We start from the raw sequence: 49,671 nt of genomic DNA, 5'->3' as shown, positions 1-49,671 counted from the left end.
GCCGCCCGCGGCCGCGCCCCGGCGGCGGACCCGGCACCGCGAGCGCCCAGCCGGCCCTGCCGCGGCTGACCCAGTCCAGGGTGGCGACGGCCACGGCGACGTCGAAAGCCCCCGCGGGCACCGCGGGCACGGCGGGCACGGCGGGAACGACACCGATCCTGCCGGTCGCCGGCGCCACCGAGGCGAGCAGCGAGAGCGCGTCCAGCGGCCCGGCGCCGCCGGAGCCGTCGGAGCCGTCGGTCGGGCCCGCCGCCAGCTCCAGCGTGACGAAGTCCAGGCCGCCGCCCTCCGCGAGCCGGGCGAGGTCGCGGTAGTACGCGGTCCCCTGCCCGGCGGGCAGGCCGCCGCCGATCGCGGCGGCCAGATGCAGGGTGCGGCCAGGGCGGTGGCCCGGCAGGGCGCCGGAAGGGAGGGCAGGAGCTGCGGAGGGAGACGAGTGGGCAGGCATGCGAAGGCTCCGTCGACACGCGGGAGTGGCACGGGTGGTGCCTTCACACAGCCGCCGCGTCCCTCAACGCGGCTGAGCCACCAGGGGCTTCACCGAAGGCTAAGCCGCCGCTGTCACCAGCTGTCAAGCATGTCCAGCCCGTGGACAGCGCGTCTCGCCGCGGTTGACGGATCGCGTGGGCGGCTGCTGCACTGTGGGCATGCGCAGCTGTCGGCTCGTCACCCGCGACCACATCGACTTCGGTCGGGTGTGGTCGGCGTCGTGTTGCGGGCACTGACCCGCCCCGACGGATCGTCCGGCCTTCACACACGCATGCTTCGCTCTTCCCCGCCCCTCCCTCGGGCCTCCCGCACGATGTGACCCCGCCGCGACCTGCCCGGCTCGAACAGCCGGTTCAGCAGTCGCAGCCGCAGTCGCACCCATCACAGCAATCGCAACCATCGCATCCATCACAGCAACTGCAGCAGTCGCAGCAATCACAGTCGCAGTTGCTGCACCACGAGTCCCGCCGCTCCCTGCTCCAGGCGTCCTCGTGCTCGCTGCAGCACAACTGGCAGGTGCAGCACAGGCCCGTGTAGACCAGGCAGCCGGCGAGCAGCCCGCGGCGCGGGCGCGGCGGCTCGGGCGGCGGGAAGCCGCCGGGGAAACCGGGGCCGCCGGGCGCGTACGGGCTCTGCCCGGGAGCGCCGGTGCCGGGGGCGCCCGGCGCGTACGGATTCCCGCCGAAGGGGTTGCCGCTGCCCTGGACCGCGATACCGGCGCCCGCCGCATCCGCCCCGGAGGCGTGCGACCCGTGCGCGCAGCCGCCGGCGCCGAAGGCCCGGTCCACCGAGCGGCCCAGTTCGTGCACCAGCAGCTGGTGGGCCAGCCGCCCCGCCGCCGAGCCCGCGAAGTCGGTGTCGCGCAGGGCCAGCCGTATGCCGTGCAGCGCGTCGTCGCAAAGCCTGCGGGCCTCGGCGAGGTCGGTGCCGGTCGCGGTGAGCGGGTTCCAGGCGCCGGTGCGGGTGTCCTGCGCCAGGTCCTCGACCGCGTCCAGCAGGTGGGCGAGCCGGCCGAACAGCCGCCCCGCCTCCTCCAGGGGCGCGGCGTTGGCCGGCCGGCCCGCGAGGACGGCGGTGTGGGCGAAGGCCGCGGCGGTGGCGGTCTCGGTGGGCTCGGTGACGGTCAGCAGCGGGGTGCCGGGGCCGGCCGCCGCCTCGATCGCGCCCTGCCTGCCCACCGCGTCGACCAGCACCGCGGTGTCGAAGCCGAGGTCGCCGCCGGTCCTGGCGCCCGCGCGGTCCCAGCGGCGGGCCACCCCGCGGGCCGCGGCGGCGACCGGCCGACGCCCGTAGGCGCCGTCCCTGTCCTCGACGTGGTCGCGCATCTTCGCCGACGCCAGCACCAGCGACACGGCCGCGGCCAGCCGCGCGCCCTCGCCCGTGGCGACCGGAGCGGTCCGCATGCCGCGCAGCGGGCACGGCCCCGCGGTCCTGCGCAGATCCGCGGTCGCGGCCGTCTGCGCCTCGACCAGGACCGAGATGATCAGGCCGTCGTAATTGGTGGCGATTCTCGCGACCTGCCCGTGCCCGTCCCGCAGTGCGAGGCACAGCCCGCACAGATGGGCCAGCCAGGACGCGGCCATTCCCTCCGACATTCGGTGGCGGCACGGCCTGATGATGCCGAACATGCATTCCCCCCGGTGACCCCGCGCGCCCCGTAATTCCCGGTGGCCACGCCGAAACTCCCTCAACCGACAGCCGGTCATGTTATCGCCTGTCGGATCATCCTCAAGGAATGCATGATGGGTACCTGCAAGGACCGGGCAGACGGCCTGTACAGGGCCGTCCGGCCCCGGTCGTCACCCGGACGTGAAATGCGTTCCCATCGGATCGTCACCTCCCCTACACCTCCGGCGGCCTGACGGTACGCCACTATCGTGTGTGCCAGTACCGTCACAACTCGCCTGAGTGGCGGCTATCCGCTTGGCGCAACATCCACATCATGGACGACGATAGGACTAGCGGACGGACGGTACTGACCGCGTGTGAGAGAGGAGGCGTTCATGGGATCGGTTCGACGGGCGAGTGCCTGGCTGGGCCTCGTCGACGACAACGGTGGCGAGGGTTACTACGACGAGGAGTACGCCGACTACGGCGAGGGCTCCAGTCGCGCAGAGACCTGGGTGACCGATCCGCGGGTGCGGGTCGCCACGGAGTCCGCGCAGGAGCAGGGCCGGCGGATCGCCACCGTCACCCCCGACGGCTTCCGGGACGCACGCGGCATCGGCGAGCTGTTCCGCGAGGGCGTGCCGGTGATCGTCAACCTCACGGGCATGGAGTCGTCGGACGCCAAGCGCGTGGTCGACTTCGCCGCCGGCCTCACCTTCGGCCTGCGCGGCTCCATCGAGCGGGTCGCCACCCGGGTCTTCCTGCTGACCCCCGCCGACTACTCGGTGCTCAACGCCGACGACCGCCGCGGCGGCGACGGCTTCTTCAACCAGAACTGAGCAGGGCTCTCACCGGACCGCGAGTCGCGTCCGGTGGGAGTCCTGCCCGGCGCGGGCACCCGCCTGCGGGCGAGCCCACGAGCCGCGTACATCTGCGATCCGCCTCGGCCTGTCGGCCGCATGCGCCCACCGATTTCCGGAAGACTCGGGACATTTCCGTACGACTTCTGGAGGCGTCGTGTCGTCGGTCGCACCTGCGCCAGAAGCCCCTGACGGCAAGCTCGCCAGGCTCGGCGGCTTCTGCGCCCGGCACGCGCTGTGGGTCATCGCCGCTTGGCTGGTGCTGCTGGTCGCCGCACTCGGCGGCCGCCACATCGTGGGGGCGACCTTCAGCGACCAGATCACCCTGCCCGGCAGCCAGTCCGACACCGGCGGCGACCTGCTCACGGCCTCCGACCCGGCGGCCGCGGCGCCCAACGGCCTGGTCGTCTTCCACGCCGGCACCGGCACGGTGGCCGACCATCAGCAGGCGGTGGACTCCGCCGTCGCCGATCTCAAGGCGATGCCGCACGCCACCGCCGCCTCCTCCCTGGTCACCAGCAAGGACGGCGCGACCGCGTACACCACCGTCTCCTTCGACGAGCCGCTGAAGTCCCTCGGCCACGGCTACGTCGACGAACTCGACAAGGCGACCGCCCCGGCCAGGGACGACGGTGTGCAGGTCGCCTACGGCGGCGGCCTCGACCAGGTGACCACCGCACCCGCCAACGACCTGAGCAGTGAACTGGTCGGCATCGGTGCGGCCCTGGTGATCCTGCTGCTGGTCTTCGGCAGCGTGCTGGCCGCGGTGCTGCCGCTGCTGTGCGCGCTGGTCGCGGTGCTGGTGGGGATCGGCGTGGTCGGCATCGTGGCGGGGGTGGTCACCTTCGCCAACGCGGCTCCGACGCTGGCCACCATGATCGGGCTCGGCGTGGGCATCGACTACGCCCTCTTCCTGACCACGCGTTTCCGGCAGGACCTGATCGACGGCCGCTCCCCCGCCGACGCGGTCGCCCGCACCTGCTCCTCCAGCGGCCACGCCGTGCTGGTGGCCGCGACGACGGTCGCGGTGGCGCTGATGAGCCTGTACGCGTGCGGGCTGAGCTTCGTCGGCAAGCTGGGCCTGGCCGCGACCATCGCCGTGGTGATCACCGCGAGCGCGTCGCTGACCCTGGTGCCCGCCGCGCTCGTGCTGACCGGCCGCGCCATTGACCGCTGGACGGTGCGCCGGCACCCGGTCGCCGAGACCGCGGGCGACGACGACAGCTGGCACCGCTACGCGGGGCTGATCTCCCGCCACCCGGCGACCTTCCTGGCCTGCGGGGTGGCGCTGCTCGCGGTGCTGGCGGTGCCGCTGTTCTCGATGCGGCTCGGCCATGTCGACGACGGCGCCGCGAAGGCGGGCAGCACCAGCCGGATCGCGTTCGACCTGGTCTCCGACGGGCAGGGTCCCGGTTTCGGCCCCGGCGCCAACGCGCCCTTCACCGTGGTCGTCGACGTCTCGCAGTCGACCGTCCCGGCGAGCCAGATCAGCGACGACGTCGACAAGGCACTCCAGGACACCCCCGACATCGCCGAGGCCACCCCGCTCCAGCCCACGTCCGACGGAAAGCTGCTCGTCGGCACGGTCACTCCTTCGGGTGATCCCCAGTCGGCCGCCACCGGAGGGCTGTTCAACGCGCTGACCGGCCGCGTGCTGCCCGACGCGCTGCGCGGCACCGGCGCCCACGGCTACGTCACCGGCACCGCCGCAGGGCAGTTCGACTTCCGCAACACGGTGAAGGACCGGCTGCCGATCATCATCGGCATCGTGCTGATCGCCGCCTTCGTGCTGCTGATGACGGTCTTCCGCAGCCTGGTCATCCCGCTCAAGGCGGTGCTGCTCAACCTGCTGACCACCGGCGCCTCCTACGGCGTGCTGGTCGCCGCCTTCCAGTGGGGCTGGATCACCGGGGCGCTCGGGCTGCCCGAGGCGGTGCCGATCGAGTCGTACGTCCCGATGATGATGTTCGCGATCGTCTTCGGGCTCTCGATGGACTACGAGATCTTCCTGCTGTCGCGGATCTCCGAGGCCTGGCACCGCACCGCGGACAACACCCGGTCGGTGGGCGCGGGGCTCTCGGCGACCGGCCGGGTGATCTCCAGTGCGGCCTTCATCATGACGGCGGTCTTCCTGTCCTTCACCGTGTCGCCCGCCGTCGTGGTCAAGATGCTGGCGCTGGGCCTCGCGGTCAGCGTGGTGCTCGACGCGACGGTCGTCCGGCTGGTGCTGGTGCCGTCCACGATGTTCCTGCTGGGCCGGTCCAACTGGTGGTTCCCGCGGCGGTTGGACCGGGTGCTGCCGCATGTGCACATGTAGACAGGGCGGCTTGTCGACATGCGCCCCTGACCGCGGGTCAGCCGCGGAAGGCATCGAGCCCGGTGAGCGCCTTGCCCAGCACCAGCTGGTGCATCTCGACGGTGCCCTCGTAGGTGAGGACCGATTCGAGGTTGGTGGCGTGCCGCATGACCGGGTATTCCAGCGAGATCCCGTTGGCGCCCAGGACGGTGCGGGCGGTGCGGCAGATGTCGATGGCCTCGCGGACGTTGTTGAGCTTGCCGAAGCTGATCTGCTCGGGACGCAGCCGGCCCGCGTCCATCCGGCGGCCGAGGTGGTGGGCCAGCAGGATGCCCTTGTGCAGCTCGACGGCCATGTCGGCCAGTTTGGCCTGGGTGAGCTGGAAGCCGCCGATCGCGCGGCCGAACTGCTCGCGGCTGCGGGCGTAGTCGAGCGCCGCCTCGAAACTGGCGCGGGCCGCGCCCATCGCGCCCCACACGATGCCGTAGCGGGCGTGGCTCAGGCAGCTCAGCGGGCCGCGCAGCCCGGTCACGCCCGGCAGCACCGCGTCGGCGGGCAGGCGTACGCCGTCGAGGACCAGCTCGCTGGTGACCGAGGCGCGCAGGCTCCACTTGTGGTGGATCTCGGGGGCGCTGAAACCGGGGGTGCCAGTGGGCACGGCGAAGCCGCGGACGCCGTCGTCGGTCTGCGCCCACACCACGGCGACGCCGGCGACCGAGCCGTTGGTGATCCACATCTTGCGGCCGTCGAGCACCCAGTCGGAGCCGTCCCTGCGCGCGCGGGTGCGCATCCCGGCCGGGTCGGAGCCGTGGTCGGGCTCGGTGAGCCCGAAGCAGCCGATGACCTCGCCTGCGGCCATCCGCGGCAGCCACTGCTGCTTCTGCTCCTCGGAGCCGTAGCGGTGGATGGCGTACATGGCGAGCGAGCCCTGCACCGACACCAGCGAGCGGATTCCGGAGTCGGCGGCCTCCAGCTCCAGGCAGGCCAGGCCGTACTGCACGGCGCTGGCACCCGCACAGCCGTAGCCGGTCAGCGGCATGCCGAGCGCCCCGATCGCACCCAGCTCGCGGGCCAGCTCGCGGATGACGGGCAGCTCGCCGCGCTCGTACCAGCCGGCCACGTGCGGCAGCACCCGCTCGGCGGCCCAGCGGCGCACGGTGTCGCGGACCGCGCGGTCCTCGTCGTCGAGCAGGTCGTCGAGACCCAGCGGGTCGTACGGGTCGAACGGCGGCGGGCCGGACGGGGACGCTTTCGCTGCGGGCGGCATGGCAGGGACCTCCGGCCGGAAAACTAGCAGTGGTAACAACGGACTCCGGCCCGACGTTACGGATCAGTCTGCCGCGCGTCCAGAGCGTACGGCCGCCGGCGCCGCCTGGCGTGCCGGGAGCTGCGCGTCCCGGCTGAGCGCGGGCCGGGTGTCGCGCGGTGCGCACTCCATGGCCCGCGGCAGCCGCAGCGCCGCGCAGGCGCCGGCGACCAGCAGCACCGCGCTGACCAGCAGCGTCAGATGCATGCCGAAGACGAAGGAGTTCCGGGCCGCGTGCCGCAGCGCGGCCCCGCTGCCGCCGCCGAGCCGGTCGGCGACGTCGTAGGCCCCGCCCAGCGACTGGCCGGCGGCGGCGCTGTCGGCGGCGCTGACGCCCGCGACGTGCGGGGCGTAGGCGGCGTTCATGACGCTGCCGAGCAGGGCTATGCCCATCCCCGCGCCGAGCTGGTACGACGTCTCGCCGATCGCCGCCGCGCCGCCCGCCTGGTGGGCGGGGGCCTCGCTGAGCATCGACTCGTAGGCGCCGAAGAGGGTGGCCTCAAGGCCCGCGCCGAGCATCACGAAGGCTACGGTCAGCAGCATCGGGTGGTCGTGCTGGCCCATCGCGGTGAGCGACAGCACGGCGAGCGCGGTGAGCAGGAAGCCGCCGGAGACCATCCGCCGCGGCCCGAAGCGCATGAGCAGCCGGGCACCGGCCAGGCCCGAGGCCATCGCGGCGAAGGTCAGCGGCAGCAGCCGCAGGCCGGTGTCGAGGGGGCTGAGGCCGAGCACCAGTTGCAGGTACTGCACGGCGATCAGTTCCAGGCCCACCAGGGCGAGCATCGCCAGCACGATGCAGCCCACGGAGGTGCTGAAGGCCGCCTGGGCGAACATCCGCATGTCGATCAGCGGGTGCCTGCGGCGGCGCTGGCGGCGGACGAACAGCACCAGCAGTGCGCCGCCGGCCAGCAGCGGCAGCCACACCGAGGTGGCCAGCGGCGCCGCGCCGGCGCCGAGCCGCTTGACGCCGAAGACCGCGCCCAGCACGCCGAGGGCGGCGGTGACCGCGCCCAGGACGTCCCACGGCCCGTCGCAGCCGCCGCGCGACTCGGGGAGCAGCAGCCGGCCCACCGGCAGCATCACGGCCATCAGCGGGATGTTGACCAGGAAGACCGAGCCCCACCAGAAGTGCTCGACGAGGAAGCCGCCGAGGACCGGGCCGACCGCGGCGCCCACGGCGGCGACCGCGCTCCACATACCGATCGCCAGCGCCCGCTCGCGCCGGTCGGGGAAGACCTGCCGGAGTATCGACAGCGTGGCCGGCATGATCATGGCGCCGCCGGCGCCGAGCAGCGCCCGGGCGGCTATCAGGATGTGCGGGGTCGGCGCGAAGGCCGCGAGCGCCGAGGCGGCGCCGAAGAGGGCGTAGCCGGTGAGCAGCACCCGGCGGCGGCCGATCCGGTCGCCGAGGCTTCCGAAGAGGATCAGCAGCGAGGCGGCGATCAGCGGGTACGCGTCGACGATCCACAGCAGGTCCTGCGAGCCGGGGTGCAGGTCCTCGGTGAGCGCGGGCACCGCGACGTGCAGCACGGTCGCGTCGAGGGCGACGATCAGCAGGCTGACGCAGAGGACCACCAGAATGGTCCACCGGCTGACCTGCCGCGCCATGGGCGTACCTCCACGAACGAGTGAGCCGCCAGCGTACGCGAGACCCGGCGCGGCCCACCCCCGCAGCGAGCCGCCTCCCGGACACGGCGCACCGCCCACCGGACGGGAAACTCGGGAGAAAGGGCGGGGAAATAAGCGATAAATAAGAACACGGCGATGTGAGTATCAACACCCGAACATAAACTTCGGACCTCCCCGCATTCTCTCGAAACCGCCGTCTGCCAAAGGGGTGGTGAGACGCAGTCCACATCACATCGTCATTACAAAGCAGGCCGTTCGGCCGACCAATGCCGTCACACGCTGTAACGTCGATTGGGTGCGTACCGATGACAGGCTCGACCGCGCGGCGGAGCGTACGGCCAACCGCGCCCTGGGGCGGATGAGTCGAACACGCGTATGGCTGTTCGGTGCGACGCTGGCGGTCTACGTGGCCATCGTCGTGGGCGTCCTCACCACCTCCAAACTGGTGACGCTCGACTGGCAGGTCATGCTCTGGCGTCCTTACAAGCAATGGCCACAGATCCACGCGTTCCTGGACTATTTCGTGGTTCTCGGTCAGCGCGGACCCACCGCCGTGATGGTGCTCGCGTGGCTGGGCTGGCGGGCGTGGCGCCACCGCACCCTGCACCCCCTGCTGGTGCTCGGCACCTCCCTTCTCCTTCTGAACATCACCGTCGGGGCCGTGAAATACGGCCTCGGACGCCTCGGACCGCATTACGCGACGAGCGTCGGATCGGCCGAGATGTTCGCCGGCGGCGATATATTTCCCTCGGGTCACACCGCCAACGCGGTGGTGACCTGGGGCGTTCTGGCCTACCTGGCCACCACGCCGCGGGCCAGGCGCTGGGGCTCGGTGGCCAGCGCGCTGCTGGCGCTCGGCGTCGGCGCGACGACGGTCTACCTCGGCACGCACTGGGTGAGCGACGTCCTGCTCGGCTGGGCCGCGGGCCTGCTGATCCTGCTGGCGCTGCCCTGGTTCGAGCCGGCGATGGCCTCGGCCGAGGCCTTTCTGAGCACCGCATGGGCACGCCGCCGGCGCCGCCCGCGCAGCCTGGCACGGCAGGCGGTGCCGGCCGGTGCGCTCGCCCGGCAGGAGGAGGAAGCCGCGCCGGCGACCCGGCACACGGTCACCGCGAGCAGCGCGACCGCAGCCGCGGGCCCTGCCGCGACGGCGACCGCTCCGGGAGCGAACAGCCCGCACGCGCCGGGCCGGCCGCCGACCGGCCGCCACGAACGCACCCCGACCACCCCTGCGGGCAGCCGCCGCCCGCCGGTGGAGCGCCCCCGCCCCGCCCCGCCGCTGGTCCACCAGCAGGCCGCCCGCGGCCGCGGTGTCGTCGGCTGACCCACCCGAACGGCCCAACGGGCCGGGCGCCGTGTTCCGACACGGCACCCGGCCCGCTCTCGTGTACGGCGGTCAGCCCATCCAGCAGCGCAGCACCCGGCCGTCGGCGACGGTGAAGTTCAGCCGTCCCGCGACGTACTCCATCGTCACCACCGCGTCCGGCGGCAGGCTGCGCACGGTCTGCCAGCCGCGGTCGTACGCCCGCTGCTCGGCCTGCTCCAGCGGGAGTCCCGGGTACGCGTCGAGGTCGTCGTGCGGGTTGGGAGCGGGGAAGGGCGGCCGCCGGTCGTCCGGCTCGCCGGGGTCCTGGTCGCGGGGGTGCGGTGTGGGCGCCATGCCTGCCACGGTAGGCCGCCGGACGGGCGAACGCCGCCGGTCGGCGTAACGCGTCACGGATCGTACATTTCCTCGCTAAGGCGGGTGTACGAATACCGCGGTCAATGAAATTCCTGTGCACACAGCTTCCGCACAACTTCTCCGCAAATACTGTCACCGGGTGACCGGTATGCGGGACGGATTGGGATTGTGCGGGTCCGTCAGCGGCCCGCGGACCGGGCGCGGGCCTTTCTGGCCGCCGCCCTGCCGGCTGCCGCCGCCGTGTCGACCACGGTCAGCACCGCCCCCGCCGCGAGGGTCGCGGTGGAGCGCACGGCGGCCCGCGGACCTGCCGCGGGACGGCGCCGCGCGTCCAGCAGTTCGCGGAAGAGCCGCAGGTGGCGCTCGGCGACGGCGTCAGGGTCGTACGCCGACGCCGCGGCCAGCGCGGCCCGTCCCATCTCCCGGCGCCGCTCGTCGTCCTCGATCAGGCCGAGCAGCGCGGCGGCGATCGCGGGGACGTCGCGCGGCGGCACCAGCCGCCCGGTCACACCGTCCCTGACGATCTCCCGCGGGCCGAGCGGGCAGTCGGTGGCGACCACCGGCAGCCCCGCGCGCATGCCCTCCACGATCGTCATCCCGAAGGACTCCATGGAGGAGGTGACGGCCAGTATCGACCCCTTGGCCAGCTCCGGTTCGATGGGCGCGACCGTGCCCATCAGCTCGACGTGCCCGCCGAGGTCCAGTTCCTCGATCAGCGCGGCCAGGGCCGCACGCCGGGCGCCCTTGCCGTACAGCCGCAGCGTCCAGTCGGGGCGGGCGGCGGCCACGGTGGCGAAGGCGCGTATCAGGTCGTCGTAGCGCTTGGCCTCGGCGAGCCGGCCCGCGGCGACCACGACGGGCGCCGAGCCGTCGGAGACGGCGTCGCCCGCGGACGGCACGCCGTTGGGTATCCCGGCGGCACGGATACCGGGCATCCTGCGGCGGTAGACCGCGGCGTCGGCCTGCGTGGTGGTGGTGACCGCGTCCAGGGCCGGGTAGCGGCGGCGCAGGGACGCGGTGAGCCGGGTGGAGTGGGTGTCGAGCGTCAGGTGCTCCTGGGCGACCCTGACGACCCGCCGGGGGGCCTGCCGGGCGATGTGCACGTTGAGCCCGGGCCGGGTGCCGACCACGACGTCGGCGTCCAGGTCCGCCAGGTACTCGCCTATCAGGTCGTCGGTCAGCGCGCTGTACTCGGCGTACTTCCGGTCGCCGCGCGGGAAGACCCCGGCCGGGCGGGCGGCCCGCGGGTCGTCGCGCAGCCGGGCCGGGTTCTCCGCGCGCAGGTCGGCGAGCGCGCGCAGCCGCACCCTCGGGTCGTACGTGAAGGCGGGCACCTCGCGGCTGCGGAAGACCGAGGCGACCTCGACCTCGTGCTCGTCGGCGAGCGCGCCCGCCAGGTTGCAGATGGTGCGGATGGTGCCGCCGACGCCGTAGGCGTTGTGCAGCAGAAAGACGATACGCATGGGTGTGGTCCCCCGAGGCCGCATCCTGCCCCGGCTCGGGCCGGGGGCTGAAGGAATGTCAGTCCCCGACCCTAACAACCGCCGGGTCTTCAGCCCGGGTTCAGGGTGCGGACGGCTTCCGTCCGCATAGCGGGGTCATTTGACGGTGAGGACGAGTCCCGCGACCAGCCGGTCCGGGTCGGCGCCGACGACCGCCCGGTTCAGCTCGAAGAGCCGCTGCCAGCCGCCGGACACGCCGTAGTCGGCGGCGATGTCCGACAGCGTCTCGCCGATGCCCACGGTGTGCACGAGGTGCGTGTGGTCGCTCAGCCCGAGCCGCTTGGAGCACACCGGCCACGCACCCCAGCCCTGCACCTGCAGCACGGCCTCGGCGACCGCGATCTGCTGCGCGGGGGTGGCGAGGTCGGCGCGCGCGGCGTACTTCAGGCCGCCGAACAGCTCCCAGGTCGGCTGCCAGAACTGCAGCCCGCCGTAGAAGGTGTTGCCGGTGTTGATGTGCCAGTCGCCGCTGCTCTCGCACATCGCGAGGTCATCCCACACGGAGCGGACCCGCTCCACCGCCCGTGCCGCCGCCCCAGCGGGGTACTCCCCCGGGCTGCCCAGGGCCGCGTGGGCGGCCGCCGGGCGCGTGGGGGTGGACTGCGCAGCCTCGGCGGGCTGGGTGACCAGCGGCAGCACGGCTGCGGTGCCGAGACCGACGAGGACGGCTGCCCGGTGCCGTCGCGGAACATGACGATAAGACGATTTCTCGCTCATCGGCCCACGCTAAGCACGCACTCCCCCGCGTTTCCGGGCGGCACGCCCCGCCCTCCGCCGTACCGCACCCGTTCGGCCCACCCTCCCCGCCGCCCGCCTGCGGGCACGAACCCGCATATCCGCAAACCGTGACTCCCGGCACAGACCGGCCGTTGTCACAGTGCGCCGGGGCAGGCCCGGCCAAACGGACCAAGGAGACTCCCGTGGCGCCCCTGCTCGACGTGAGCGACGAGGTACGAGCCGAGATCGGCGACGAGGAGACACAGCGGCTCCTCGCCGGCGAGAACGCGCCTGGCACGTACGACTGCACGTCCTGCCGCACCCCTGGGGACACCGGGCAGGAGCGGACCAGCACGGTGCTCTTCGTCGGCGACGAGACCGCGGTACTGGCCTTCGCGCACGCCGCCTGCATCCCCTCGCAGGTCGTGCCGGTCTCGGAGGAGCAGCTGCAGGGCGCGGTGCGCAGCATCTCGGGCGACGAGGACGAGCTGGGACCGGCCGCACCGGCCTTCGCGGCGCCCCTGGCCGCGCCGGTCCCGGCCCCGCCGCCTGCCGCCGCCGTGGGCGCTCCCCCGCCCCGGCAGGCGGTGCTCGGCATCACCTGCGGGCTGATCATCGTCGAGGAGGTGCTGCGTCCCGCGCTGGTCATCGAGCCGACCGGGCCGGTCGCCCGGGCCGGCTCCGGCGGCGGCGGTGACGACTTCCTGCCGCTGCTCATCGAGCAGGGCTTCATGCCGCAGCTCGACCTGGAGGCACCGCCGTCGCCGCTGGCCGGCTGGTCGGTGCTGCTCGCGATGGGCAAGCTGCACGCGGTGCTCCAGCCGGCGGCCGGCGGCGCCCCCGCCACCGCGTGGTGGCAGGCGCACCAGCCGCTCCAGGTCAGCGACGGCTGGCGGGCGGCGGTCAGCCGCACGAACGCGGTGTACGTCTACGCGGGGCCTGCCGGCTCCATCGGGCGGCAGCCCCGCGAGGACCTCATGCGCGATGCCCTCGCCAAGGCCTGCGCCCGGGGCCAGCTCGTCGCGGCGACCATGCCACTCGCGGGCACGTAAACCTGCCCGCGGGCAGTAGCGCGGTCCCCCTCCGGCGGGCGGCCCCCTTCCGCCGGGCGCGGCGGGTACGCGGTTCCCCTTCCGCAGGGGGCGCCCTTCCGCGGGCCGCGGTGGATGTGCGGTTCCCCTTACGCAGGCGGCGCCCTCCCGCGGGCGCGGGGCCGGGGTGCGACTGCGCCGGGCGGCGCCCTTCCGCCGGGCGCGACGGGAGTGCGGCGCCCCTTACACAGGGGGCGGCCACCAGGGGCGCGGGGAACTGCGCGACCGTCCCACCACCGGGGCGCGGGTCGCCACCGACCCAAAGGGGCTCTTCGGTCCGATCCGGACCACCGGCCGGCGAGCGAAGCGAGATGGGGGCGCCCCCAGGCGAAGCCCTGGGGGCGGGTTGCGCGCGCCGTTCCCCGCGCCCCTGGTGGGCACCCCCTTACGGAAGGGGCACCCCACGGCCACCGCGGCCTGCGGAAGCTCACCCCTTTATGGAAGAGGCACCCTTCAGCCACCGCGGCCCGGGGAAGCGCACTCCCTCGCGGAAGGGGCTCCGCACAGCCACCGCGGCCCGCGGAAGCGCACCCCCTTACGGCAGGGGAGCCACAGCGGCCCGCGGAAGCGGGTCCGCTTACGGAGGGTGAACCCCCGGCCGCCGCGGCCGGCGGAGGGGCGGCCCCGGGGCGGAGGGGGGCCGTCGGGACATCCCGGCCGGGGGAGAATCAGCCGGGCGGACCGCATCCTGGAGGAAGGCCAGGTCGTTGGCACATACGTGCAGACCTTTGACGCCTCCTCCCGGTCCCCCTTCCAGCGGTATATCCCGTCGATGCGCACCTCGCAGGACGGCTCCGGAGGCGGTAGCTCGGCCACGCCGATCTATGACGCTCTGTACAGCGAGTACCGCCGGCTCTTCCGTACGCTGCCGGGCGACCGCACCGGCGAGGAGTCGCTCCAGTTCAACGGGTTCTCCGCCTGGCACCCGGACTACCCCCCGGCGTCGCCCGGCCGGCACAGGGGGAACGGCCCGGCGGCACTGCCGCCGGGCCGCCCGGACAACCGGATGGACGAGCGCTGACAGCACCCGCCCGCAGGGCTACTTCTTGCGGCCGCGCTTCTCGCGGACCCGCACCGAGACCTGGATCGGGGTTCCGGCGAAGCCGAACTCCTCACGCAGCCGGCGCTCGATGAAGCGCCGGTAGCCGGCCTCCAGGAAGCCCGAGGCGAACAGGACGAAGCGCGGCGGCTTGGTACCGGCCTGCGTCCCGAACAGGATGCGCGGCTGCTTGCCGCCGCGGATCGGGTGCGGGTGCGCGGCGACGATCTCGCCGAGGAAGGCGTTGAGCCTGCCGGTCGGCACCCGGGTCTCCCAGCCGGCCAGCGCGGTCTCGATGGCCGGGACCAGCTTCTCCATGTGCCGCCCGGTGCGGGCCGAGACGTTGACCCGGGGCGCCCACTGCACCTGGACGAGGTCGCGCTCGATCTCGCGCTCCAGGTAGTAGCGGCGCTCCTCGTCGAGCAGGTCCCACTTGTTGTACGCGATGACGACCGCGCGGCCGGCCTCGACGGCCATCGAGATGATCCGGGTGTCCTGCTCGGCGAGCGTCTCGGCGACGTCCACCAGGATCACCGCGACCTCGGCCTTCTCCAGGGCGGCGGCGGTACGCAGCGAGGCGTAGTAGTCGGCGCCCTCGGTCAGGTGGACCCGGCGGCGGATGCCCGCGGTGTCGATGAACTTCCAGGTGATGCCGCCGAGTTCGATCAGCTCGTCGACCGGGTCGCGGGTGGTGCCCGCCATCTCGTTGACGACGACCCGGTCCTCGCCGGCGATCTTGTTCAGCATGGACGACTTGCCGACGTTGGGCCGGCCGATCAGCGCGATCCTGCGCGGGCCGCCGACGACGTCCCCGAAGGTCATCGCGGGCGCCTCGGGCAGCACGTCGAGGATCGCGTCCAGCAGGTCGCCGGTGCCGCGGCCGTGCAGCGAGGAGACCGGGAAGGGCTCGCCCAGGCCCAGGTTCCACAGCGCCGCCGCGTCCGCCTCGCCCGAGGGGCCGTCGACCTTGTTGGCGGCCAGCACGACCGGCTTGCCCGCCCTGCGCAGCAGCTTGACGACGGCCTCGTCGGTGTCGGTGGCGCCGACCGTGGCGTCGACCACGAAGACCACCGCGTCGGCCGCCTCGATGGCGAACTCGGCCTGCGCGGCGACCGAGGCGTCGATACCCAGGACGTCCTGCTCCCAGCCGCCGGTGTCGACGATCTTGAAGCGGCGGCCGTTCCAGTTCGCCTCGTAGGTGACGCGGTCGCGGGTGACGCCCGGCTTGTCCTCGACGACCGCCTCGCGGCGGCCGATGATCCGGTTGACCAGGGTCGACTTGCCGACGTTCGGGCGGCCGACGACGGCGAGCACCGGCAGCGGGCCGTGGCCCGCCTCCGCCAGGTCGTCGGCGACCTCTTCGAGGTCGAAGCCCTCCTCGGCGGCGAGTTCCATGAACTCGGCGTATTCGGCGTCGCCGAGCGCGCCGGTCTCGCCGTGCTGGTCGTGCTGGTCCATTGGTCTCTCCGTCGGTCAACAGTGGTGCGCGCGGCACCGTGTGGCATCAGCCAGTGTGGTGCAGCGGCGGTGGTTCAGCGGCCGGTGGCCCGCCGGGCCTCGGCCATGTGTGAGGTCAGCCGGTCCTGGATGCGCAGGGTGGCGGCGTCCAGTGCGCTGCGGGTGCGCCGTCCGCTGCCGTCGCCCGCGGTGAAGGCGTCGCCGAAGACGACGTCGATCCTGCTGCGCAGCGGTGGCAGCGCGGACACCAGGCGGCCCTCGCGGGCGCTGCCCAGCACCGCCACCGGCACGATGGGCGCCCCGGAGCGCACCGCGAAGTACGCCAGCCCCGCCCGCAGCTCGGCGAACTCGGCGCCGCCGCGGGTGCCCTCGGGGAATATGCCGAGCACACCGCCCTGCTGCAGCACGCCCAGCGCGTGCACGATCGCGGTGCGGTCGGGGCTCTTGCGGTCGACCTCGATCTGGCCGATCGCCCGCAGGAACGGGTCGAGCGGCCCGACGAAGGCCTCCTTCTTCACCAGGAAGTGCAGCGGGCGCGGCGAGGTGCCGATCAGCATCGGGCCGTCGATGTTGTGCGCGTGGTTGCCGGCCAGGATCACCGGGCCCTGCGCGGGGATGCGCCAGGCGCCAAGCACCCGGGGGCGCCACAGGCCGTTCATCAGGCCGATGCCGATGCCGCGGGCGACGGCGGCGCCGCGCGGGCTGGGCAGTGCGGCGGCTTCCTGGTGGTGCGCTGCGGTCACCTGACGGTCGCCAGCTTCTGCTCGACCAGGGCGACGACCCGGTCCACGACCTGGTCGAGGGTCAGCTCGGAGGTGTCGACCTCGACCGCGTCGGCGGCCATGGCCAGCGGGGAGGTCTTGCGGCCGGAGTCGGCGGCGTCCCGCCGGGTCAGCGCCTCCTGGGTGGCGGCGACGCTCACGGTGCCGTTCAGCTCGGTGCTGCGGCGGGCGGCGCGGACGGCGGCGGAGGCGGTGAGGAAGATCTTCGCGGTGGCGTCGGGCAGCACGGTGGTACCGATGTCGCGGCCCTCGACCACTATGCCGGCGGCCGCAGAAGCGGCCGCGGCGCGCTGGTACTCCACCATGCGGGAGCGGACCTCGGGGACGGCGCTGACCGCGCTGACGGCGGCGGTGACCTCCTGCGAGCGGATCGGCATGGTCACGTCCACGCCGTCGACGCTGATCTGCGGGTCGAGGGGGTCCGTTCCGGACACGACGACCGCCTTGCCCGCGGTGTCCGCGACGGCGGCCGGGTCGTTGACGTCGATGCCGTTGTTCAGCATCCACCAGGTGATGGCCCGGTACTGTGCGCCGGTGTCCAGGTAGCTGAGCCCGAGCTTGGCGGCGACCGCCTTGGAAGTGCTGGACTTGCCTGTGCCGGAGGGGCCGTCGATGGCGACGATCACCGGGTTGTCCACAGCGGAAGGCCTTCCTCGTGCCACCCGGCTGGGCGCCGGGCCATTCCACCTAGATTACCGGCCAATCATGACCCCCCGATCCCCCCGGAGGAGCCGGGCCCCGAAGGGGCGCGGGAACGGAGGCGCCCGCGGGGGCTCAGGGCCGCAGGGACCATGCGCGGTCGCGCAGCGCGGCGGCGAGCACGGGAGCCGAGCGCGGCTCGACGAAGAGGTGGACGAGACCCGCCTGCTGGGCCGTGCTGTGCTCGATGCGCACGTCCTCGATGTTCACCCCGGCGGCACCGGCGTCGGCGAAGAGCCTGGCCAGCTCGCCCGGCTGGTCGCCGATGAGGACGGCGACGTCCTCGTACACCTTCGGGGCGGCGCCGTGCTTGCCCGGCACCTTCGCCCGGCCGGCCCGGCCGCGTACCAGCACGTCCTGGACCGCGGCGGCGCCGTCGTGCCGCTTGGCGTCGTCGGCGCTCTGCAGCGCCCGCAGCGCCTCGACCGTGCTGCCGAGGTCCGCGGCGATGTCGGCGAGGACGTCGGCGACCGGTCCGGGGTTCGCGCTGAGGATGTCCATCCACATCGCGGGTTCCGACCCGGCGATCCGGGTGACGTCGAGGATGCCCTGGCCGCACAGCCGCACCGCGCTGTCCTCGGCTTTCTCCAGCCGCGCCGCGACCATGCTGGAGATCAGCTGCGGGGTGTGCGAGACCAGCGCGACGGCCCGGTCGTGGGCGTCGGCGTCCATGACGACGGGGACGCCGCCGCACAGCGCCACGAGTTCGAGGGCGAGGTTGAGCACCTCGGTGTCGGTGGCCGCGGTGGGCGTCAGCACCCACGGGCGGCCCTCGAAGAGGTCCTCGGTGGCGGCCAGCGGCCCCGAGCGCTCGCGGCCCGCCATGGGGTGCGTACCGACGTAGCCGGACAGGTCGCAGCCGAGCGCTTCCAGGTCGCGGCGCGGGCCGCCCTTGACACTGGCCACGTCCAGGTAGCCGCGGCCCAGGCCGCGGGCCATCGCGTCGGCCAGGGTGGCCGCCACATGCGCCGGCGGCACCGCGACGATCACCAGGTCGACGGTCTCCTCCGGCGGCACCGCGCTGCCCGCGCCGAGCGCCGCGGCGGTCCTGGCGGCCGAGTCGTCCTGGTCGCTGAGCCGGACGTCGACCCCGCGGGCGGTGAGCGCCAGCGCGGCCGACGTACCGACGAGTCCTGCGCCGATGACGAATGCGGTTCTCACGTGGCGGTGTCCTTGGGAAGGGGGTGCGTACGGCCGGGGGCTCGCGTCCAGCGTAGCCAGCGCGGGGCTGCTGCGAGACCCGGGACCGCAGGACGAGACACGCAGGCCAAGGCCGTGGGGCCGGCACCAGGCGTCCCGTACTCCCCGTAAATCCCCTGGCCACCGTCCGAAGCGGCAAATTCCCGGCGGGCGGGCGGACGCGCTGGCGATAATCGCGCCTATGCGTGAATCCCTTGGGCACGATCTCGTCCGTGAGCACACGGTCTACGCGTGTGTCATGGGCTCGCGGGCGTTCGGTCTGGCCACCGAGACCAGCGACACCGACCGGCGCGGGGTCTTCGTGGCCCCCGCCCCGCTGTTCTGGCGGTTCGACAAGCCCCCGACGCATGTCAGCGGGCCCCGGGACGAGGAGTTCTCCTGGGAGATCGAGCGCTTCTGCACCCTGGCGCTGCGGGCCAACCCCAACGTGCTGGAGTGCCTGCACTCACCGCTGGTCGAGCGGCTGGACGCCACCGGGCGCGAGCTGGTCGACCTGCGGGACGCGTTCCTGTCCCGCAGGGTCGACGCGAGCTTCCGCGGCTACGCCGCCCAGCAGCTCGGCCGGCTCGAAGCGGACATCCGCACCCAGGGCGAGCCGCGCTGGAAGCACGCCATGCACCTGCTGCGGCTGCTGACCAGCTGCCGCGACCTGCTGCGTACGGGCACCCTCACCATCGACGTCGGCGACCGGCGGGACGCGCTGCTCGCGGTGCGGCGGGGCGAACTGGGCTGGGAGGAGGTGCGCGGCTGGATGCGGACGCTGCACGACGAGGCGGACGCGGCCGCGGCCCTCACCCCGCTACCGGAGGAGCCGGACCGGGCCAGGGTCGAGGACTTCCTGGTCCGCGTCCGCCGGGCCTCGGCGCAGGCGGACCCGGCACCGGACACGGAAGCGGCGGCCGTCCACGAGAGGGACGCCGCCGCCGACCGCTTACGTGGCTGAGCAGGACTACAGGTCGACCTCGCGCATGAGCATGCCGACCTCGGTGTTGGTCAGCCTGCGCAGCCACCCGGACTTCTGGTCGCCCAGCGGGATCGGCCCGAAGCTGGTGCGGACCAGCTTGTCGACGGGGAAGCCCGCCTCGGCGAGCATCCGGCGCACGATGTGCTTGCGGCCCTCGTGCAGGGTGACCTCGACCAGGTAGTTCTTCCCGGTGTTCTGCACGATGCGGAAGTGGTCGGCCCGCGCCCAGCCGTCCTCCAGCTCGATACCGCTCTTGAGCTGCTTGCCCAGGTCGCGCGGCAGCGGTCCCTGGATCGCGGCGAGGTAGGTCTTCTGCACGCCGTAGCGGGGGTGGGTCAGCCGGTGCGCCAGCTCGCCGTGGTTGGTGAGCAGGATCAGGCCCTCGGTCTCGGTGTCGAGCCGCCCGACGTGGAAGAGCCGGGTCTCCCGGTTGGTGACGTAGTCGCCCAGGCACTGCCGCCCGTCCGGGTCCTCCATGGTGGAGACGACGCCTGCGGGCTTGTTCAGCGCGAAGAACAGATACGACTGGGTGGCCACGGTGAGCCCGTCGACCTTGACCTCGTCGTGCTCGGTGTCGACCCGCAGGCCCTGCTCGGTGACGATCCGCCCGTTGACCTCGACGCGGTGCTGCTCGATCAGCTCCTCGCAGGCCCGCCGGGAGCCCATACCGGCCCTGGCCAGCACCTTCTGCAGCCGCTCGCCCTCCTGCTCGGCGCCGGGGAAGGTCTTGGGCAGGTTCAGCTTGGGCTTGCTGTGCCGCTCCCGGTTGCGCTCCTCGATCTGCGCGTCCAGCTCGCGCGGGCGGGCCGGGGCCGCACCGCGGCCGCGGTTCCCGGTCGGCTTGTTGCTGCCGGGCTTGGTGCGGGGCATGCCGCCGGGCTTGTTCGCACCGGACTGGCCGGTGCTGCCGACGTCGTAGCGGCGCTCCTCGGGGCGCGGCTTGCTGGGGCGCTGCGGCGGGCCGTCGGGCCGCCCCTGCGCGTCCCCGCGCCTGGGTGCGTCCCCGCGGCGTCCGCCGGAGCCGGTGCCGGAGCTGCCGCCTCGGCCGCCGGAGCCGGTGCCGCCACGCCCGCCCGAGCCGCCGCGGCCGGAGCCGCCACCGCGGCCGGCCCCGGCGCCTCCGCGGTCCTGGCCACCGCCCCTGGGGTTACGGTCGGCGCCGCTGTTCCTGTCGCTGCTTCGCATCAAGTTTCCGTATTCGCAATGGTCGATGGCTCGTCCGGCGCATCCGGATCGAACGACGGCAGCCCCTCCTGGGACTCCGCCTCGACCGCGTCCGCCTCCGGCAGGAACGGGGCGAGCTCGGGCAGCTCGTCAAGGCTGCGCAGGCCCATGCGTTCCAGGAAGTAGTTCGTCGTCCTGTACAGGATCGCACCTGTCTCGGGTTCCGTCCCACCTTCGACGACCAGACCCCGCTGGAGCAGGGTCCGCATCACGCCGTCGCAGTTGACGCCGCGCACCGCGGAGACCCGGGAACGGCTGACCGGCTGGCGGTAGGCGACCACGGCCAGCGTCTCCAGCGCGGCCTGGGTGAGCCGGGCGTGCTGGCCGTCGAGGACGAACTTCTCCACCGCCGGCGCGAAGTCCGGCCGGGTGTAGAAGCGCCAGCCGCCGGCCACAAGCCGCAGGTCGAAGCCCCTGCCCTCACGCGTGTAGTCGTCGGACAGCTCGCGCAGCGCCTTGCCGACGGCCCGGCGCGGGCGTTCCAGCACCTTGGCGAGGGCCTCCTCGGTGGCGGGTTCGTCGACCACCATCAGCACCGCTTCGAGTGCCGGCTTCAGGTCGAGTTCCGCGGTGGCCGCGCTGAGCAGCCCGGTGGGCGGGCGCTGTTCTTCCGGCAGATCGAGTCCCGCGGTGAGATCCGCCACGTCGGTCATCGTTGCTCTCCGTTCCTGCCGTTCCCGTCCTTGGCGGGACCGGTCGCGGACTCCTGGTCGAACTCGTCGGTCACCAGCGGGGCGGCCGGCGGCTCCTCGCCGCCGGTCCAGCGGACCTGCAGCTCGCCGAGTGCCTGCTCCTGGTCCAGCGCGACCGCCTTCTCCCGGTACAGCTCCAGCAGCGCCAGGAAGCGCGCCACCACGGTGAGCGTGTCGGGCGCGTCCGCGGTGAGGTCGCCGAAGCTGGCCGCGCCCCGCTCGCGCAGCAGCGCGATCACGTGCTCGGCCTGCTCGCGCACGCTGACCAGGGGCGCGTGGATGTGGTCCACGTACACCTGGGGCCGCGGCCTGGGCTGCATCGCCTTGACCGCGAGCTGCGCGAAACGCTCCGGGCCGATGCTGAGCACGACCTCGGGCAGCAGTTCCGCGTGCTGCGGTTCCAGTCCCACCGTACGCGGGTAGCGCAGCGCCTCCTGCTCCAGGCGCTCGGCGAAGATCGCCGCGATCTGCTTGTACGCGCGGTACTGCAGCAGCCGGGCGAAGAGCAGGTCGCGGGCCTCCAGCAGCGCGAGGTCGGCCTCGTCCTCGACCTCGGCGGCGGGCAGCAGCCGGGCCGCCTTGAGGTCCAGCAGCGTGGCGGCGACCACCAGGAACTCGGTGGTCTGGTCGAGGTCCCAGTCCGGCCCCATGGCCCGGAGGTAGGCCATGAACTCGTTGGTGACCTTGGACAGCGCGACCTCGGTGACGTCCAGCTTGTGCTTGGAGATCAGCTGCAGCAGCAGGTCGAACGGACCCTCGAAGTTCGACAGCCGCACCGTGAAGCGCCCGTCACCGGCCTCCTCACCGCCCTCGGCCTCGCCTGCCGTCCCGTCCGCCGCGTCCTGCGGCGCCTCCACGGGCGCGTCCGCCGGTACGTGCCCCGGTACGTCCGCCGCGTCGGGCTCGGGCTCGGGTTCGGGCTCGGCGACCGGTAGGGGCTCGGGCTCCGCGGCCGCCGCGGGCGCCGGCTCCGCAACCGGTTCCGCCCAGCTCTGTGCGCCGCGGCCGAGGCGGCGGCGCGGGCGGTCGGAGTCGTCGGTCGTGGTGGTCGGCATCGCGGTCCAGGGTGCGGGGGCGGGAGACGCAGGCTATCGCCCCCGGGGACGGCTGACGCGGGGGCTCAGCGTCCGCGCAGCCTGCGTACGAGAATGCTGGCGTCGCCGCGCGACTCCAGGTCGGCCAGCACCACGGCGACCGCCTCGCGGACGATCCGGCCGCGGTCGATGGCCAGGCCGTGCTCGCCGCGCAGCACCAGCCGCGCGTGCTCCAGGTCCATCAGCTCCTCGGCCGACACGTAGACGGTGATCTTCTCGTCGTGCCGCTCGCGCCCGCTGGGGCGGCGGTTCTGCCGGGGCGCCTTGCGGCGTGCCCCGCCCTGCGGGGACTGCTGCGGCCCGGGCTGGGGCTGCGGGGGCTGCGCGGTGACCGGCGGAGCCACCGGGTGCACCGCGGAGGTCTGGGCGTACGGCTGCTGGACCGGGACGTACGGCTGGGGCGGTGCCGTGGCGGTGCCGTTGACGGCACCCGTGCCCGCGCCGGGGCCGCCCGGGGGCCTGCGGCCCTGCGGGGTGTCCCGGCCGCCGTGCTCCGCCGTGCTGCCGCCCTGCTCCTGGGCGCCGCGGTCACGGCCCTCCTGCGCCGTTTCCGGGTCGCCCTCCGCCGCCTCGCCGTCCCGGCCGGGCTCCTGGCCCGACCGCGTCCGCGCGTCGCCCTGCGGCTCGCGCGGCTCGCCACCGGTGTGCTGCTGCGGCTGCTGCCGGGGCTGCGGTGCCTGGAGCGCCGCACCCCCGGTGGTCCTGAACAGCTCGTCGGCACCCGGCAGGGTCACTCGGCGTGGCACCGGGCGAGCACCTCCCTGGCGAGTTGGCGATAGGCGGCGGCGCCGACGGAGTTGGAGGCGTAGGTGGTGATCGGCTCGCCGGCCACCGTGGTCTCCGGGAAGCGGACGGTCCTGCCGATCACGGTGTGGAAGACGTGCTCGTCGAAGGCCTCGACCACGCGGGCCAGCACCTCGCGGCTGTGCACGGTCCGCGAGTCGTACATGGTGGCGAGGATGCCGTCGAGTTCGAGTTCCGGGTTGAGCCGCTCGCGGACCTTCTCGATGGTCTCGGTGAGCAGCGCGACGCCGCGCAGCGCGAAGAACTCGCACTCCAGCGGGACGATCACCGAGTGCGCCGCGGTGAGCGCGTTGACGGTGAGCAGGCCCAGCGAGGGCTGGCAGTCGATCACGATGTAGTCGTAGTCGGCCATCAGCGGCTTGAGAGCGCGCTGCAGGGTCGACTCCCTGGCCACCTCGCTGACGAGCTGGACCTCGGCGGCCGACAGGTCGATGTTGCTGGGCAGCAGGTCCATGCCCGGCACCGCCGTCTTGAGCAGCACCTCGTCCGCCGCCAGCCCGCGCTCCATCAGCAGGTTGTAGACGGTGATGTCCAACTCCATCGGGTTGACGCCGAGTCCGACGGACAGCGCCCCCTGCGGATCGAAGTCGACGAGCAGCACCCGTCTGCCGTACTCGGCCAGCGCGGCACCCAGGTTGATGGTCGAGGTGGTCTTGCCGACCCCGCCCTTCTGGTTGCACATCGCGACGATCTTCGCCGGGCCGTGGTCGGTGAGCGGGTTGGGGATCGGGAAGTAGGGCAGCGGGCGGCCGGTGGGGCCGACGCGTTCGCGGCGCTGGCGGGCCGCGTCAGGGGCGAGGGTGGCGGCGTACTCCGGATCGGGTTCGTACTCCGCGTCCGGGTCGTAGAACTGGCCGTCCTGCAGGTCGTTGTCGTCGTTGAAAGGCGCCATGGCGTAAGCAGGTTGCGTCTCTGTTGTCGTCTCGGCCCTGCGGGACTCGAAGGTGCGGACCGCGACGGAACCGACGGTCGTTCCTGGTTGACCACCCCCGGGAGCAAATGTCGACTCATTCACAAGTCGTCTTACCTCCTTGGTGACCAGGAAACTTCTAGACAGGTCAGCGTGACTACAGCCGACGATTCGCGACTCTATGGCGTGTCGGTGGTTCACAGCAACACAATCCGCCGGACACGGCACGATGTGTCGGCAACCGAACACCCCGCTGTCAAGGGCGTAAGCACACGAACGGCCGGGTCCTGACGTCGCAAGACCCGGCCGGAGGTGCAGTGTTGACACCGTGGTGACACCGCGTGTCGCTATCAGCCAAGCAGTGTGCGCAGTTCGACCGAATCGAGGCCGTGCGCGTCGGCGACCGGACCGTAAACGACCTGTCCCTCATGGGTGTTGAGGCCGAGTGCGAGCGCCGGGTCGCGGCGCAGCGCGTCCCGCCAGCCGCGGTCGGCGAGCTCGACGACGTACGGCAGGGTGGCGTTGGTCAGCGCGTAGGTCGAGGTGTTGGGCACCGCGCCCGGCATGTTGGCCACGCAGTAGAAGACCGAGTCGTGGACGGTGAAGGTCGGTTCTGCGTGCGTGGTGGGCCGGGAGTCCTCGAAGCAGCCGCCCTGGTCGATCGCGATGTCGACGAGGACCGCGCCGGGCTTCATGCGCGACACCAGTTCGTTGGTGACCAGCTTGGGCGCCTTGGCGCCCGGGATCAGCACCGCGCCGACCACCAGGTCGGCGTCCAGCACGGCCTGTTCGAGCACGAGCGCGTTGGACGCCATGGTCTGCACGCGGTTGCCGAAGACCTTGTCGGCCTCGCGCAGCTTGTTGACGTCCTTGTCCAGCAGGGTGACGTGGAAGCCGAGGCCGAGCGCGATGGTGGTGGCGTGCCAGCCCGAGACGCCGGCGCCGATGACCACGGCCCGCCCGGAGAGCACCCCGGGCACCCCGCCGGGCAGCACACCGCGGCCGCCCGCCGAGCGCATCAGGTGGTAGGCGCCGACCTGCGGGGCGAGCCGGCCGGCCACCTCGGACATCGGGGCGAGCAGCGGCAGCCGGCGGTCCGCGGTCTCGACCGTCTCGTACGCGATCGCGGTGGTGCCGGACTCCAGTAGCGCGTCGGTGCACTCGCGGGAGGCCGCCAGGTGCAGGTAGGTGAAGAGCGTCTGGCCCTTGCGCAGCCGGTGGTACTCCTCGGCGACCGGCTCCTTGACCTTGAGCAGCAGATCGGCGGCGGCCCACACCTCGTCCGCGGTGCCGAGGATCGCGGCGCCGGCCGCGACGTACTCCGCGTCGGGGATGGACGAGCCGTCGCCCGCGCCCTCCTCGACGACGACCTGGTGTCCGCCTCGGACGAGTTCGTGCACGCCGGCCGGGGTGATGGCCACGCGGAACTCGTTGTTCTTGACCTCGCGGGGGATGCCCACCTTCACGTCGATCACGGTCCTTGCGATGAGGGTTACCGGCAGGAATGTCCTGACATGGTGCAGGATGACACGACACGTCGGACCTGACCGCGTTGTGTGCGGCCACGCCCAGTCTAGTGAAGGAAGAGCTGCTGTCCAGCCTTACAAAGTGGCTGGTTCTTCGGAGACGATTGGCAGTTTCGTAGGCTGGCGAGGGCTTGCGCTACACATGGGCTGGTCACCGGCGCATTGCCGCGGTGTCACGGTCCGGGGAATTTCAGCCGGCCGGCGTACCCGGGCTGAACAGGCCGTTCGCCGCCTCGCGCTGCAGCCTGGCGCCCTCCGGGTCGCCGAGCCGGTCGAGGAGGTCGGCGAGCCGCAGCAGCAGCGCCGCCTCCAGGCGGCGGTCGGCCGCCTGCCGCGCCCAGTACAGCGCGTCGCGGCAGCTGCGGACGGCGTCCTCGGGGCGGCCGTCGACGTCCTGCACCCTGGCCGCCTCGGCCAGTGCGCGGGCCTGGGCCGGCAGGTCACCGAGCCGCTTGCTGATCCCCGCGGCCGTCCGCCAGGCCCGCAGCGCCTGGTCGTACTGGCCGACGGACGCCAGCAGGGTGCCGATCCTGCCGTGCAGCCGGGCCTGGTCGGACAGTTCGCCGCCGGCCTGGCGCAGGGACAGGGCGCGGCCGTACCAGTCGAAGGCGCGGCCCGGGTCGTGCCGCTCCAGGTACGTGCCGCCCAGCGCCTCCAGGACGCGGCCCTCGGCCTGCCGGTCGTCGCAGGCGCGGGCCGCGTCCAGGGCGACCCGGTAGCGGTCCAGGGCGCGGTCGGTGCGGCCCGCGGCGGCGTCCAGGTCGCCGAGGTTTATCAGGGCGGCGGCCCGCTCGCGCGGCAGCCCGCGGCGCTCGGCGACGTCCAGGACAAGGGAGTGCAGCTCGTAGCGCTCGGCGGCCATCGCGTCGCCGCCGGGGAAGGCGGCGAGCGCGCGGACCATGGCGGCCACCAGGCGGCGGGCGAGGGTGTCCAGCTCGCCGTCCGCGACCGCGGAGCGCACGGCGGCGAGCAGGGCGGGCAGCCGGGACTCCAGCCAGCCGGCGGCCGCCTGGGCGGTGTCGAACCGCAGGGCTCGCGGCAGGCCCTCCTCGACCGGCTCGCGGGCCAGCGTCGCCCGGCACGACAGCAGCAGCCGTACGGTCCGCTCCAGCATCCTGGCCCGCGCCAGCCGCAGCTCCTCCGGCCGCTCGGCCCCGGCGAGCAGCGCGGCCAGCATCGGTTCGAGGCAGCCCGGCACGCGGTACTGGGGCGCCCCGCCGGACAGCAGCCCGCCCCGTACGAAGTCGTCGAGCACCCCCTGCGCCACCTCCACCGAGCACCCGGCGAGCGCGGACGCGCCCTGCGCGTCCACGACCCCGGCGGGCGCCAGCACCAGCAGCCGCAGCATCCGCGCGGCGACGGCCGGCAGCCCGTCGTGGACCAGCCGGAAGGCCCGCACCAGCTCGCCCGCGGCGGGCGGCGCCCCCGTCCCGGAGGCGAAGGGCGTGGCGGGCGTCTCGCGGAGCCGGGTGGTCGCCTCGGCGAAGGAGAGGCCGGGGTGGGCGGTGAGCCAGGCGGCGGTCAGATGGAGGGCGGTGGGGTGGCCGGCGAGCTCCTGGACGAGGGTCTCCGCGCCGCGCGGGTCGCAGCTGACGCGGGTGGCGCCGACCTCGGCCGTCAGCAGCCGCACCGCGGCCGGGGTGTCGAGCCCGCCGAGGGTGCAGGGGCGTACGTCGGGCACGCCGGACAGCGGACCGCCCGAGGTGGCCACGACCAGGCTGCCGGCCGACTCGGGCAGCAGCGCGGACAGCTGCGCGGCCTGCACCACGTCGTCCAGCACCAGCAGGAGCCGCCGTGTGGGACCCCGGCCGAGCGCCCGGCGCAGCCCGCGGTGGACCTGCTCGACCGGTACGGGCGCGCCCTCCGCGCTGGTCAAGCGGACGAAGTAGCGGCCGTCGGGATAGCGGTCGGCGACCTCCGCGGCGAGCCGCAGCGCCAGCGCTGTCCGCCCCGTCCCGGGCCGCCCGGCCACCAGCAGCACCCGGGCCGCCGTCGGCGTACCGCTGCCCAGGCCGGGCCGGTCGATGTCCGCGAGCAGCTCGGCCAGTTCCCGCTCCCGCCCGACGAAGTGCGCCGGCACACCGGGAAGCTCGACCACCCCGCCGTCCCCGGGCCGCGGCGAAGGGGGCTCCGGGTGGAGGGACTGGTCTGTCACGGGCCACGCTCCCGGCTGGGTCGGTCCTGCCGCTGCCGCTACGGCGACGAGCGTAGTTGACGCCCGCGCCGCCGTACGCGGCACCCGGAAGGCCCGCCTCAGGCGGAAGCGGGGCTCACACCGTGAACGGACGCGCCGGCCACGGGGCCTCGGCCGGGCGCAGGGCGTCCAGGGCGCCGTCGGCCAGTGCGGCGTGCAGCGCGAGGGCACCGACGACCAGGCAGTTGTTGTGCAGGTCGCCGGCCAGGGCGCCGCGGACCAGGTCGGCGAGCGGCACCCTGGCGACCTCCATGTCGGCCTCCTCCTCGGAGACCTCGTAGCGCTCGCCCTCCGCCTCGGAGACGCCGCGGGCCAGGAAGATGCGCACGGCCTCGTCGCAGCCGCCCGGCGTGGTGTAGACGTCGGTGAGGACCCGCCAGTCCTCGGCCTTGACGTGCGCCTCCTCGTACAGCTCGCGCTGCGCCGCGTGCAGCGGGTTCTCGCCGGGGATGTCGAGCAGCCCCGCCGGGATCTCCCAGAGCTTGTGCCGCACCGGGTGCCGGTACTGCCGCAGCACCAGCACCCGCTCCTGGTCGTCGAGCGCCAGGACGGCGACCGAGCCGGGGTGCACCTGGTAGTCGCGGGTCGCCGTGCTCCCGTCGGGCATGACCACCTCGTCCGTGCGGACGCTGGTCTTCTTGCCGGTGAAGGGCGTGGCGGTGGCCGTGACCCGCCACTCCTCCGGGGTGTCCTTGAGCATGCTGCGCCTTCCGGGAACGGGAGAACAGGAGAAACGGGGGAGCAGGAACGGGACGGATCAGCTGGTGCGCCGCTCCACCGCCGCCTTCACCAGCCCGGCGAACAGCGGGTGCGGGCGGGTCGGGCGGGACTTCAGCTCCGGGTGCGCCTGGGTCGCCACCAGGTACGGGTGCACCTCGCGCGGGTACTCGACGTACTCGACCAGCTTGTTGTCGGGCGACGTGCCGGAGAAGACGATGCCGGCCGCCTTCTCCAGGTCCGCGCGGTAGGCGTTGTTGACCTCGTAGCGGTGCCGGTGCCGCTCCTCGACGTACGGCTGGTCGCCGTAGACCTCGCGGACGATGGAGCCCTCGGCGAGCTTGGCCGGGTAGGTGCCCAGCCGCATCGTGCCGCCCAGGTCGCCCTTGCCGCCGACGATGTCGAGCTGCTCGGCCATGGTGGAGATCACCGGGTGGGCGGTCGCCGGGTCGAACTCGGTGGAGTTCGCGTCGGTGATGCCGGCCAGGTTGCGGGCCGCCTCGATGACGATGCACTGCAGGCCCAGGCACAGCCCGAGCAGCGGGATGCGCTGCTCGCGGGCGTAGGTGATCGCCGAGACCTTGCCCTCGACACCGCGGTCGCCGAAGCCGCCGGGCACGCAGACCGCGTCCACGTCACCGAGCTGCTCCGCGGCGCCCGCCGGGGTCTTGCACGCGTCGGAGGTGACCCACTTGATGTGGACCTTGGCGTTGTTGGCGAAGCCGCCGGCCCGCAGCGCCTCGGTGACCGACAGGTAGGCGTCGGGCAGGTCGATGTACTTGCCGACCAGCGCGACCTTCACCTCGTGCGCGGGCTCGTGCACCCGCCGGAGCAGGTCGTCCCACTGCGCCCAGTCCACATCCCGGAAGGGCAGGTCCAGGCGGCGGACGACGTAGGCGTCGAGGCCCTCGGTGTGCAGCACCTTGGGGATGTCGTAGATGGACGGCGCGTCGATCGCCGCGACGACCGCGTCCTCGTCGACGTCGCACATCAGCGAGATCTTCCGCTTGATCGCGGTCGGCACCTCGCGGTCGGCGCGCAGCACGATCGCGTCCGGCTGGATGCCGATGTTGCGCAGCGCGGCCACCGAGTGCTGGGTGGGCTTGGTCTTCAGCTCGCCGGACGGGCCGATGTACGGCAGCAGCGAGATGTGGACGACGAAGACGTTGTCCCGGCCGACCTCGTGGCGGACCTGGCGGACCGACTCCAGGAACGGCAGCGACTCGATGTCGCCGACGGTGCCGCCGACCTCGGTGATGACCACGTCGACGTCGTCGGTGGCCATCCGCCGGATACGGGACTTGATCTCGTTGGTGATGTGCGGGATGACCTGCACGGTGTCGCCCAGGTACTCGCCGCGCCGCTCCTTGGCGATCACCGTCGAGTACACCTGCCCGGTGGTGACGTTCGCGGAACCGGCGAGGTTGACGTCGAGGAAGCGCTCGTAGTGGCCGATGTCGAGGTCGGTCTCCGCCCCGTCCTCGGTGACGAAGACCTCACCGTGCTGGAACGGGTTCATCGTGCCCGGGTCGACGTTCAGGTACGGGTCGAGCTTCTGCATGGTGACCCGCAGGCCGCGTGCCTTGAGCAGCGCGCCGAGACTGGATGCGGTCAGTCCCTTGCCGAGCGAGGAGGCCACCCCACCGGTGACGAAGATGTGCTTGGTCGTCGTGGATTTCGGCGCAATTGCCAAGAGGGGGCTCCCGTGGTCGCGAGGTGAGGGTCGGGACGGTGCTCGTCGGGGAGCGCCGTCGCGGCGGTTCAGTGGTTCAGCCCACCGGCCCACGGGCTACCAGGGTATCAGCGGTGCCGGGCGGTCACGGCAGGCGGCGCGTGCCCGGTGTGCCGGAAGTGCACCCCGACCGGCTCGCGAAGATCACCGAGACACGCACACCATCCACCCTGACGACGTATCCTGCACGGACGCATTGATGCGAGCCGGCCGGCACGGCACCATCCCGCCCGCTCCCGGATCATGAGCTCGTCGAATATCCCCAGACCGCAAGACCGTCCCAGCCACTGGGGCGGCGCCGTCATTCGACTGGAGTTGCACGTGGCCGGGCGTATCGAGGACTACGCACTCATCGGAGACATGCAGACCGCCGCACTGGTCTGCCGGGACGGCACGGTCGACTGGCTGTGCCTACCGCGGTTCGACTCGCCCGCGGTCTTCGCCGGGCTGCTGGGCACCGAGCAGCACGGCTTCTGGCGCCTGGGGCCGACGCACCGCGACAGCGAGCGGCCGCCGGCCGCGACACGCCGCCGCTACCGCGGCGACTCGCTCGTACTGGAGTCCGAGTGGGACACCGCGCGCGGCACGGTCCGGGTCATCGACTTCATGCCGCCCCGCGACGGCGCCCCGCAGCTGATCAGGATCGTCGAAGGGGTCAGCGGCCGGGTGCCGATGTCCTCCGCGCTGCGGATGCGGTTCGCCTACGGCCAGGTGGTGCCGTGGGTGCACAAGGTCGGCGACCGCACGGTGGCGGTGGCGGGTCCCGACTCGGTGTGGCTGGACACCGAGGTCGACACGTACGGCAAGGACCTGACGACGTACTCGGAGTTCACCGTCGCGCCGGGCGACCGGCTGGCCTTCACGATCAGCTGGGAGCCGTCGCACAAGCCGCAGCCCTCGCTGCCCGACCCGGAGGGGTCGCTGACCGCGACCGAGGAGTTCTGGCGGGATTGGGTCGCCCAGTGCACGTACACCGGCCCGTACCGCGAGGCCGTGGTGCGCTCGCTGATCACCCTCAAGGCGCTCACCTACGGGCCGACGGGCGGCATCGTCGCGGCGCCCACGACATCGTTGCCGGAGGACATCGGCGGGGTCCGCAACTGGGACTACCGCTTCACCTGGCTGCGGGACGCCGCGATCACCCTGTCCTCACTGCTGCGCACCGGCTACCGCGAGGAGGCGCAGGCCTGGCGCGAGTGGCTGCTGCGGGCGGTGGCGGGCGACCCGGAGAACCTGCAGATCATGTACGGCATCGCCGGCGAGCGCGAACTCGGCGAGAACGAGCTGCACTGGCTGCCCGGCTACGAGGGCTCCACCCCGGTCCGCATCGGCAACGGCGCCGCGCACCAGCTCCAGCTGGACGTCTACGGCGAGGTGACCGAGGCGCTGCACCTGGGCCACATGACCGGCCTGGCCCGCAACGACTACGCGAGCCTGCTGCAGCTCAAGCTGATCCGCTACCTGGAGAAGCACTGGAACGAGCCGGACGAGGGCATCTGGGAGGTGCGCGGCCCGCGCCGGCACTTCGTGCACTCCAAGGTGATGGCCTGGGTCGCGGTCGACCGCACGGTCAAGCTCATCGAGTCCGGCGAGGTCGACGGGCCGGTGGAGCGGCTCAAGGACCTGCGCGACGAGATCCACTACGACGTGTGCGAGAAGGGCTACGACCGGCAGCGCAACACCTTCACGCAGTCCTACGGCTCGCGCGAGCTGGACGCCTCGCTGCTGCTGATCCCGCAGATGGGCTTCCTGCCGCCGGACGACAAGCGGGTCATCGGCACCATCGAGGCGATCCAGCGGGAGCTGTCCACCGAGGACGGCTTCGTGCTGCGCTACCCGACGTCCAGCGCCGACACCAGCGGCGACGACAACCTCGACGGCCTGCCCGGTGACGAGGGCGCCTTCCTGGCCTGCTCCTTCTGGCTCGCCGACGACCTCGCGATGATCGGCCGGGTCGAGGAGGCGCGGCGCCTGTTCGAGAAGCTGCTGGTGCTGCGCAACGACCTCGGCCTGCTCGCCGAGGAATGGGACCCCCGGCGGCAACGCCAAGTCGGCAACTTCCCGCAGGCCTTCAGCCACGTCCCCCTCATCGACACGGCCTTGCGGCTCACCGCCGCGGGCGCCTTCTCGGCGTAGCCCCTCCGGGGCGGGTTTCCCCCAGGGGGGGTGCCCCTGCCGCTGGGGGTTCGCTTCCCCCGGCACGGGGGACCCCTGCGGAAGGGGAACCCGCAAGCCACCGCGGCCGGGGAAAACGCACCCCCTGCGCAGGGGTACCGCACACCCCCGTGCCCGGGGGAAGTGTGCCCACGTGCGGGAAGGCGCGGGAGCGGGTGTTCAGGGCTGGGTCAGTTCGTCGTAGATGCTGAGGACCTGGGCGACGGTGTCATCCTCCGTGGGCCAGGTGGCGGCCTGGGCGCGGCCCGCGATGGAGAGGGCCGTGCGGCGGTCGGGGTCGGCGATCAGCGTGGTGACCGCGGTGGCCAGAGCGCGAGGGTCGCCGTAGGGGACCAGGACCGCCGCGTCGCCGACGAGCTCGCGCATGCCGCCGACGTCCGTGGCGACGAGCGGGACACCCGCGTGCAGGGCCTCCTGGGCGATCAGCGCGCGGGCCTCCCAGCGGCTGGGCAGGACCACGACGTCGGCCGCGGCCAGCAGGTCGGGGACGTCGTCGCGGCGGCCGAGCAGCAGCACGGGCAGCCGCGCCGCCTCGATGCGGCGTTCGAGCGCGGCCCGCTGCCCGCCCTCGCCCGCGACGGCGACCAGCGGCGCCGGGTCGAGCGCCGACCACATCTCGGCGGCGTCCAGCAGCAGGTCGTAGCCCTGGGCCGACTCCAGCCTGCCGACCGAGAGCAGCAGCGGGCGGTCGACGGCGCCGTGGTCGGCCCTGGTCTTCTGCCGGTACCGCTCGCCCTCGTCCGGCGGCCTGGGCGGCCGGCCCGGCGGACGCGGTACGGCGGCCGGCGCGAGCCGTACGTCCTTGCCGCCCAGGCCCCGCGCCCGGTCGACCAGCTCGGACGACACGCCGAGCACGACGGTCGCGCCGCGGACCGCCCGCCGCTCCAGCCAGCGCAGCACCAGGCCGCGGCCGCCCCCGACCGGGGCGCCGCCGTGCCAGGTGACGACCAGCGGGACACCGCGGCCGCCGAGCGCGACGGCGGCGAGGAAGCCGGCCCACAGGCCGTGCGCGTGGACCACACCGGCCCCGCGGAAAGCGGCACGCAGCGCGCCGACCACCGGCGCGTCGGCCGCGGTGGCGCGGCGGCGGCCCAGGTCGACGGGGACGTACCGGGCGCCGGTCGCACCGAACGCGTAGTCCGCCTCGGCCGCGTCCGGGCCGCACACGGTCACCTCGACACCCCGCGCCACCAGCCCGCCGACCAGCGAGCTGACATGCGCTCCCGCCGTCGTGCCCAGCACGTGCACGGCGTGCAGCTGCCCTGCGAAGGGGTCGGAGGTGCTGCTCACGCGGGGTACTGCTCCTGACTCGGGCCTGGTGTGCGGCGGTTGCGCCTGTCCAGGATGCCAGGCCGCGCAAGGGGCGGGGCGGCCGAGGGCGCGGTCGGCCCGGTTCACCCGCGTCCCGGATCACCCATACGGGTGTGCCACGCGGCCCCAGGAGTCAACCTGCCGCACTCCGGGGGCCTTCCACAATCGCTCGGCGGTGGAGATACGGTCGCCCGCCGCCGTCATCGCGACGAGCACCGCGGCGTGCAGCAGCAGGCCGGTCCTGCCGTTGGCCACGGCGACCGCGGTGCCCAGCGCGGCGCCGAGCGCGTGGGCGCCTGCGTCGCCGAGCATCGTGCGCTCGCTCACGTCGTCGCGCAGCACCGCGGCCGCCGCTCCGACGGGCGCGGCGGCCAGCAGCGCGGCCGGGCCGCGGCGCAGCAGGGCGGGGACGCCGACCGCGAGCACCGCCTTGGCCGCGCGGCCGGGCCGCACGTCCACGAGGTTCACCGCGTGGGCGGTGCCGGCGATCACGATGCCGGACAGCACCCGGTCGGCCGGGTGGGCCTTGAGCATGACGCCCGCGGCGAGCCCTGCGGCGCCGATGCCGAGCAGCTTCACCGCGCCCGAGGTCAGCCGGCGCTCACGCAGCGCCTTGAGGTGCGCGCCGAAGCCTCTTTCCGCCGGAGAGCCGTACTGGTCGTCGTACGCACCGCACGCGCCGGCCGCCAGGGCGGCGCCCACCGCGGCCAGGCGGGTGCGCAGCGCGACACCGCGGGCCGCGGCCACCGCCGTGGCGGCACCTGCCGCGGCGGCGAGACCGCCGTACAGCTCGACTCCGCGGCCGGCGTAGTTCGTCCGGCGCCACATCCGCGGCTCGACGGGCGGCCGGCGGCGCAGTTGCCCGTACGCCACGCGGGTCGCCCCCGCCGCGGCCAGTCCTACGGACCACCGCCCGCTGTGTCCCTCCACGTCACCCCTCTCCCGCTCACCCCTGCCCACACCGTCCAACCCCCAACCGCCCGCGTCCCCCTGCCCGCCGGTGGTCCCGAGCGGAGCGAGAGGGGGGCACCCCCAGGCGAAGCCCTGGGGGAGGACCGAACAGCCCCGTTCGGCCGGAGACGGCCCGCGCCCCGGCGGGGGCTGCCGCTCAGGAGGTCGAGCGGGCCGTGGCCAGGAGTTCTTCCGCGTGGGCTCGCGCCAGCGAGGAGTCCTCCTGGCCGGCGAGCATGCGGGAGAGCTCGCGGATGCGGGCCTCGCCCTCGAGGACGGTGACACCGCTGCGGGTGACGGACCCGTCGTTCGTCTTCTCCACCAGCAACTGCCGGTCGGCGAACGCCGCGACCTGCGGCAGGTGCGTGACCACCACCACCTGCGCGGTACGCGCCAGGCGCGCGAGGCGGCGGCCGACCTCGACCGCGGCCTTGCCGCCGACCCCGGCGTCGACCTCGTCGAAGAGGTACGTCGGCACCGGGTCGGACCCGGCGAAGACCACCTCGACGGCGAGCATCACCCGGGACAGCTCACCGCCGGAGGCGCCCTTGGCGATCGGCCGGGCAGGGCTGCCGGGATGGGGGGCGAGCAGCAGCTCGACCTCGTCCGCACCGGCCGGGCCGTACACGACGGCCCGCCCGCCGATCTCGATGCCGGACTCGGCGTCCGCGGTCTCGGTCTGCCGGATGGCGACGGTGACGCGGGCGTGCGGCATGGCCAGTTCCGCCAGCTCCGCGGTGACGGCGGCGGCGAAGCGGTCGGCCGCCTCGGTCCGCAGGTCGGTGAGGTGCTGGCCGAGGCCGCCCAGCTCGGCGCGCAGCGCGTCGCGCTCCGCGGTCAGTTCGGCGATGCGGTCGTCGTCGCCCTCCAGCTCGGCGAGCCGGGCGCCGCTCTGCCCGGCCCAGGCGAGCACCGCGTCGATGTCGGTGCCGTACTTGCGCACCAGGTGCGCGAGGACGGCCCGGCGCTCCTCGACCGCGGCGAGCCGCAGCGGGTCGGCGTCCAGGTTGTCGGCGTAGCCGGCGAGTTCGCCCGCGACGTCGCCGAGCAGGATGCCGATCTCGCCGAGGCGGGCGGCGAGCGCGGCCAGGTCGGGGTCGTACGCGGCGACCGCGTCGAGCGCGCGCTGCGCGCCGGCGACCAGGGTGCCGGCCTCGACGCCCTCGGGGTCCTCGGGGTTGCCGGCCAGTGCGGCGTGCGCGAGCGTCGCGGCGGAGGCGAGCGCCTCCGCGTGCCCGAGGCGTTCCGCCTCGGCCGACAGCTCGGCGTCCTCGCCCGGCAGCGGCTCGGCCGCGGAGACCTCCTCGACGCCGAAGCGCAGCAGGTCGGCCTCCTGGGCGCGTTCCCTGGCCCGGGTGGTCAGTTCGGTCAGCTCCGTGGCGACGTCGCGCAGCCTGCGGTAGGCGGCGCCGTACTTCTCCAGCGCACCGGCGACGGTGGGTCCTGCGTAGCGGTCCAGGGCGTCGCGCTGCCGCGCGGGGCGCAGCAGGCCCTGCTGGTCGGTCTGGCCGTGCACCGCGACCAGGTCGTCGGCGAGTTCGCCGAGCAGCCCGACCGGGACGGTACGGCCGCCCAGATGCGCCCGGGAGCGGCCCTCGGCCGACACCGTACGGCTGATGAGCAGCGCGCCGTCGTCCAGTTCCGCGCCCGCCTCCTGGGCGCGGATCGCGGCGCGGGCGTCCGCGGCCATCGCTATCCGGCCCTCGACGACCGCCGAGCCGGCGCCGATCCGCACCAGGGCGGGGTCGGCCCGGCCGCCGAGCAGCAGTCCGAGGCTGGTCACGACCATGGTCTTGCCCGCGCCGGTCTCACCGGTCACCGCCGTGAAGCCGGGTGACAGCTCCACCACGGCGTCCTCGATGACTCCCAGCGACCTGATCCGCATTTCCTCCAACACGGATACGACCATACGAGGTTTCCCGCCCCCGGCGCGACGCCCGCCGCCCGGCAATGACCTTTCCCTCAGTGCCGCGTCACGCCGGGGCGCCGCGCCAGCCCGCCACCGGGAGGGCGAACTTCGCCACCAGCCGGTCGGTGAAGGAGGCGTGGTGCAGCCGGGCCAGCCGGACCGGGACGGCGCCGCGCCTGACCTCGACCCTGGCCCCCGCGGGCAGTTCGACCGTGCGGCGGCCGTCGCACCACAGCACGCCGTTGGGCGTCTCGGGCTGCACCTCGACGGCGAGCACCGAGCGCGGCGAGGTCACCAGCGGCTTGGCGAACAGCGCGTGCGCGCTGATCGGGACCATCAGCAGCGCCTCGACCTCGGGCCAGACCACCGGGCCGCCCGCGGAGAAGGCGTAGGCGGTGGAGCCGGTCGGGGTCGCGCAGACGACGCCGTCGCCGCCGAACCGGGAGACGGGGCGGCCGTCGACCTCGGTGACGACCTCGAGCACCCGCTCCCGCGACGCCTTCTCGACCGAGGCCTCGTTGAGCGCCCAGTCGGTGTGCACGATCCGGCCGTCGTTGCGCACCAGCACGTCGAGGGTCATCCGCTCCTCGACCTCGTACTCGCGGGTGACGACCCGGTCCACGACCTTGTCGAGGTCGTCGCGTTCGGCCTCGGCGAGGAAGCCGACCCGGCCGAGGTTGACGCCGAGCAGCGGCACACCCGAGGCGCGGGCGAACTCGGCGCCGCGCAGCAGCGTCCCGTCGCCGCCCAGCACGATGATCAGCTCGCAGCCCTCGACCGCCTCGGGTCCGATCTCGGCCACCTGCTCGACGGCCTCGGGCAGCGGCAGGTCCACGGCCTCGTCGGCGAGCAGCCGCACGCCGATACCGCAGCGCAGCAGGCCCTGCACGACCCGCTCGGCGCTGCGGATCGCGGCAGCCCTGCCCGTGTGGGTCAGCAGGAAGACGGTACGGTCCTGCACATCGCTCTTGATGGTCACCGGTTCGGCCCCTCCGCCACAGCACGGTCGACATCGGCCGGGTCCAGTGCGGGCGCACCGGCGCGCAGCCACAGAAAATATTCCACGTTCCCCGAAGGCCCGGGCAACGGGCTGGCGGTGACCCCGAGCACGCCGAGGCCCAGTTCCGCCGCCTGTCCCGCGACCTTCGTCACGCATTCGGCCCGCAGTTGCGCGCTGCGGACCACCCCACCGCTGCCGAGCCGCTCCCTGCCCACCTCGAACTGCGGTTTGACCATCAGGACCAGGTCGGCGTCCGGTGCCGCGCAGCGCACCAGGGCGGGCAGCACCACGCCGAGCGGGATGAACGACAGGTCGCCGACGACCAGGCCCACCGGCTCGCCGTCGATGTGGTCGAGCGTCAGCTCACGGACGTTCGTCCGGTCCTTGACCACGACCCTCGGGTCGCTCTGCAGCGACCAGGCGAGCTGGCCGTACCCGACGTCCACGGCGACCACCTGGGCGGCGCCGGCCCGCAGCAGGACGTCGGTGAAGCCGCCGGTGGACGCACCCGCGTCCAGCGCCCTGCGGCCCTCGACGGCCAGGCCGCGGGGCTGGAAGGCGGCCAGCGCACCGGCCAGCTTGTGGCCGCCGCGCGAGACGTAGTCGGGGGTGTCCCCGTCCGCCGCCACGACCACGGCGGCAGACGTCTCGACCTGCGTCGCGGGCTTGGTCGCGGTCGCACCCCCCACCATGACCCGGCCCGCGGCGATCAACTGGCTTGCGTGCTCCCGGGAGCGCGCGAGTTTCCGGCGCACCAGCTCGGCGTCGAGACGGCGTCGTGCCACTGCCACGTACGGTTCAGCTCCTGTTCTCGTCCAGCGCGGCGAGCGCGTCACGCAGCCCGCGGTGCACATCCTCGTACACCTCGATGTGGGACTGCGTCGGCAGGTCGTCGGCGTCGGCGAGGCGGTCTGTCGCCGCGTCGACGTCAGCATTCCCCGTGCGCGCGATCGTCACCCCCAGTGGTTCGGGGCGCGCGGGCGCGTCCGGGGGGTGCGCGGGCGCGGGTTCCCCGCCGTACGCGCCCTGCTCCACGGCGGCTTCACTCATCGCCGGTCACGTCCGGGGCCGCGGTCTTCTTCGCGGTGGTTTTGGCGGCGGCCTTCTTCGGGGTCGCCTTCTTCGCCGTGGCGGTCTTCTTCGCGGTCGCGGTCTTCTTCGCGGTGGCCGCCTTCTTCGGAGTGGCGGCCTTCTTCGGGGTGGCGGCCTTCTTCGGGGTGGCGGCCTTCTTGGCGGTGCCGGCCGTGCCCGTCGCGGTGGTCCTGGCCGCCGTGCTCTCGGCCGCGGTGGCGGTCGTGCCGCCCTCGGCGGTCGCGGCGGTCTCGGCGGTCTCGGCGGTCTCGGCGGTCTTGGCCGCGGTCTTCTTCGCGCCGGACGCGGTGGTCCTGGTGGGGTTCGCGGTCGGCTTCGGGGTCGCCGCGGCCTTCCTGGCCGTGGTCTTCGCCGCGGTGGTCTTCGCCGCCGTGGCCTTCGTCGCCGTGGTCTTCGTCGCGGCGGCCTTCTTCGCACCTGCCGCGGTCTTCTTCGTCACCGTGGTCCGGTGAGCGGCGGCCGACTTGGTGGTGGTGGCCTTCTTCGCCGCCGCGGACTTGCGGGCCGCGGGCGCCGCCTTCTTCGCGGCGGGCGGCGCGGTCTTCTTCGCGGGCGCCGCCTTCTTGGCCGGCGGTGCCGTCTTCTTCGCGGCCGGCGCCTTCTTGGCGGCGGCCTTGCGCGGCGGTGCGGCCGGCTCGGCCTCGACCCGTACGTGCTGCACCGGCGGCGCGGGCTCGGACGGCGCCTCCTTGGGCTCGGGCTCCTCCTCCGACTCCAGGTTGCGGATGCGGCGTTCGAGCGTCTCCAGCACCACGCCGACCTTGGTCACGTCGTCGGCGAGCCGGCCGACCCGGCTCATCGCCTTGTCGACCTCCTCGCGGATCAGCCCGAGCAGCAGGTCGCGGTTGGCCCGGCCGGTGGCCATCAGCTCGTCGGCGAGGGTCTGCACCTCCGCCGGGATGGCCGACTCGATCCGCCGCTGGACGGCATCGACGTCGATACCGGTCTGGTCGAGCAGTTCCCTGGCCGCGTCGACCGTACGGCGGCGGGTGGCCTCGGTCAGGCCGCCCGCGATCTGCAGACACGTACGCAGCGCGTCCCGCATCGCTCTCACTCCTCGTCGCCTCGCCCGTTGACACATCGTTCACCCGGAGGTCCGCGCGCGGACCTCCGTGGTCATGACGCTACCGCCTTCCGCCGCCGCGGCCCGTCGACGCTGCCCTGCGGTACCGTCGTCCGGACGTACCGTTCGACAAGAGAGACCGCGCCGATGGCCACCATCGAGGAGTGCCGTGCCGCACTCGACCAGCTGGCGCTGAACATGGCGAGGGCCGAGGGCGACATACGGTCGGCCACCGCTCTCGACCGCTCGTTGACCTGCCGGATCACCGATCTGGACGTCACTTTCGCCGGGCGGCTGGCCGGCGGCACGATCAACGACGTGGTCATCGTGCCGGGCACCCCGCAGGAGCGGGCGCAGATCCGGCTGGCGATGTCGGGCGACGACCTGGTGGCGATGGTCGGCGGTGAGCTGAGCTTCGCCAAGGCGTGGGGCAGCGGGCGGGTCAGGGTCCAGGCGTCGCTGCGGGACGTGCTGCGGCTGCGCTCGCTGCTGTGACCCCACCGGCGGGGCGGGGCCGCCGCGCGGCGGGCACCACCAGCGGCGTACCGCTCTCCGGGTCCTCGATGATCCGGCAGCGCACCCCGAAGACCCGCATCACCAGTTCCGCGGTGATGATCTCGGCCGGCGGCCCCTGCGCCTCGATCCGGCCGTCGCGCATGGCGATCAGGTGGGTGGCGTAGCGCGCGGCCTGGTTGAGGTCGTGCAGGACGGCGACGAGGGTGCGGCCGCCCTCCTCGTGCAGCCCCGCGCACAGGTCGAGGACGTCGATCTGGTGCTGGATGTCCAGATACGTGGTCGGCTCGTCGAGCAGCAGCAGCGGTGTCTGCTGGGCCAGGGCCATCGCGATCCACACGCGCTGCCGCTGCCCGCCGGACAGTTCGTCCACCGGGCGGCCCGCGAGCCCGTCGACGCGGGTGGCGGCCATCGACTCGGCCACGACCCGCTCGTCCTGCGCCGACCACTGCCGCAGCAGGCCCTGGTGCGGGTAGCGGCCGCGGGCCACCAGTGCGGCGACCGTGATGCCGTCGGGCGCCACCGAACTCTGCGGGAGCAGCCCGAGGGTCCTGGCCACCGACTTGGCCGGCAGCGTGCCGATCGCCCGGCCGTCGAGCAGCACCCTGCCCTGCGCGGGCTTGAGCAGCCGGGCCAGCGCGCGCAGCAATGTCGACTTGCCGCACGCGTTGGGTCCCACGACGACGGTGAAGGAGTGGTCGGGAATGTCGACACTCAGCTTCTCCGTGATGATCCGCCGGTCGTATCCGAGGGTCACTTCGTCGGCCCGCAGCCGCGGTCCTCCAGTCGACGTATCGGCATTCGGGGTGGTCATGCGGGCGCTCCCGGGAAGGTCGTTCGGTGGAGATGTCGTCTTGCGGGCCGATGTCGCGGGCGGCGGGTTGCGGGCGGCGGGGTGCGGGGTGCGGGCGGCCCGCCTCATATCCGGCCCGCCCTGCGCTCGCCGACCAGCAGCCACAGCAGATAGCCGCCGCCGAGTACCCCGGTGGCCACCCCGACCGGCACCTGCCCCGAGCCGAAGGCCCGCTGCGCGGCCAGGTCGGCGAGCACCAGCAGGGCCGCGCCCATCAGTGCGGAGGGCAGCAGCCCGACGCCGGGCGACCTGGTCAGCCGGCGGGCGAGCTGGGGCGCGGTGAGCGCGACGAAGGCGATGGGGCCGGCGGCGGCGGTCGCGGCCGCGGTGAGCAGGACGGCGGCCAGCACGCAGGCCAGCCGCACGCGTTCGACGCGTACGCCCAGCGCGCTGGCCGCGTCGTCCCCCATTTCGGTGATGCGCAACGCCCGGCTCCGGCCGAGCAGTACGGGCATCAGGACCGCGCAGACCGCGAGCAGCGGCCACACCTGGTCCCAGTCGCGGCCGTCGAGCGAGCCGGTGATCCAGACGACGGCCCGGGCGACGTCCACGAAGTTCGCCTTCACCAGCAGGTAGCTGTTGACCGCGGCGAGCACCGCGGAGACGCCGATGCCGACCAGGACCAGCCGGTAGCCCTGCACCCCGCGCTTCCACGCCAGCGCGTAGACGGCGAGCCCGGTCAGCAGCCCGCCGGCCACCGCGCCGGCGGCGACCTCGTACGACGAGCCGTGCAGCAGCACGATCACGGTCAGAGCGCCGGCCGCGGAGCCCTGGCCGAAGCCGATGACGTCGGGGCTGCCGAGCGGGTTGCGCGCGACGGCCTGGAAGGCGGCGCCCGCCATGCCGAGCGCGGCGCCGACCAGCAGCGCCACCACGACCCGCGGCAGCCGCAGCTGACGGACGATGAACTCCTGTCCCGCGGTGCCGTGCCCGGTGAGGGTACGCAGCACGTCGGCCGGTGCGATGGCGTAGTCGCCGGTGCCGACCAGGACGACGGCCGCGGCGAGGGCGACGGCCAGCAGCCCGGCGCCGACGGCGGCGGCCCGCCGGTCGATCCGCAGCGACAGCCCGGCGCGGCCGGTGCGCAGGACGGTGGTGCCCGCGATACGTCCGCGGGACGGCTCCCGGCTCACAGTTCGGCCATCTTCCTGCGGCGCACCAGCGCAATGAAGACCGGGCCGCCGACGACCGCGGTGACGATGCCGACCTGGAGTTCGGCCGGCCGGGTGAGCAGCCGGCCCAGCACGTCGGAGCCGAGCAGCAGCACCGGCGAGAGCACGGCCGCGTACGGCAGGATCCAGCGCATGTCGGGTCCCGTGATGCCGCGGACGACGTGCGGGACCATCAGGCCGATGAAGACGATGGGGCCGCAGGCGGCGGTGGCGGCCCCGCACAGCAGGGTGATGGCGGCCATCACCAGCACCCGGGTCGAGGTCAGCCGGGCGCCCAGGCCGCGCGCGGTGTCGTCGCCGAGCGCGATGGCGTTGAGCGGGCGGGCGGTGGCCAGCGCCAGCAGGGCGCCGGCCAGGACGAAGGGCGCGATCCTGCGGACGGTGGCCATGTCGGCCGAGGCCAGCGAGCCGACCTGCCAGAAGCGCATCCGGTCCAGGGCCACGCTGTCGGTGAGCTGCACCGCGCTCGACCAGCCCTGGAGCAGCGCGGTGACCGCGGTCCCCGCGAGCGCCAGCCGTACCGGGGTGGCGGACCTGCTGCCGCCGATCGCGTAGACCAGCACCGAGACGACGGCGGCGCCGGCCAGCGCCCACCACACGTAGGCGCCGGGCGAACTGACGCCGAAGAAGCTGATGCCGGTGACGACGGCCGCGGCGGCGCCCGCGTTGACGCCGAGCAGGCCGGGGTCGGCGAGCGGGTTGCGGGTCAGGGCCTGCATGGCGGCGCCCGCGACACCGAGCGCGGCGCCGACGAGCAGGCCGAGCAGGGTGCGGGGCAGCCGCAGTCTGCGGATCACGACGTCGTCGTCGGTACCGGCGTAGTGGAAGAGCCCGTGCCAGACCTGGTCGAGCGGGATGTCCTTGGCGCCGACCGCGATGCTCGCGACGGTGACGGCGAGCAGCAGTCCTGCGGCGGCCAGCAGCCCGGCGCTCCTGGCGGCGTTCGTACGGGCCGTCGAGCCGGACGGGGGCGGGGCGGCGGGGGCGGCGGGGCCTGATGGGGAGTCGTGGTCAACCAACACGGAGGTTAGGTTAGCCTAACCTTGCTATCCCCACTCCGAGTAGAGCGGCATCGCATCATGACTTCCTCCCGTTTCCGCCCCATATCCGGAATGTCCCGCCGTGGTGTGCTCGCCTCCGGCGGCGCCCTCGGGGCCGGCGCGCTGCTGGCCGCCTGCGGCGGCTCGGACTCCGACGCCGGCTCCCCCGCCCCCGCGGCCACCTCGGGCGGTGCGAAGCCGTCCACCGGCCCCTTCTCCTTCACCGACGACCGCAAGACCACCGTCGCGCTGGACCGCCCGCCCGCGCACCTGGTCGCCTACGTCGGCTCCGCCGCGGCCCTGCACGACTACGGCGTCGAGTGCGCAGGCGTCTTCGGCCCCACCAAGCTCAAGGACGGCTCCCCCGACGCGCAGGCCGGCGACCTGGACGTCGCAAAGGTCACCGTTCTCGGCAACGTCTGGGGCGAGTTCAACATCGAGAAGTACGCCGCCCTCAGCCCCGGCCTGCTCATCAGCCACATGTACGACCCCAAGTCCCTCTGGTACGTACCCGAGCAGAGCACCGCGAAGATCCTCGGCATCGCGCCGAGCGCCGGCATCAACGTCGCGGGCGTCCCGCTGACCACCCCGCTCCGGCGGTACGCCGAACTGGCCGCCGCCCTCGGCGCCGACCTGGCCTCCGCCGCCAACGCGGCCGCCAAGAACCGCTTCGAGACCGCCTCCGCGGGCCTGCGCTCCGCCGCCAAGGCCGCCGGCGGCATCACGGTGATGGCCGCCTCCGCCAGCGCCGACTCCTTCTACGTCTCCACTCCGTCGTCGGCCGCCGACCTGACGTACTACAAGAGCCTCGGGGTGGACTTCATCGTCCCCGGCAAGGTCGAGGGCGGCTTCTTCGAGACCCTCAGCTGGGAGGCCGCCGACAAGTACAAGGCCGACGTCGTCATGCTCGACAACCGCTCGGCCACCCTGCAGCCCAGGGACCTGACCGGGCGGCCCACCTGGATGCAGCTGCCCGCCGTCGAGGCCGGGCAGATCTACGGCTGGCCCAGCGAGCCGATCTTCTCCTACGCCAAGTGCGCCGACCAGCTCGAAGCGCTCACCAAGGCGATCAGCGGCGCGAAGAAGGTGAGCTGACGCCATGACCGCCCCCGCCTACGACTTCTTCCGCACACGGGTGCTGCGCACGCACCGGCTCTGCGACGGCCTGGTGCGGGTCGTCCTCGGCGGCCCCGGCCTCGAAGCGGTCGTCAGCGGCGGTCGGGACCAGCGGCTCAAGCTCTTCCTGCCGCAGGACGGGCAGCACGAGCCGGTGCTGCCCGACGTCCTGGACGCCGACTGGTACGCGCGCTGGCGCGCACTCGACCCCGGGGTGCGCGGCATCATGCGCACGTACACGGTGCGCGACGTGCGGCGCGAACCGTGCGAGGTCGACATCGACTTCGCCCTGCACGGCGACCTCGGGCCGGCCTCCCGGTGGGCGACCCGGGCGGCGCCCGGCGACCTGCTCACCCTCCTGGCGCCCGTCGTGCCCGACAACGGCGGGGTCGACTTCCAGCCGCCGGAGGGCACCGACTGGGTGCTGCTGTGCGCCGACGAGACGGCGGTGCCGGCCGTCGCCGCGATCCTGGAGTGGCTGCCGGCCGGCACGGTGGTCAAGGCCTGGATCTCCGTCGGCGCTCCCGGGGACCGCATCGAGCTGCCCACGAAGTGCGAGGCCGAGGTCAGCTGGCTGGCCCGGCCCGGGTCCCTGGCCGACGCGGTCGCCGCGGCCGCGCTTCCCGCCGGGGCGGGGTACGCCTGGCTGGCCGGGGAGGCCGCTCTGGTGCGCGACGTCCGCCGCCACCTTGTCGGCGCCCGCGCCTTCCCCCGTTCCGCCGTCACCTTCACCGGCTACTGGCGCCGGGGCACTTCCGAGGACGCGCTTCTCCCGGCAACCTGATCCTTCCCCCGGCCGCCCGGGATGCGCTGCCCCTTGCGGCGGGCGGTCGCCTTTCCCCTTCGGCGGGCTTGGCTCGCAGTTCCGCCCCCAGAGCTTCGCCTGGGGGTACCCCCAGCGCCCCTGGGTGGGTGCCACTTGCCGTGGGCTCGCACCTTTCGGTGCGTCTCGGCCGGGCGCGCAGTTCCCCGCGCCCCTTGTGGTCTGCGTCCTCCTGCCTCCAGGGTTTGCCCCTGGCAGGGCTTTCCCTCTGCGCAGAGGTCAGAGGGAGAGGCGGGACAAGGCCTCGGTGGGGTCGAGGTCGGAGGAAGGTGCGGTCCAGGCTGCGCAGCAAAGTGCGCGGAGGGCGTCGAGGGGGTCGCCGGAGCCGGCGAGGTCGAGGGAGGGGGAGGGGGAGGAGGAGGCGGAAACGGTCCAGCCTCCGCAGCGGGCCTGGGAGCCGTCCCAGGACACGGGCGGGTGGGGGGTGAGCAACCCCCGGAGGTCGGCGGCGACATACGTGGGCCGGTGCCGCGGCTCCGCCGCAAGGAGCGCCGCCGCCTTCGTGACCCCGGTCAGGACGAGCAGCGAGTCCACGCCGGACGCGTTCGCCCCCTCGATGTCCGTGTCGAGCCGGTCCCCGACGACGAGCGGCCGCTTCGCCCCGGTCCTGATCACCGTCTCCCGGTGCATCGGCGGCAGCGGCTTGCCCGCCACCCGCGGCGTACCGCCGGTCGCGATCCGCACCACCTCCACGGCCGCGCCGTTCCCGGGCGCGACCCCCCGCGCCGTGGGGATCGTCAGGTCGGTGTTGGAGGCGAACCACGGCACCCCGGAGTTCACCGCGTGCGCCATCTCCGCGAGCTGCGACCAGCGCAGCTCGGGTCCGTACCCCTGCACCGCCGCCACGGGCGCGTCGTCGGCGGACTCGACGGGCTGCAGCCCGCGTTCGCGCAGCGCCGCGAGGAGGCCCTCGCCGCCGACGGCCAGGACCTTCGACCCGGCGGGAACCTCGTCGGCGATGAGCCGCGCGACGGCCTGCGCCGAGGTGACGACCTCCTCCGCCTCGGCCGGCACACCGAGCCGGCTGAGGTGTTCCGCGACCGCCTGCGGCGTACGCGCCGCGTTGTTGGTGACGTAGGCGAGCCGCATCCCGTCGGAGCGCGCCGCAGTCAGCGACTCGACCGCGTGCGCGATGGCCTCGCCGCCGGCGTAGACGACGCCGTCGAGGTCGAGCAGCGCCGTGTCGTACGCGGTGTGCAGCGGCTGTTCGCTGGCGCTCGGGCTGGTCCGGTCGGTCATGGGCGGGCTCGCTCCTCGCTGGTCGGCGTTGCCTCGATCATCCCCCATCCGCACCGCCGGACGTACCATGCGCTGATGAGCACTCCCGGTCCCCACCCAGGACCCGACGGCGAGCAGGGCCTGCGGCTGACCCCGTTCCGCGGCCTGCGCTACGTCGCGGAGCGCGTCGGCAGCCTCGCGGCGGTGACCTCACCGCCGTACGACGTCGTCGTCCGCCCCGACGGCCAGCGCCACCTGGAGACGGCCGACCCGCACAACGTCGTCCGGCTGATCCTCCCCGACGCCGAAACGCCGGAGGCCAGGCACGCCAAGGCCGCCCGCACGCTGGCCGCATGGCGCGAGCAGGGCGTGCTCGCCGCCGACCGGGAACCGGCGCTGTACGTCTACGAGCAGCGCGACGGCGACCACCTGCAACGCGGCGTCATCGGCGCCCTGCGGCTCACCCCGCCCGAGGACGGCGTCGTCCTGCCGCACGAGGACGTGATGCCGGGTCCCGTCGCCGACCGTGCCGCCCTGATGCGCGCGACCCGCGCCAACCTCGAACCGCTGCTGCTCGCCTACCGCGACGGAGACGCGACCGCCACCCTGGTCGAACGCACCGCGCGGACCCGCGCACCGCTGCTCGGCACGACGACCGAGGACGGCGTCCACCACCGCCTGTGGTCGCTGACCGACCCGGCGGAGATCGCCGCGATCGGCACCGACCTGGCCGGCCGCCAGGCCCTGATCGCCGACGGCCACCACCGCTGGGCCACGTACCGCAGGCTGCAGGCAGCCCACCCGTCGGGCACCCCGTGGGACTACGGCCTGGTCCTGCTGGTCGACACCGCCCGCCACCCGCTGCGGGTCCGCGCCATCCACCGCGTCCTGCAGCACCTGCCGCCCGACCGCGCCCTGGACACCGCCCGACCGTTCTTCCGGGTCCGCGCGCTGCCCGGCCACACCCTCGACGCGGCCCTCGGCGCGCTGGCCGGCGCGGCGGAGCACGGCAACGCCTTCGTCCTCGCCGGCGACGGCGGCTTCCACCTCCTGGACCGCCCGGACCCCGGCCCGCTCGACCGCCACGTCCCCGCCGACCGGCCGCCGCAGTGGCGGCGCCTGGACGCCACGGTCCTGCACCACCTGCTGCTCGACCACGTCTGGCAGATCCCCGACTCCCCCGGCCTCCCCGACGAGATCCGCTACATCCACACGGCCGACGCCGCCGTGGAACAGGCGCGGCGGCACGCGGGTACGGCGGTGCTGATGCACCCGGTGCGCGAGCCCGTCGTCCGCGAACTCGCCCGGCAGGGCGTCATGATGCCGCGCAAGTCCACGTCGTTCGGGCCGAAGCCGGCCGGCGGGCTGGTCATGCGGAGCCTGGACCTGGGCTGACCCGCGCGCCCACGCAAAAGGGCGGCACCCGCGGTGTGCGGGTGCCGCCCTGTGTGCTGCGGGACTAGTCCTTCTCGCCCGGCGCCGGCTCGCGGAACGGCGAGTCGAGGAAGGACGACGGGTCGGCCTCGTCGGTCAGGTCGGACTCCTCGTCGACCCCGACCTCGGAGTCGTCCTCGTCCTCTGCCTCTGCCTCTGCCGCCTCGGGCACGTCGGCCTCCTCGGCCGACTCCTCGTCGGCGACGTCGGTCTCGTCCGTGTCCTCGGCGTCCTCGGCGTCCTCGGCGTCGTCCGCGCCGTCGACGTCGTCGGCCTCGTCCGTGTCGTCGAAGGCGTCCACGAACTCCACGCCGTCGAGCTGCGCAAGGCGGTCGGACGCGTCGGTGGTGCCGTTCTGGTCGGCCTCCAGCGCCTTAGCGAACCACTCGCGCGCCTCGGACTCGCGGCCCACGGCGAGCAGCGCGTCGGCGTACGCGTACCGCAGCCGCGCGGTCCACGGGTGCACGGCGTTGGACGCCAGCTCCGAGCTCTGCAGCGTCACGACCGCCGCTTCGGCCTGGCCCATGTCCTGCCGGGCGCCCGCGGCGACCAGGCGCATCTCGACCTGGCCCGCCTTGTCGAGCTTGTGCACCTCGGGCGCACCCGCCATCTCCAGGGCGCGCTCGGGGCGGCCGAGGCCGCGCTCGCAGTCCGCCATCACGGGCCACAGGTCGACCGTGCCGGTCATCCGCCGGGTCGCCCGGAACTCGGCCAGCGCCTCGGCGTACCGCTCGCTGGCGTACGACGCGAAGCCCGCGGCCTCCCGTACCGCCGCGACCCGCGAGGCGAGCCGCAGCGCGACCCGCGAGTACGCGTACGCCTGCTCGGGCTCCTCGTCCAGCAGCCGCGCGACCATGACCAGGTTGCGCGCCACGTCGTCGGCGAGCGTCTTGGGCAGGCTCATCAGCTCCTGGCGCACGCTCGGGTCGATCTCGTGCCCGGTGACCTCGTCGGGGATGGGCAGCCGGCGTACCGGCTCCCGCTCCTCGCGCCGCTCGTCCCTGCCACCGCGGTTCTCGAACCGACCGCGGCCCTCGACGACGGGCCGCCGGCCGTAACCGCGGTCGTCACGGGGACGGTCGCCGTCGCGGCGGGGTCCACCACGCGGGCGGTCGTCGCGCCGGTCGTCACGGGGACGGTCGTCGCGCGGGCGGTCGTAACGCGGCCTGTCGTCACGCGGACGGTCGTCACGGCGGAAGCCACCGCGGTCGTCCTCGCGCCGCGGCCCACGCGGGCGGTCGTCGCGGGGACGGTCGTAACGCGGGCGATCGTCGCGCGGCCTGTCGTCGCGGGCCGGCCGGTCGTCACGGGGACGGTCGTAGCGCGGCCTGTCGTCACGCGGGCCGTCGAAGCGGGGACGGTCGTCCCGCGGACGGTCGTAACGGGGCCGGTCATCGCGGGGACGGTCATCGCGGGGACGGTCGAAGCGCGGGCGGTCGTCGCGGGCCGGCCGGTCATCACGGGGACGGTCGTAGCGCGGCCTGTCGTCACGCGGGCCGTTGAAACGCGGACGGTCACCACCGGGACGGTCGTCCCGACGGAACCCACCGCCACCACCGGGACGGTCGTCCCGACGGAACCCACCGCCACCACCGGGACGGTCACCCTCACGACGCGGACCACGCGGACGGTCATCACGCCGATCGTCAAAACGCGGCCGATCGTCACGGGGACGGTCGAAGCGCGGACGGTCGTCGCGGGCCGGCCGGTCATCACGGGGACGGTCGTAGCGCGGCCTGTCGTCACGCGGGCCGTTGAAACGCGGACGGTCACCACCGGGACGGTCG

General features: G+C 73.8%; 44 protein-coding genes. 12 read left to right on the top strand and 32 right to left on the bottom strand.

What is annotated here, in order from left to right; genetic code table 11:
* A partial coding sequence (locus tag NFU81_RS30515) for an LLM class flavin-dependent oxidoreductase (RefSeq protein ID WP_422665330.1) occupies window positions 1-397 on the bottom strand: 397 nt, incomplete at its 3' end.
* 445 nt (window positions 398-842) lie between these two features.
* Window positions 843-2,117 (bottom strand): DUF5685 family protein, encoded by a 1,275-nt coding sequence (locus NFU81_RS30510; protein ID WP_251496975.1) that lies wholly within the window; start codon window positions 2,115-2,117, stop codon window positions 843-845.
* Between the two features lie 375 nt (window positions 2,118-2,492).
* On the opposite strand from NFU81_RS30510, the gene NFU81_RS30505 reads away from it, so the two are divergent.
* Both NFU81_RS30505 and NFU81_RS30500 read left to right on the top strand, forming a co-directional pair.
* On the top strand, window positions 2,493-2,936 hold the full coding sequence (locus tag NFU81_RS30505) for a cell division protein SepF (RefSeq protein ID WP_251496972.1): 444 nt from the start codon (window positions 2,493-2,495) through the stop codon (window positions 2,934-2,936).
* Window positions 2,937-3,114: 178 nt separating this feature from the next.
* The gene (locus NFU81_RS30500; RefSeq protein ID WP_274038013.1) at window positions 3,115-5,274 is read left to right on the top strand and encodes an MMPL family transporter; all 2,160 of its coding nucleotides are present in this window, start codon (window positions 3,115-3,117) and stop codon (window positions 5,272-5,274) included.
* 37 nt (window positions 5,275-5,311) lie between these two features.
* Here NFU81_RS30500 and NFU81_RS30495 read toward each other — a convergent pair whose 3' ends face one another.
* Window positions 5,312-6,520 (bottom strand): acyl-CoA dehydrogenase family protein, encoded by a 1,209-nt coding sequence (locus tag NFU81_RS30495; RefSeq protein ID WP_251496970.1) that lies wholly within the window; start codon window positions 6,518-6,520, stop codon window positions 5,312-5,314.
* A 63-nt stretch (window positions 6,521-6,583) separates the two neighbouring features.
* Window positions 6,584-8,167, bottom strand: a complete 1,584-nt coding sequence (locus NFU81_RS30490) for an MFS transporter (protein WP_251496968.1) — start codon at window positions 8,165-8,167, stop codon at window positions 6,584-6,586.
* Window positions 8,168-8,483: 316 nt separating this feature from the next.
* Here NFU81_RS30490 and NFU81_RS30485 point away from each other — a divergent pair, with 316 nt between their 5' ends.
* A complete protein-coding gene (locus NFU81_RS30485; RefSeq protein WP_422665328.1) occupies window positions 8,484-9,512 on the top strand; it encodes a phosphatase PAP2 family protein in 1,029 nt (342 codons plus the stop codon).
* Window positions 9,513-9,584: 72 nt separating this feature from the next.
* Here the strand turns inward: NFU81_RS30485 and NFU81_RS30480 are convergent, their stop codons facing one another.
* The 3 genes from NFU81_RS30480 to NFU81_RS30470 all read right to left on the bottom strand — a co-directional run bounded on the left by NFU81_RS30480 (window position 9,585) and on the right by NFU81_RS30470 (window position 12,088).
* Window positions 9,585-9,848: an I78 family peptidase inhibitor gene (locus NFU81_RS30480; RefSeq protein ID WP_251496966.1), complete on the bottom strand. Its 264-nt coding sequence runs from the start codon at window positions 9,846-9,848 to the stop codon at window positions 9,585-9,587.
* Between the two features lie 200 nt (window positions 9,849-10,048).
* On the bottom strand, window positions 10,049-11,332 hold the full coding sequence (locus NFU81_RS30475) for a glycosyltransferase (protein WP_251496963.1): 1,284 nt from the start codon (window positions 11,330-11,332) through the stop codon (window positions 10,049-10,051).
* Window positions 11,333-11,467: 135 nt separating this feature from the next.
* Complete coding sequence (locus NFU81_RS30470) at window positions 11,468-12,088, bottom strand: LysM peptidoglycan-binding domain-containing protein (protein WP_251496961.1); 621 nt, start codon at window positions 12,086-12,088, stop codon at window positions 11,468-11,470.
* Between the two features lie 203 nt (window positions 12,089-12,291).
* Here NFU81_RS30470 and NFU81_RS30465 point away from each other — a divergent pair, with 203 nt between their 5' ends.
* Together NFU81_RS30465 and NFU81_RS30460 are read left to right on the top strand one after the other, a co-directional pair.
* Window positions 12,292-13,140, top strand: a complete 849-nt coding sequence (locus NFU81_RS30465) for a hypothetical protein (protein ID WP_251496958.1) — start codon at window positions 12,292-12,294, stop codon at window positions 13,138-13,140.
* Window positions 13,141-13,951: 811 nt separating this feature from the next.
* Window positions 13,952-14,200, top strand: a complete 249-nt coding sequence (locus NFU81_RS30460; RefSeq protein ID WP_251496955.1) for a hypothetical protein — start codon at window positions 13,952-13,954, stop codon at window positions 14,198-14,200.
* Between the two features lie 18 nt (window positions 14,201-14,218).
* Here the strand turns inward: NFU81_RS30460 and der are convergent, their stop codons facing one another.
* The 4 genes from der to NFU81_RS30440 form a co-directional block, all read right to left on the bottom strand.
* A complete protein-coding gene (gene der / locus NFU81_RS30455) occupies window positions 14,219-15,676 on the bottom strand; it encodes a ribosome biogenesis GTPase Der (RefSeq protein WP_251496952.1) in 1,458 nt (485 codons plus the stop codon).
* Window positions 15,677-15,750: 74 nt separating this feature from the next.
* The gene (locus tag NFU81_RS30450) at window positions 15,751-16,335 is read right to left on the bottom strand and encodes a lysophospholipid acyltransferase family protein (RefSeq protein WP_251496996.1); all 585 of its coding nucleotides are present in this window, start codon (window positions 16,333-16,335) and stop codon (window positions 15,751-15,753) included.
* An 80-nt stretch (window positions 16,336-16,415) separates the two neighbouring features.
* Window positions 16,416-17,096, bottom strand: coding sequence for a (d)CMP kinase (gene cmk / locus NFU81_RS30445; protein WP_251496949.1), 681 nt, complete (start codon window positions 17,094-17,096; stop codon window positions 16,416-16,418).
* A 136-nt stretch (window positions 17,097-17,232) separates the two neighbouring features.
* Window positions 17,233-18,318 carry a prephenate dehydrogenase gene (locus tag NFU81_RS30440; protein ID WP_251496945.1) on the bottom strand — a complete coding sequence of 362 codons (1,086 nt, stop codon included), beginning with the start codon at window positions 18,316-18,318 and terminating at the stop codon, window positions 17,233-17,235.
* A 220-nt stretch (window positions 18,319-18,538) separates the two neighbouring features.
* Here NFU81_RS30440 and NFU81_RS30435 point away from each other — a divergent pair, with 220 nt between their 5' ends.
* Complete coding sequence (locus NFU81_RS30435; RefSeq protein WP_251496942.1) at window positions 18,539-19,300, top strand: nucleotidyltransferase domain-containing protein; 762 nt, start codon at window positions 18,539-18,541, stop codon at window positions 19,298-19,300.
* A 6-nt stretch (window positions 19,301-19,306) separates the two neighbouring features.
* On the opposite strand, the gene NFU81_RS30430 is transcribed toward NFU81_RS30435, so the two are convergent.
* From NFU81_RS30430 to NFU81_RS30390, 9 genes are all read right to left on the bottom strand, one after another.
* The gene (locus NFU81_RS30430) at window positions 19,307-20,506 is read right to left on the bottom strand and encodes a pseudouridine synthase (RefSeq protein ID WP_251496939.1); all 1,200 of its coding nucleotides are present in this window, start codon (window positions 20,504-20,506) and stop codon (window positions 19,307-19,309) included.
* Window positions 20,506-21,198 (bottom strand): SMC-Scp complex subunit ScpB, encoded by a 693-nt coding sequence (scpB, locus tag NFU81_RS30425; RefSeq protein ID WP_251496936.1) that lies wholly within the window; start codon window positions 21,196-21,198, stop codon window positions 20,506-20,508. Before scpB ends, NFU81_RS30430 begins: the two co-directional genes overlap by 1 nt.
* Window positions 21,195-22,292: a segregation and condensation protein A gene (locus NFU81_RS30420; protein WP_251496916.1), complete on the bottom strand. Its 1,098-nt coding sequence runs from the start codon at window positions 22,290-22,292 to the stop codon at window positions 21,195-21,197. Before NFU81_RS30420 ends, scpB begins: the two co-directional genes overlap by 4 nt.
* Window positions 22,293-22,357: 65 nt before the next feature.
* The gene (locus NFU81_RS30415) at window positions 22,358-23,077 is read right to left on the bottom strand and encodes a hypothetical protein (RefSeq protein ID WP_251496912.1); all 720 of its coding nucleotides are present in this window, start codon (window positions 23,075-23,077) and stop codon (window positions 22,358-22,360) included.
* Window positions 23,062-24,150, bottom strand: a complete 1,089-nt coding sequence (locus tag NFU81_RS30410) for a ParA family protein (RefSeq protein WP_078582668.1) — start codon at window positions 24,148-24,150, stop codon at window positions 23,062-23,064. The genes NFU81_RS30415 and NFU81_RS30410 overlap by 16 nt, the downstream gene beginning before the upstream one ends.
* A gap of 245 nt (window positions 24,151-24,395) precedes the next feature.
* Window positions 24,396-25,511 carry an alanine dehydrogenase gene (ald, locus tag NFU81_RS30405; RefSeq protein ID WP_251496993.1) on the bottom strand — a complete coding sequence of 372 codons (1,116 nt, stop codon included), beginning with the start codon at window positions 25,509-25,511 and terminating at the stop codon, window positions 24,396-24,398.
* Window positions 25,512-25,761: 250 nt separating this feature from the next.
* Window positions 25,762-27,726 (bottom strand): tetratricopeptide repeat protein, encoded by a 1,965-nt coding sequence (locus NFU81_RS30400; protein ID WP_251496909.1) that lies wholly within the window; start codon window positions 27,724-27,726, stop codon window positions 25,762-25,764.
* A 115-nt stretch (window positions 27,727-27,841) separates the two neighbouring features.
* Window positions 27,842-28,465: an NUDIX domain-containing protein gene (locus tag NFU81_RS30395; protein WP_251496906.1), complete on the bottom strand. Its 624-nt coding sequence runs from the start codon at window positions 28,463-28,465 to the stop codon at window positions 27,842-27,844.
* Between the two features lie 57 nt (window positions 28,466-28,522).
* Window positions 28,523-30,175, bottom strand: a complete 1,653-nt coding sequence (locus NFU81_RS30390) for a CTP synthase (RefSeq protein ID WP_251496904.1) — start codon at window positions 30,173-30,175, stop codon at window positions 28,523-28,525.
* A gap of 360 nt (window positions 30,176-30,535) precedes the next feature.
* Between NFU81_RS30390 and NFU81_RS30385 the strand changes: the two genes are divergently transcribed.
* Complete coding sequence (locus NFU81_RS30385) at window positions 30,536-32,350, top strand: glycoside hydrolase family 15 protein (RefSeq protein WP_251496902.1); 1,815 nt, start codon at window positions 30,536-30,538, stop codon at window positions 32,348-32,350.
* 198 nt (window positions 32,351-32,548) lie between these two features.
* Here the strand turns inward: NFU81_RS30385 and NFU81_RS30380 are convergent, their stop codons facing one another.
* The 7 genes from NFU81_RS30380 to NFU81_RS30350 form a co-directional block, all read right to left on the bottom strand.
* On the bottom strand, window positions 32,549-33,679 hold the full coding sequence (locus NFU81_RS30380) for a glycosyltransferase family 4 protein (RefSeq protein ID WP_251496899.1): 1,131 nt from the start codon (window positions 33,677-33,679) through the stop codon (window positions 32,549-32,551).
* Between the two features lie 120 nt (window positions 33,680-33,799).
* Window positions 33,800-34,630: a hypothetical protein gene (locus NFU81_RS30375; protein WP_251496897.1), complete on the bottom strand. Its 831-nt coding sequence runs from the start codon at window positions 34,628-34,630 to the stop codon at window positions 33,800-33,802.
* A gap of 178 nt (window positions 34,631-34,808) precedes the next feature.
* Window positions 34,809-36,560 (bottom strand): DNA repair protein RecN, encoded by a 1,752-nt coding sequence (recN, locus tag NFU81_RS30370; RefSeq protein ID WP_251496895.1) that lies wholly within the window; start codon window positions 36,558-36,560, stop codon window positions 34,809-34,811.
* 64 nt (window positions 36,561-36,624) lie between these two features.
* A complete protein-coding gene (locus NFU81_RS30365; RefSeq protein WP_422665329.1) occupies window positions 36,625-37,521 on the bottom strand; it encodes an NAD kinase in 897 nt (298 codons plus the stop codon).
* A gap of 14 nt (window positions 37,522-37,535) precedes the next feature.
* Window positions 37,536-38,345, bottom strand: coding sequence for a TlyA family RNA methyltransferase (locus NFU81_RS30360; RefSeq protein ID WP_251496990.1), 810 nt, complete (start codon window positions 38,343-38,345; stop codon window positions 37,536-37,538).
* Window positions 38,346-38,358: 13 nt separating this feature from the next.
* A complete protein-coding gene (locus NFU81_RS30355; protein WP_251496891.1) occupies window positions 38,359-38,610 on the bottom strand; it encodes a hypothetical protein in 252 nt (83 codons plus the stop codon).
* Window positions 38,603-39,697 (bottom strand): histone, encoded by a 1,095-nt coding sequence (locus tag NFU81_RS30350; protein WP_251496888.1) that lies wholly within the window; start codon window positions 39,695-39,697, stop codon window positions 38,603-38,605. The genes NFU81_RS30355 and NFU81_RS30350 overlap by 8 nt, the downstream gene beginning before the upstream one ends.
* A gap of 165 nt (window positions 39,698-39,862) precedes the next feature.
* Between NFU81_RS30350 and NFU81_RS30345 the strand changes: the two genes are divergently transcribed.
* Entirely contained in the window at window positions 39,863-40,210 is a 348-nt protein-coding gene (locus NFU81_RS30345) for a sterol-binding protein (protein WP_251496885.1), read from the top strand.
* Here NFU81_RS30345 and NFU81_RS30340 read toward each other — a convergent pair.
* From NFU81_RS30340 to NFU81_RS30330, 3 genes are all read right to left on the bottom strand, one after another.
* Complete coding sequence (locus NFU81_RS30340; RefSeq protein WP_251496882.1) at window positions 40,158-41,042, bottom strand: ABC transporter ATP-binding protein; 885 nt, start codon at window positions 41,040-41,042, stop codon at window positions 40,158-40,160. The genes NFU81_RS30345 and NFU81_RS30340 overlap by 53 nt on opposite strands.
* A gap of 104 nt (window positions 41,043-41,146) precedes the next feature.
* Complete coding sequence (locus NFU81_RS30335) at window positions 41,147-42,187, bottom strand: FecCD family ABC transporter permease (protein WP_251496987.1); 1,041 nt, start codon at window positions 42,185-42,187, stop codon at window positions 41,147-41,149.
* A 23-nt stretch (window positions 42,188-42,210) separates the two neighbouring features.
* On the bottom strand, window positions 42,211-43,176 hold the full coding sequence (locus NFU81_RS30330; RefSeq protein WP_251496983.1) for a FecCD family ABC transporter permease: 966 nt from the start codon (window positions 43,174-43,176) through the stop codon (window positions 42,211-42,213).
* A 189-nt stretch (window positions 43,177-43,365) separates the two neighbouring features.
* Between NFU81_RS30330 and NFU81_RS30325 the strand changes: the two genes are divergently transcribed.
* Both NFU81_RS30325 and NFU81_RS30320 read left to right on the top strand, forming a co-directional pair.
* Window positions 43,366-44,388, top strand: a complete 1,023-nt coding sequence (locus NFU81_RS30325; RefSeq protein ID WP_251496879.1) for an ABC transporter substrate-binding protein — start codon at window positions 43,366-43,368, stop codon at window positions 44,386-44,388.
* Window positions 44,389-44,392: 4 nt separating this feature from the next.
* The gene (locus NFU81_RS30320) at window positions 44,393-45,193 is read left to right on the top strand and encodes a siderophore-interacting protein (protein ID WP_251496877.1); all 801 of its coding nucleotides are present in this window, start codon (window positions 44,393-44,395) and stop codon (window positions 45,191-45,193) included.
* 258 nt (window positions 45,194-45,451) lie between these two features.
* On the opposite strand, the gene NFU81_RS30315 is transcribed toward NFU81_RS30320, so the two are convergent.
* Complete coding sequence (locus NFU81_RS30315; protein ID WP_251496873.1) at window positions 45,452-46,471, bottom strand: HAD-IIA family hydrolase; 1,020 nt, start codon at window positions 46,469-46,471, stop codon at window positions 45,452-45,454.
* Between the two features lie 75 nt (window positions 46,472-46,546).
* Between NFU81_RS30315 and NFU81_RS30310 the strand changes: the two genes are divergently transcribed.
* Window positions 46,547-47,845: a DUF1015 domain-containing protein gene (locus NFU81_RS30310; protein ID WP_251496870.1), complete on the top strand. Its 1,299-nt coding sequence runs from the start codon at window positions 46,547-46,549 to the stop codon at window positions 47,843-47,845.
* A gap of 64 nt (window positions 47,846-47,909) precedes the next feature.
* On the opposite strand, the gene NFU81_RS30305 is transcribed toward NFU81_RS30310, so the two are convergent.
* Window positions 47,910-48,803 (bottom strand): tetratricopeptide repeat protein, encoded by an 894-nt coding sequence (locus NFU81_RS30305; protein ID WP_251496867.1) that lies wholly within the window; start codon window positions 48,801-48,803, stop codon window positions 47,910-47,912.
* 15 nt (window positions 48,804-48,818) lie between these two features.
* On the opposite strand from NFU81_RS30305, the gene NFU81_RS30300 reads away from it, so the two are divergent.
* A partial coding sequence (locus NFU81_RS30300; RefSeq protein WP_422665327.1) for a hypothetical protein occupies window positions 48,819-49,671 on the top strand: 853 nt, incomplete at its 3' end.

This window comes from Actinacidiphila cocklensis, from assembly GCF_907177275.1.
In the GTDB taxonomy this organism is placed as follows: Bacteria; Actinomycetota; Actinomycetes; order Streptomycetales; family Streptomycetaceae; genus Actinacidiphila; species Actinacidiphila cocklensis.
This window is presented reverse-complemented; position numbering and strand designations above follow the sequence as displayed.

Coding starts and splice junctions, on each gene's coding strand:
- NFU81_RS30435 (WP_251496942.1), top strand. CDS start 18,539: ATGCGTGAATCCCTTGGGCACGATCTCGTCCGTGAGCACACGGTCTAC.
- NFU81_RS30345 (WP_251496885.1), top strand. CDS start 39,863: ATGGCCACCATCGAGGAGTGCCGTGCCGCACTCGACCAGCTGGCGCTG.
- NFU81_RS30450 (WP_251496996.1), bottom strand. CDS start 16,335: ATGAACGGCCTGTGGCGCCCCCGGGTGCTTGGCGCCTGGCGCATCCCC.
- NFU81_RS30460 (WP_251496955.1), top strand. CDS start 13,952: ATGCGCACCTCGCAGGACGGCTCCGGAGGCGGTAGCTCGGCCACGCCG.
- der (WP_251496952.1), bottom strand. CDS start 15,676: ATGGACCAGCACGACCAGCACGGCGAGACCGGCGCGCTCGGCGACGCC.
- NFU81_RS30505 (WP_251496972.1), top strand. CDS start 2,493: ATGGGATCGGTTCGACGGGCGAGTGCCTGGCTGGGCCTCGTCGACGAC.
- NFU81_RS30355 (WP_251496891.1), bottom strand. CDS start 38,610: ATGAGTGAAGCCGCCGTGGAGCAGGGCGCGTACGGCGGGGAACCCGCG.
- NFU81_RS30420 (WP_251496916.1), bottom strand. CDS start 22,292: ATGCCGACCACCACGACCGACGACTCCGACCGCCCGCGCCGCCGCCTC.
- NFU81_RS30350 (WP_251496888.1), bottom strand. CDS start 39,697: ATGCGGGACGCGCTGCGTACGTGTCTGCAGATCGCGGGCGGCCTGACC.
- NFU81_RS30470 (WP_251496961.1), bottom strand. CDS start 12,088: ATGAGCGAGAAATCGTCTTATCGTCATGTTCCGCGACGGCACCGGGCA.
- NFU81_RS30315 (WP_251496873.1), bottom strand. CDS start 46,471: ATGACCGACCGGACCAGCCCGAGCGCCAGCGAACAGCCGCTGCACACC.
- NFU81_RS30475 (WP_251496963.1), bottom strand. CDS start 11,332: ATGCGTATCGTCTTTCTGCTGCACAACGCCTACGGCGTCGGCGGCACC.
- NFU81_RS30430 (WP_251496939.1), bottom strand. CDS start 20,506: ATGCGAAGCAGCGACAGGAACAGCGGCGCCGACCGTAACCCCAGGGGC.
- NFU81_RS30320 (WP_251496877.1), top strand. CDS start 44,393: ATGACCGCCCCCGCCTACGACTTCTTCCGCACACGGGTGCTGCGCACG.
- NFU81_RS30325 (WP_251496879.1), top strand. CDS start 43,366: ATGTCCCGCCGTGGTGTGCTCGCCTCCGGCGGCGCCCTCGGGGCCGGC.
- NFU81_RS30490 (WP_251496968.1), bottom strand. CDS start 8,167: ATGGCGCGGCAGGTCAGCCGGTGGACCATTCTGGTGGTCCTCTGCGTC.
- scpB (WP_251496936.1), bottom strand. CDS start 21,198: ATGACCGACGTGGCGGATCTCACCGCGGGACTCGATCTGCCGGAAGAA.
- NFU81_RS30480 (WP_251496966.1), bottom strand. CDS start 9,848: ATGGCGCCCACACCGCACCCCCGCGACCAGGACCCCGGCGAGCCGGAC.
- recN (WP_251496895.1), bottom strand. CDS start 36,560: ATGGTCGTATCCGTGTTGGAGGAAATGCGGATCAGGTCGCTGGGAGTC.
- NFU81_RS30395 (WP_251496906.1), bottom strand. CDS start 28,465: ATGCTCAAGGACACCCCGGAGGAGTGGCGGGTCACGGCCACCGCCACG.
- NFU81_RS30495 (WP_251496970.1), bottom strand. CDS start 6,520: ATGCCGCCCGCAGCGAAAGCGTCCCCGTCCGGCCCGCCGCCGTTCGAC.
- NFU81_RS30310 (WP_251496870.1), top strand. CDS start 46,547: ATGAGCACTCCCGGTCCCCACCCAGGACCCGACGGCGAGCAGGGCCTG.
- NFU81_RS30510 (WP_251496975.1), bottom strand. CDS start 2,117: ATGTTCGGCATCATCAGGCCGTGCCGCCACCGAATGTCGGAGGGAATG.
- NFU81_RS30340 (WP_251496882.1), bottom strand. CDS start 41,042: ATGACCACCCCGAATGCCGATACGTCGACTGGAGGACCGCGGCTGCGG.